The organism is Micromonospora sp. NPDC004704 (assembly GCF_053601675.1).
On the sequence record NZ_JBSGCD010000009.1, the window covers coordinates 226,909 to 284,579 of the forward strand.

Annotated in this window: 50 protein-coding genes, 2 pseudogenes and 1 riboswitch (1 of these 53 running past the window's edge); of the genes and pseudogenes, 36 read left to right on the forward strand and 16 right to left on the reverse strand. The window is 70.6% G+C overall.

The annotated features are described in order from the left end of the window. On the reverse strand, positions 1-1,080 hold the 5' portion of the coding sequence (locus ACWEFB_RS15810) for an FG-GAP-like repeat-containing protein (protein ID WP_452285968.1). It extends 2,400 nt beyond the left edge of the window; the window shows 1,080 of its 3,480 coding nt (coding positions 1-1,080); the start codon lies at positions 1,078-1,080; the stop codon falls past the left edge of the window. 249 nt (positions 1,081-1,329) lie between these two features. Between ACWEFB_RS15810 and ACWEFB_RS15815 the strand changes: the two genes are divergently transcribed. From ACWEFB_RS15815 to ribH, 8 genes are all read left to right on the forward strand, one after another. Beyond that, positions 1,330-8,256, forward strand: a complete 6,927-nt coding sequence (locus ACWEFB_RS15815) for a polymorphic toxin-type HINT domain-containing protein (RefSeq protein WP_452285970.1) — start codon at positions 1,330-1,332, stop codon at positions 8,254-8,256. A gap of 94 nt (positions 8,257-8,350) precedes the next feature. Next, entirely contained in the window at positions 8,351-10,429 is a 2,079-nt protein-coding gene (locus ACWEFB_RS15820; protein WP_452285972.1) for a WD40 repeat domain-containing protein, read from the forward strand. A gap of 188 nt (positions 10,430-10,617) precedes the next feature. Then, positions 10,618-11,298 (forward strand): ribulose-phosphate 3-epimerase, encoded by a 681-nt coding sequence (rpe, locus tag ACWEFB_RS15825; protein WP_452285974.1) that lies wholly within the window; start codon positions 10,618-10,620, stop codon positions 11,296-11,298. After that, entirely contained in the window at positions 11,295-12,257 is a 963-nt protein-coding gene (locus ACWEFB_RS15830; RefSeq protein ID WP_452285976.1) for a GGDEF domain-containing response regulator, read from the forward strand. The genes rpe and ACWEFB_RS15830 overlap by 4 nt, the downstream gene beginning before the upstream one ends. Before the next feature lie 123 nt (positions 12,258-12,380). Beyond that, positions 12,381-12,559: riboswitch (FMN riboswitch) on the forward strand. 170 nt (positions 12,560-12,729) lie between these two features. After that, positions 12,730-13,791 carry a bifunctional diaminohydroxyphosphoribosylaminopyrimidine deaminase/5-amino-6-(5-phosphoribosylamino)uracil reductase RibD gene (ribD, locus tag ACWEFB_RS15835; protein ID WP_452285978.1) on the forward strand — a complete coding sequence of 354 codons (1,062 nt, stop codon included), beginning with the start codon at positions 12,730-12,732 and terminating at the stop codon, positions 13,789-13,791. A gap of 3 nt (positions 13,792-13,794) precedes the next feature. Next, on the forward strand, positions 13,795-14,400 hold the full coding sequence (locus tag ACWEFB_RS15840) for a riboflavin synthase (RefSeq protein WP_326559427.1): 606 nt from the start codon (positions 13,795-13,797) through the stop codon (positions 14,398-14,400). Next, complete coding sequence (locus ACWEFB_RS15845) at positions 14,397-15,713, forward strand: bifunctional 3,4-dihydroxy-2-butanone-4-phosphate synthase/GTP cyclohydrolase II (protein ID WP_452285980.1); 1,317 nt, start codon at positions 14,397-14,399, stop codon at positions 15,711-15,713. Before ACWEFB_RS15840 ends, ACWEFB_RS15845 begins: the two co-directional genes overlap by 4 nt. Positions 15,714-15,715: 2 nt before the next feature. After that, positions 15,716-16,216 carry a 6,7-dimethyl-8-ribityllumazine synthase gene (gene ribH / locus ACWEFB_RS15850; protein ID WP_326559425.1) on the forward strand — a complete coding sequence of 167 codons (501 nt, stop codon included), beginning with the start codon at positions 15,716-15,718 and terminating at the stop codon, positions 16,214-16,216. 25 nt (positions 16,217-16,241) lie between these two features. Here the strand turns inward: ribH and ACWEFB_RS15855 are convergent, their stop codons facing one another. Genes ACWEFB_RS15855 through ACWEFB_RS15865 form a run of 3 tightly spaced genes read right to left on the reverse strand, consistent with a single transcriptional unit; the run spans position 16,242 to position 18,770 of the window. Next, on the reverse strand, positions 16,242-17,039 hold the full coding sequence (locus ACWEFB_RS15855) for an amino acid ABC transporter ATP-binding protein (protein ID WP_452285982.1): 798 nt from the start codon (positions 17,037-17,039) through the stop codon (positions 16,242-16,244). A gap of 1 nt (position 17,040) precedes the next feature. Next, positions 17,041-17,910: an ABC transporter permease subunit gene (locus ACWEFB_RS15860; RefSeq protein WP_442792033.1), complete on the reverse strand. Its 870-nt coding sequence runs from the start codon at positions 17,908-17,910 to the stop codon at positions 17,041-17,043. Next, on the reverse strand, positions 17,907-18,770 hold the full coding sequence (locus tag ACWEFB_RS15865) for an ABC transporter substrate-binding protein (RefSeq protein ID WP_452285984.1): 864 nt from the start codon (positions 18,768-18,770) through the stop codon (positions 17,907-17,909). The genes ACWEFB_RS15860 and ACWEFB_RS15865 overlap by 4 nt, the downstream gene beginning before the upstream one ends. A gap of 204 nt (positions 18,771-18,974) precedes the next feature. On the opposite strand from ACWEFB_RS15865, the gene ACWEFB_RS15870 reads away from it, so the two are divergent. From ACWEFB_RS15870 to argH, 19 genes and pseudogenes are all read left to right on the forward strand, one after another. Next, a complete protein-coding gene (locus tag ACWEFB_RS15870) occupies positions 18,975-19,514 on the forward strand; it encodes a SigE family RNA polymerase sigma factor (RefSeq protein WP_452285986.1) in 540 nt (179 codons plus the stop codon). A 59-nt stretch (positions 19,515-19,573) separates the two neighbouring features. After that, the gene (locus ACWEFB_RS15875) at positions 19,574-19,837 is read left to right on the forward strand and encodes a phosphoribosyl-ATP diphosphatase (RefSeq protein ID WP_121159833.1); all 264 of its coding nucleotides are present in this window, start codon (positions 19,574-19,576) and stop codon (positions 19,835-19,837) included. A gap of 63 nt (positions 19,838-19,900) precedes the next feature. Beyond that, positions 19,901-20,746: an ATP phosphoribosyltransferase gene (hisG, locus tag ACWEFB_RS15880; protein WP_326559420.1), complete on the forward strand. Its 846-nt coding sequence runs from the start codon at positions 19,901-19,903 to the stop codon at positions 20,744-20,746. Positions 20,747-20,756: 10 nt separating this feature from the next. Then, complete coding sequence (locus ACWEFB_RS15885; protein ID WP_452285989.1) at positions 20,757-21,704, forward strand: DMT family transporter; 948 nt, start codon at positions 20,757-20,759, stop codon at positions 21,702-21,704. Between the two features lie 53 nt (positions 21,705-21,757). Next, positions 21,758-22,171, forward strand: a complete 414-nt coding sequence (locus tag ACWEFB_RS15890; protein ID WP_452286065.1) for a PH domain-containing protein — start codon at positions 21,758-21,760, stop codon at positions 22,169-22,171. 338 nt (positions 22,172-22,509) lie between these two features. Continuing rightward, on the forward strand, positions 22,510-23,124 hold the full coding sequence (gene infC, locus ACWEFB_RS15895) for a translation initiation factor IF-3 (protein WP_452285991.1): 615 nt from the start codon (positions 22,510-22,512) through the stop codon (positions 23,122-23,124). Between the two features lie 19 nt (positions 23,125-23,143). Continuing rightward, the gene (gene rpmI / locus ACWEFB_RS15900; RefSeq protein WP_326559416.1) at positions 23,144-23,338 is read left to right on the forward strand and encodes a 50S ribosomal protein L35; all 195 of its coding nucleotides are present in this window, start codon (positions 23,144-23,146) and stop codon (positions 23,336-23,338) included. Between the two features lie 34 nt (positions 23,339-23,372). Then, a complete protein-coding gene (gene rplT, locus ACWEFB_RS15905) occupies positions 23,373-23,765 on the forward strand; it encodes a 50S ribosomal protein L20 (protein WP_145777279.1) in 393 nt (130 codons plus the stop codon). 31 nt (positions 23,766-23,796) lie between these two features. After that, complete coding sequence (locus ACWEFB_RS15910; protein ID WP_452285993.1) at positions 23,797-24,666, forward strand: TrmH family RNA methyltransferase; 870 nt, start codon at positions 23,797-23,799, stop codon at positions 24,664-24,666. 216 nt (positions 24,667-24,882) lie between these two features. Further along, the gene (locus ACWEFB_RS15915; protein WP_326559414.1) at positions 24,883-25,944 is read left to right on the forward strand and encodes a phenylalanine--tRNA ligase subunit alpha; all 1,062 of its coding nucleotides are present in this window, start codon (positions 24,883-24,885) and stop codon (positions 25,942-25,944) included. A gap of 41 nt (positions 25,945-25,985) precedes the next feature. Next, positions 25,986-28,514 (forward strand): phenylalanine--tRNA ligase subunit beta, encoded by a 2,529-nt coding sequence (pheT, locus tag ACWEFB_RS15920; protein ID WP_452285996.1) that lies wholly within the window; start codon positions 25,986-25,988, stop codon positions 28,512-28,514. A gap of 205 nt (positions 28,515-28,719) precedes the next feature. Then, complete coding sequence (gene argC / locus ACWEFB_RS15925; RefSeq protein ID WP_452285998.1) at positions 28,720-29,727, forward strand: N-acetyl-gamma-glutamyl-phosphate reductase; 1,008 nt, start codon at positions 28,720-28,722, stop codon at positions 29,725-29,727. A 58-nt stretch (positions 29,728-29,785) separates the two neighbouring features. After that, entirely contained in the window at positions 29,786-30,958 is a 1,173-nt protein-coding gene (gene argJ / locus ACWEFB_RS15930; RefSeq protein ID WP_326559411.1) for a bifunctional glutamate N-acetyltransferase/amino-acid acetyltransferase ArgJ, read from the forward strand. After that, the gene (gene argB / locus ACWEFB_RS15935) at positions 30,955-31,890 is read left to right on the forward strand and encodes an acetylglutamate kinase (protein WP_452286000.1); all 936 of its coding nucleotides are present in this window, start codon (positions 30,955-30,957) and stop codon (positions 31,888-31,890) included. Before argJ ends, argB begins: the two co-directional genes overlap by 4 nt. Continuing rightward, positions 31,887-33,119 (forward strand): acetylornithine transaminase, encoded by a 1,233-nt coding sequence (locus ACWEFB_RS15940; protein WP_452286002.1) that lies wholly within the window; start codon positions 31,887-31,889, stop codon positions 33,117-33,119. The genes argB and ACWEFB_RS15940 overlap by 4 nt, the downstream gene beginning before the upstream one ends. Beyond that, positions 33,116-34,102: an ornithine carbamoyltransferase gene (argF, locus tag ACWEFB_RS15945; protein WP_452286004.1), complete on the forward strand. Its 987-nt coding sequence runs from the start codon at positions 33,116-33,118 to the stop codon at positions 34,100-34,102. The genes ACWEFB_RS15940 and argF overlap by 4 nt, the downstream gene beginning before the upstream one ends. Then, positions 34,099-34,575 (forward strand): annotated as a pseudogene (locus ACWEFB_RS15950) (arginine repressor); the annotation flags it as partial. The gene argF and the pseudogene ACWEFB_RS15950, both read left to right, overlap by 4 nt. Positions 34,576-34,678: 103 nt before the next feature. After that, positions 34,679-35,890: an argininosuccinate synthase gene (locus tag ACWEFB_RS15955; RefSeq protein ID WP_326559407.1), complete on the forward strand. Its 1,212-nt coding sequence runs from the start codon at positions 34,679-34,681 to the stop codon at positions 35,888-35,890. 8 nt (positions 35,891-35,898) lie between these two features. After that, positions 35,899-37,362 (forward strand): argininosuccinate lyase, encoded by a 1,464-nt coding sequence (gene argH, locus ACWEFB_RS15960; RefSeq protein ID WP_326562950.1) that lies wholly within the window; start codon positions 35,899-35,901, stop codon positions 37,360-37,362. Positions 37,363-37,796: 434 nt separating this feature from the next. Here the strand turns inward: argH and ACWEFB_RS15965 are convergent, their stop codons facing one another. After that, positions 37,797-38,078: a hypothetical protein gene (locus ACWEFB_RS15965; protein ID WP_452286006.1), complete on the reverse strand. Its 282-nt coding sequence runs from the start codon at positions 38,076-38,078 to the stop codon at positions 37,797-37,799. Beyond that, the gene (locus tag ACWEFB_RS15970; RefSeq protein ID WP_326559405.1) at positions 38,078-38,263 is read right to left on the reverse strand and encodes a hypothetical protein; all 186 of its coding nucleotides are present in this window, start codon (positions 38,261-38,263) and stop codon (positions 38,078-38,080) included. Before ACWEFB_RS15970 ends, ACWEFB_RS15965 begins: the two co-directional genes overlap by 1 nt. Before the next feature lie 246 nt (positions 38,264-38,509). On the opposite strand from ACWEFB_RS15970, the gene ACWEFB_RS15975 reads away from it, so the two are divergent. Continuing rightward, on the forward strand, positions 38,510-39,124 hold the full coding sequence (locus ACWEFB_RS15975) for a DNA-3-methyladenine glycosylase (protein WP_452286008.1): 615 nt from the start codon (positions 38,510-38,512) through the stop codon (positions 39,122-39,124). A 261-nt stretch (positions 39,125-39,385) separates the two neighbouring features. After that, positions 39,386-40,561 carry an alpha/beta hydrolase family protein gene (locus tag ACWEFB_RS15980; protein WP_452286010.1) on the forward strand — a complete coding sequence of 392 codons (1,176 nt, stop codon included), beginning with the start codon at positions 39,386-39,388 and terminating at the stop codon, positions 40,559-40,561. 24 nt (positions 40,562-40,585) lie between these two features. Here the strand turns inward: ACWEFB_RS15980 and ACWEFB_RS15985 are convergent, their stop codons facing one another. From ACWEFB_RS15985 to ACWEFB_RS16000, 4 genes and pseudogenes are all read right to left on the reverse strand, one after another. Then, positions 40,586-41,221, reverse strand: a complete 636-nt coding sequence (locus ACWEFB_RS15985; RefSeq protein ID WP_452286012.1) for a TetR family transcriptional regulator — start codon at positions 41,219-41,221, stop codon at positions 40,586-40,588. Next, a pseudogene (locus tag ACWEFB_RS15990) lies at positions 41,104-42,494 on the reverse strand (methyltransferase). Before ACWEFB_RS15990 ends, ACWEFB_RS15985 begins: the two are co-directional and overlap by 118 nt. 2 nt (positions 42,495-42,496) lie before the next feature. Then, positions 42,497-43,450, reverse strand: coding sequence for a hypothetical protein (locus ACWEFB_RS15995; RefSeq protein WP_452286014.1), 954 nt, complete (start codon positions 43,448-43,450; stop codon positions 42,497-42,499). 90 nt (positions 43,451-43,540) lie between these two features. Continuing rightward, a complete protein-coding gene (locus ACWEFB_RS16000) occupies positions 43,541-43,867 on the reverse strand; it encodes a glycoside hydrolase N-terminal domain-containing protein (RefSeq protein ID WP_452286016.1) in 327 nt (108 codons plus the stop codon). Positions 43,868-44,096: 229 nt separating this feature from the next. Between ACWEFB_RS16000 and ACWEFB_RS16005 the strand changes: the two genes are divergently transcribed. From ACWEFB_RS16005 to ACWEFB_RS16030, 6 genes are all read left to right on the forward strand, one after another. Next, positions 44,097-44,951, forward strand: a complete 855-nt coding sequence (locus ACWEFB_RS16005; protein ID WP_326559399.1) for a fumarylacetoacetate hydrolase family protein — start codon at positions 44,097-44,099, stop codon at positions 44,949-44,951. Then, on the forward strand, positions 44,948-46,258 hold the full coding sequence (locus tag ACWEFB_RS16010) for an L-fuconate dehydratase (RefSeq protein ID WP_452286018.1): 1,311 nt from the start codon (positions 44,948-44,950) through the stop codon (positions 46,256-46,258). Before ACWEFB_RS16005 ends, ACWEFB_RS16010 begins: the two co-directional genes overlap by 4 nt. Then, entirely contained in the window at positions 46,255-47,031 is a 777-nt protein-coding gene (locus ACWEFB_RS16015; protein WP_452286020.1) for an SDR family NAD(P)-dependent oxidoreductase, read from the forward strand. The genes ACWEFB_RS16010 and ACWEFB_RS16015 overlap by 4 nt, the downstream gene beginning before the upstream one ends. A 121-nt stretch (positions 47,032-47,152) precedes the next feature. Further along, complete coding sequence (locus tag ACWEFB_RS16020) at positions 47,153-48,205, forward strand: sugar ABC transporter substrate-binding protein (protein ID WP_452286022.1); 1,053 nt, start codon at positions 47,153-47,155, stop codon at positions 48,203-48,205. Then, on the forward strand, positions 48,205-49,794 hold the full coding sequence (locus ACWEFB_RS16025) for a sugar ABC transporter ATP-binding protein (protein ID WP_452286024.1): 1,590 nt from the start codon (positions 48,205-48,207) through the stop codon (positions 49,792-49,794). The genes ACWEFB_RS16020 and ACWEFB_RS16025 overlap by 1 nt, the downstream gene beginning before the upstream one ends. Further along, complete coding sequence (locus tag ACWEFB_RS16030) at positions 49,791-50,807, forward strand: ABC transporter permease (protein WP_452286026.1); 1,017 nt, start codon at positions 49,791-49,793, stop codon at positions 50,805-50,807. Before ACWEFB_RS16025 ends, ACWEFB_RS16030 begins: the two co-directional genes overlap by 4 nt. A gap of 23 nt (positions 50,808-50,830) precedes the next feature. Here ACWEFB_RS16030 and ACWEFB_RS16035 read toward each other — a convergent pair whose 3' ends face one another. The 6 genes from ACWEFB_RS16035 to ACWEFB_RS16060 form a co-directional block, all read right to left on the reverse strand. Further along, on the reverse strand, positions 50,831-51,700 hold the full coding sequence (locus ACWEFB_RS16035) for a metal ABC transporter permease (RefSeq protein WP_452286028.1): 870 nt from the start codon (positions 51,698-51,700) through the stop codon (positions 50,831-50,833). Continuing rightward, positions 51,697-52,614, reverse strand: coding sequence for a metal ABC transporter permease (locus tag ACWEFB_RS16040; protein WP_452286030.1), 918 nt, complete (start codon positions 52,612-52,614; stop codon positions 51,697-51,699). The genes ACWEFB_RS16035 and ACWEFB_RS16040 overlap by 4 nt, the downstream gene beginning before the upstream one ends. After that, positions 52,614-53,396, reverse strand: coding sequence for a metal ABC transporter ATP-binding protein (locus ACWEFB_RS16045; protein WP_452286032.1), 783 nt, complete (start codon positions 53,394-53,396; stop codon positions 52,614-52,616). Before ACWEFB_RS16045 ends, ACWEFB_RS16040 begins: the two co-directional genes overlap by 1 nt. Next, on the reverse strand, positions 53,389-54,345 hold the full coding sequence (locus ACWEFB_RS16050) for a metal ABC transporter substrate-binding protein (protein ID WP_452286034.1): 957 nt from the start codon (positions 54,343-54,345) through the stop codon (positions 53,389-53,391). The genes ACWEFB_RS16045 and ACWEFB_RS16050 overlap by 8 nt, the downstream gene beginning before the upstream one ends. A 167-nt stretch (positions 54,346-54,512) precedes the next feature. Then, the gene (locus ACWEFB_RS16055) at positions 54,513-55,439 is read right to left on the reverse strand and encodes a sulfite exporter TauE/SafE family protein (protein WP_326559389.1); all 927 of its coding nucleotides are present in this window, start codon (positions 55,437-55,439) and stop codon (positions 54,513-54,515) included. A gap of 336 nt (positions 55,440-55,775) precedes the next feature. Then, positions 55,776-56,225, reverse strand: a complete 450-nt coding sequence (locus ACWEFB_RS16060) for a PaaI family thioesterase (RefSeq protein ID WP_326559388.1) — start codon at positions 56,223-56,225, stop codon at positions 55,776-55,778. A 139-nt stretch (positions 56,226-56,364) separates the two neighbouring features. On the opposite strand from ACWEFB_RS16060, the gene tyrS reads away from it, so the two are divergent. After that, positions 56,365-57,609 carry a tyrosine--tRNA ligase gene (gene tyrS, locus ACWEFB_RS16065; protein ID WP_452286067.1) on the forward strand — a complete coding sequence of 415 codons (1,245 nt, stop codon included), beginning with the start codon at positions 56,365-56,367 and terminating at the stop codon, positions 57,607-57,609. The last annotated feature ends 62 nt before the right edge of the window (positions 57,610-57,671 follow it).

Here is a 57,671-nt window from a genome sequence, read left to right on the forward strand (position 1 = left end):
CTTGACCCGGCTGGTGTCCAACCGGAAGAAGGACCGGTTGACCAGGTTGTCGGTGTCGGAGTGGCCCACCCGGGCGATGTCGGAGGAGTTCCAGTACTTGGTGGTCGGGAACGACTTCCAGACCGAGGTCCAGGCGAGCCGGCCGCCGCTGACGAAGGACGGGTCGAGGTAGACCGGGTACTTCGTACCGCTGCCCCGGAGCAGGTTCTGGTCCGGCGTCAGCGAGAGCGCGCCGGGGGTCACGGTGGTGTCCATGGCCGCCTGGTGCGCCCCGACGTTGGTGTCGAACGTACGGGCCTGCGCGGAGAGTCCGGGATCGGCCTGACCGGAGGAGTCCCACATGCGCGGTGTCGGTGCGGTGAACACCATCTTGCCGTCGCTGTTGTACGCGGTGATGTTGTCGGCGTTGTCGGTGTTCAGGGTGAGCCCGGTGGTGCCGAGGTCGAACCGGAGGGTGGCCAGTTCGGGGTTGGCCGCGGCCTGCGGGGTCTTGACCACCAGGACCTCGGAGAAGCCCTCCACATCGGCCTTGACCACCAGGTCGACGTCGGGCAGCACGTTGGCGTAGGTGGCGCTGTCCCCGGACAGGGTCGGGCGCGGCAGCGGCGCCTTCCAACCCATCCGCAGTTCCCTGCCGTCGCGGTCGAGCTTGACCAGCGTCGGGTCCCCGCCGCCGGAGAAGCTCAGACCGACCGCGGTCACCCTGGGGGCGATCCGTCCGTCCGGGCCGACGACCAGGGTGGTGTCCACCGGAGCCCAGGTGTTCCCGCGCTTGACCCGGACCGGCCGGACCCGCTGTTCGAGGGTGAACGTGCCCCCGGGGTTGGCGAAGACCTGCTGGGTTTCGGTGGTCAGCGCGTCGACCTCGATGCGCTTGCCGGAGCTGCGGGCGGCGGCGAGGGCGGCGGGTTCGGTGGCGTACCAGGCCTGGTCGTCGTCGGTGCCGGCGGTGGGACTGGCCGGCGTGGTCGGCTGGGCCGAGGCGGATGTGGATCCCACGGCCACGGCGCCGACGGTGGCGATCGTGGCGGTGACGGTGAGCAGCGAGAGGGCGCGCGACAGCGCCCGATGACGTGACATCAGGACCTCCCCGTTGCCCCGGGGCCATCGTCGTCCCGGGCGGCGATGGGCAGTCAACCAGTCACACACCGCTCCTTACAAGACTCACTTCGTCATGAACAGTCCGACAAAGTGGACTGCGCAGGGCAACCGGCGCATTGATGCCAGTGACTTATTCAACTCTTGTGCGTGATGATCAACCGACGTACGGTGTTCCTCGCGCTGTCGCGCCCAAATCGACAGTCGTGACTTCCACGGGGGAGGCTTCCAGTGACACCTGGTCGATTCATGCTGCCCATACCGGCCCGCCGGCCGTTGTTCACCGGCGCCCGGCGCCGGGTGTTCACCGCGCGGAGCCGCCTCGTCCGACGCCTCTCGCCGCTGCTGGCGCTGGTCATGCTGCTCAGCGTGCTCACCCCGGTCCGGGCGCAGGCGGCACCCCCCACTGTGGACCTGCCCGAGCTGCAACAGGAACCCTCGGTTCCGATGCGGGACGTCCCCGCCCAGGCGGTCGTGCGCAAGGCCACCGCCCCGGTCAAGCCCAAACCGGTGACGTGGCCCGACGCCGCGACCGCCACCGCCGCGCTGCCGGCCGGCGGCACCGCACGGGTCGGGGACACCCCGGTCAAGGTGGGAATCCCCGCGCGGGCAACGGGCCGGGCGGCGACCGCCGCCGCAGGACCGGCACGGGTACGGGTCGAGGTGCAGGACCGGCCCCGCACCGAGCGGGCTGCCGTACGCGGTCTGCTCTTCGCCCTGCGCAGCGACGACGGTCGCGCCGGACGGGTCTCCGTGGAGGTGGACTACAGCGGGTTCAAGGAGGCGTACGGCGCCGACTGGTCCTCCCGGCTGCGCCTGGTCCAACTCCCCGAATGTGCCCTGACCACACCCGAACTGGCCGAGTGTCAGCAGCGTACGGTGCTGCCGACGCGCAACGACCAGAAGCTGGCGGCAGCCTCCGCCGAGATCGACCTGACCACCTCGGCCAACGCACGCGCCGCCGCCCCCTCGGCACTGGTCGCCCTCGCCGCCGGCTCCGCCGGCACCGGCGGCAGCTACGCCGCCACCTCGCTCGCCCCCAGCGGCTCCTGGAGCGCCGGCAGCTCCTCCGGTGACTTCTCCTGGTCGTACCCGATGGAACTGCCGCCCTCGGCCGGCGGCCCGGCGCCGCAGATCGGCCTCGGCTACTCCTCCGGCAGCATCGACGGCCGCATGGTCGCGACCAACAACCAGCCCTCCTGGATCGGCGACGGCTGGGACTACTCGCCCGGTTTCGTCGAGCGTCGCTACAAGGCGTGCGCCGAGGACATGGGCTCGGGCGCCAACAACACCGTCAAGACCGGCGACCAGTGCTGGGTGTCGGAGAACATCACCCTGTCGCTCAACGGCCGCAACAGCGAGCTGGTCCGCGACGACGCGACCGGCTCGTGGCGGATGTCCGAGGACGACGGTTCCCGGGTCGAGCGGCTGACCGGCGCGGTCAACGGCGACGACAACGGCGAGTACTGGCGGGTCACCACGACCGACGGCACCCAGTACTACTTCGGCCGCAACCGGCTGCCGAACTGGGCCACCGGCAACCCGGAGACGAGGTCGACCTGGACCGTCCCGATCTTCGGTAACCACGCCGGGGAACCGTGCCACACCAGCACCTTCGACACGTCATCGTGTCAGCAGGGCTGGCGGTGGAACCTCGACCACGTCGTCGACCCGCACGCCAACTCGATGGCGTACTACTACGTGCCGGAGGACAACTACTACGGCCGTAACATCAAGACCACCGGCGTCCAGTACGAGCGCGGCGGCTACCTCGACCGGATCGAGTACGGCCTGCGCAGCGGTACGGAGTACAGCAAGCCGGCGCTGTCCCGGGTCGTCTTCAACGTCGCCGAGCGCTGCCTGCCCGACGCCAACTTCGACTGCGCCGACAGCAAGTTCACCCAGGCGAACGCGTCCCGATGGCCGGACGTGCCGATCGACCAGAACTGCAAGGCCGGCGAGGCGTGCACGGACCGCTTCTCGCCCACGTTCTGGACCCGCAAGCGGCTGACCGCGATCACCACCCAGGTCCGCAGCGGCGCGTCCTACCAGGACGTCAACACCTGGAGCTTCACGCACCAGTTCCCGCCCACCGGGGACGGGACCGCGCAGGCGCTGTGGCTGTCCGGGATCACGCGTACCGGCAAGGTCGGCGGCGAGCTCAGCACCCCGGCGGTGACCTTCGTCGGCACCCTGATGCAGAACCGGGTGGACCGCAACGAGGGCGTACCGGCGATCACCCGGTACCGGATCGTCGAGATCAACACCGAGACCGGCTCCACCATCGGCATCGACTACTCGTCGCGCGAGTGCAGCGGCTGGCCGACCGTCGTGGTCCCCTCGCAGACGCACAACAACACCATGCGCTGCTACCCGATCTACTGGCAGCCCGAGGGGGAGACCCAACCGAAGCTCGACTGGTTCCACAAGTACGTGGCGACCCGGGTGGTCGAGCAGGACAGGTCCAGCAACGCACCGCAGGTGCCCAAGGAGACCCGCTACGACTACGTCGGCGACCCGGCCTGGGGCTACGACGACAGCGAGTTCACCAAGGCAGAGCACCGCACCTGGAGCCAGTGGCGCGGGTACGCGCGGGTGCGTACCCGGGTCGGGGCGGCACCGTTCCCGGTCTCGATGACCGAGACGCTGTTCTTCCGCGGCCTGCACGGCGACAAGCAGCCCACCGGCAGCCGCAGCGTCCAGGTTGTCGACTCCGAGGGCGGCTCGATCGACGACATCTCCGACTACCAGGGGATGAGCCGGGAGACGCTCTACTACTCGGGCGACGCCGGCACCCTCCAGTCGGCGACCCTGAACACCCCGTGGCGCAGCGCGTCGACCGCCACCCGAGCCCGGGCCGGCACCACCCCGCTGGTCGCGTACGTGACCCAGATGGCGTCGGTACGCTCCCGCTCGCTGCTCTCCGACGGGACCTGGCGGCGTACGGAGGTGCAGCACACCTTCGACGCGTACGGCATCCCGACCCAGACCAGCGACCTGGGTGACCTGGCCCGCAACGACGACAACAGCTGCACCCGGCACGAGTACGCCCGCAACACCACCGCGTGGATCCTCACCACGGTCAAGCGGATCGAGAAGGTCGCTGTCGCCTGTGCGACCACCCCGGCCCGTCCGGCCGACGTCGTCTCCGACACCCGGATGTACTACGACGGCTCGACCACCCACGGAACCGCTCCGACCAAGGGCGACGTGACCCAGGTCGAGGAGCTGATGGAGTGGCCGGCCGGCGGCCCCCGTTACAAGGTCACCTCGAAGTCCGTCTTCGACGACTACGGCCGCGTGACGGAGGCGTACGACGTCTACGGGAACAAGTCGACCACGGCCTACACCCCGGCCACGGACGCGCTGGTCAGCCAGGTCACCACGACCAACCCGAAGGGCCACCAGAACACGACCTACATGGAGCCGGCCTGGGGGGTCAACACCGCGACGGTCGACCCGAACGGTGCGCGTACCGATCTGGCGTACGACCCGATGGGCCGGCTGGTCTCGGTCTGGTTGCCCGGCCGGGCCAAGGCCGACTTCCCGACCACCCCGAACAGCCGCTTCACCTACCGGGTCGTACGCAACGCGCCGGTGGTCGTGACCACCGAGACGTTGAAGGAGGACGGCTCCTACCGGACCGGCTACGAGATCTACGACGGCACGATGCGGCTGCGCCAGACCCAGCAGCCGGCCTCGGGCGGCGGCCGGATCCTCACCGACACCTTCTACGACACCCGTGGCCTGGTCTGGAAGAAGAACGGGGCCTACCACAACGACGCGGCGCCCTCGGCGACGCTGGCCGACTACGTGGGTGACCAGTTCATCCCCAGCCAGTCGGTCACCCAGTACGACGGCATGGGCCGGCCGACCAACGAGATCTTCAACAGTTTCGGTGTGGAGAAGTGGAAGACGGTCACCAGCTACGGCGGCGACCGGGTCTTCGTCGACCCGCCCACCGGCGGAACCCCCACGACCACCATCACCGACGCCCTCGGCCGCACCACTGAGCTGTGGCAGCACAAGGGCACGACGCCGACCGGCGACCATGACACCACCAGGTACTCCTACGACCGGTTCGGCCGGCTCAACCAGGTCAGGGATCCGGCCGGCAACACCTGGAGTTACGGGTACGACCTGCGTGGCCGGATGGTGAGCAGTTCTGACCCTGACAGGGGAACCGCCACCACGAGGTACGACGATGGTGGCCGGATCGTGTCGACAACCAATGCCCGCAACAACACCATCGCGAACACCTACGACGAACTCGGCCGCCCCACCACGATGCGTTACGGCTCGGAGACCGGCACCATCGCCGCCTCCTGGACCTACGACACACTGAAGCTCGGGCTGCCCACCTCCTCGACCCGCTATGTGGGCACCAACGCATACGTCAGCGAGGTAACCGGGTACAACTTCCGTTACCAGCCGACCGGCACCAAGGTGACCATCCCCGCGAACGAGGGTGCGCTCGCCGGCACGTACAGCTTCGGCGCCAGCTACACCGCCGCCACCGGCCTGCCCAAGACGAACACCTATCCTAGCGGCGGCGGCCTGCCAAGCGAGGTCGTGACCTATGGGTACGACGGGTTGGACATGCCGGTCAGCGTCACCGGCCTGAGCCGCTACCTCCAGTCCACGACCTACTCCGTGTACGGCGAGCCGCTGCGACACACGCTCGGTGCGATCAACAAGGAGATCTTCCTCAGCTACCAGTATGAGGAGGGCTCCCGACGACTCAAGCAGGTCACCACCGACCGGATAACCGCGCCGACCAGGCTGGACGATGTCACGTACCGCTACGACGCGGCCGGCAACGTACTTCAGATCAAGAACGTCGAGCAGAACACCACCACGGACAACCAGTGCTTCAGCTACGACTACCTGCGCCGGATGACCAACGCCTGGACGGGTACGGACGACTGTGCCGCGGCTCCGTCGGCGGCCACGGTCGGTGGGCCGAACCCCTACTGGCACTCGTACACCTTCGACGCGGTCGGCAACCGGCTCTCCGAGACGCAGCACGACACGACCGGTAACCCCGTCAACAACGTCACCTCGAACTACAGCTACCCGGCTGCGGGTGCGGCCCAGCCGCACACGCTGCAGTCCGTGACGACCACCGGCCCGCCGACCGGTGGCCTGCCCGGCGGGCAGAGGTTGGACGAGTACGACTACGACGCCACCGGCAACACCACCAGCCGCAAGATCGGTGGCAACCAGCAGGTCCTCGAGTGGAACGCGGAGGGACGCCTGGGCAAGGTGACCGAGGGCACCAAGGTCACCGAATACCTTTACGACGCCTCCGGGAGCCGGTTGATCCGGCGGGACCCGACGACGGTCACGCTCTATCTCGGATCGACCGAGATGACGCTGAACAAGGCCACATCGGCCGTGATCGGGACCCGTTACTACGCCGGCGTCGGAGCGGTCCGCACCGGATCACAGGTCAGTTTCCTGCTGGCCGACCACCATGGAACCGCCCAGGCCAGCGTCGACGCGTCCACTCTCGCGCTGACCCGCCGCAAGTTCACCCCGTACGGGCAGGCGCGCGGTACGCAGCCGTCGGTGTGGCCGGGGCAGAAGGGTTTTGTCGGCGGCACGATCGACTCCTCGACCGGCCTCACCAGCCTGGGAGCGCGGGAGTACGACTCGACCACGGGTCGGTTCATCTCGGTCGACCCGGTCATCGACTTCAAAGACCCACAACAGATGCACGGGTACGCGTACTCGAACAACTCGCCGGCTACGTACACGGACCCGACAGGGCTCCGGATGTGTGTGGACGAGGACTGCGAGGTCACCTACAACCCGGTGACCAAGAAGACCTCGGGGACGGATCGCAACAAGACGCCGTCGGACGGGGCCAAGGCGCCGACCGGGCCGAGTCGGGAGGATGTTGACAAGGCGAAGAAGGTCAAGGAAAAGAAGATCCTTGACATCGTGATCGAGGCCGGCGGCCAGATTCTGCTCGAAGTCCTCGGCCTCAACGACATTCGCGACTGCGTGATGAAGGGCGACATCGGCGCCTGCGCGATGGCCGTGGTCGGGGCACTGCCCTGGGGCAAGATCTTCAAGGCGAAGAAGATCGGCGAGGCCATGGTTCGGGCCGGCAAGGCGGTGATGAACTGGTTCAGCGAGATGAAGTGGGCCCAGCGTGTCCTTGCCAAGGCTGACGAGGCGGCCGCCGCCGCGGCTCGCCAGACGGACGAGGTGGCGGATGCCGCCGCCACACAGGCTGACGAGGCGGGCGCGACCGCGGCCAGGCAGGGCGACGATGCGGCGGGAGCGGGCGATTCCTGCCCGGTTGGGAACAGCTTCACACCAGATACACCGGTGGTCATGGCAGACGGCTCGACCAAGCCGATCGAAAGCGTCGAACTCGGTGACGAGGTCCTCGCCACCGATCCCGAATCCGGCGTGACCGAGGCCCGTCCGGTCGTCGCGTTGATCGTCGGTGAGGGGTACAAGGACCTGGTCGAGGTCACGGTCGACACCGATGGAGACGCGGGCGACGCCTCGGGCACCGTGATCGCCACGGACGGGCACCCCTTCTGGGTCGAGAGTCTGGACGACTGGATCAAGGCGGCGGATCTCCAGCCGGGGCAGTGGCTCCAGACCTCGGCCGGTACCTGGGTCCAGGTCGACTCCGTTCGCCCCTTCACTCAGCAGCGCCGCGTGCACAACCTCACCGTGCAGGGCATCCACACGTACTACGTACTCGCGGCGACCACGCCGGTACTCGTACACAACTGTGGCGCCAAAGAATGGGAACCCAATCGGCCAGGCGTGCAGACCGAAGCCCAGGGCCCGCTTCCCGCGGATGCGGGGATCAAGCCAGGAGAAACGCTCCGGCAGGGCGAACATCATTACGTGGTCAAGCTGGACGGGTCACTCAGAGCGATGAAGGACTCGGACATGTTTGCCATTGATGGCAGCGCTGGGCACACGAGCCTGGCCGAGGGCAAGTCGGTCCTGATGGCGGGGACATTTCAGGTCAACGCAGCCGGTCAGATTACTGAATTCGGCAACTGGTCGGGTCACTACCAGCCCACTAACCTGCCCGGATACAGGTCGTTGGAGAGTATCGCACGGGCCGCCTTCGCAAGACACGGGCTCTCGCCGGGCAAGTGGGTGCTTGAGGAATTCGATTAGCCCGATGCCGGTAGGCTTCGAATGTCCGGGCGGGCAGCCCGGCGTCGGAAAGAGGGCTGCCCGCGGGGGTCGGGATTTTCGGTGAGGATGGCGGGTGGATTCGATCGAAGCCGGTGGGTCGGCTCTGGGGCGACCGGGGTTGGATGCCACTGACCGGCGTCAACTGCTCTATCTCGACGCCGTTCGCACAGGGGATGTCGACGCCGCGGAGCAACTCGCAAGCTCGGATGTGGGTCCCCCGCCATGGCAAGTGAAGTGGGCGAGTGCCACGGATCTTGATCCGCGACTGCACCTGAAGCTGCATGTCGGCCCCGTGCTGGCGATGACCTGGGGGGTGCACAGCCAGCGGCCGCTGATCGCGGTGTGCACGGGCGAGAATGATGAGTACGGCGGTGGTCCGCGCTATCGGTTGCGGGTATGGGATGTGCTGTCCGGCCACTCGCGTTCCCTGCCGTGCGCTGAGCCCTCGCGGTGCCTCTCGTTCGCCTTGATGGACGACGATGCGGTGCTCGTCTCGGGTCACGAGGAGGGGTGGTTGCGGATCTGGGGCGTCACGGACTCGTCGCTCCGGAGGGAGGTTGACACGGGCGACGATCACCTGGAGGAGTTGCACGTGGTGGAGTCCGGTCAGCGGACTCAGGTGGTGACCCGGGACGTGCGGGGGCGCGTCCAACGCTGGTCGCTGCACTCCGGCGAGCCGCTGGGGGTGATGGATACGCCGCCGACGTTTTCGATGTCTGCGGGACTGCTGGCCGACGGACGCCGTGTCCTGCTGACCGGAGGTGACGGCCTGTCGCTGTGGGACCTGGACGATGGTCGGCGGCTGCCTCTGCGGATACCGCAGGAGTTCAGCCGGGCGCGTGGTGTCGTGCTCTCCACGGTCGCTGGCCGGGATTGCGCGACGCTCGTCAGCGAGGTCAAGTCGGTCGCCACCTTCGATCTGGACACCGGTACACAGACGAGTGGCACCATCACCGCTCACGTCAACCGGCGCCCGGACGGGTTGATGCGAATGTGGAGTGCGCCAGACCCCCACGCGAGGCTTGCTGTGGTCTCGGGGACGCTGGCCGTACCCACCCGGTGGCGAATTCACCTGTGGAATCTGAACACGTCTCAGGAGGTGCGCCCTCCGCTGGCCGGGCCGGCCGGACAGTCCGTGGTCCAATCGGTCCGGTGGCAGGGCCGAGATCTCTTGCTCACCGGGTCCACCCATGACGGCGTGGTGGCCCTGTGGGACCTTGAGCAGCAGCCTGTCGTCCGCGCACCAGGGCACGACGAGCCGGTGAGTCGGGTCGTCTCGGTCGAGCCCGCCGACGTGGTGGTCAGCGCCGATCAGGGTGGCGCGATTATCGCACGCGACAGCGCGAGTGGTGGTTTGGTCGCCGCTCCACTCCAGACTGGGATCGAGGGCACGCAGGCGCTCGCCTCCTGGCTTGACGGTCGCGATCTCATCACGGCGACAGGCGCCGGTTCCGCCTATGTCAAAGATGGAAACCTGCGGCAATGGAACGTCAGCACCGGGGACCAGCACGCGCCGCCGATCCCCGCGCATCGTGCCTATCTGCACTGCATATCCCGGATACGGCTGCAACAGGGCGAGGCACTAGTCACGTTCGGTCCCGGGAAGATGCTCAAGATCTGGCGACTGCCCGATTGCAAGCTTGTCGCCGAGGTCGAGACCGAGGTTCTATCCAAGGTCACCGGGTTCGCGACCGGAGTTATTGACGGTAGGGCGTGGGTGGGCTTGTCCTCCTACAGTCAGCCGATGACACTGTATGCCCTGGACGATCTGACCGCGCCGCCGATTTTCATTCCCGAAGCGGGCAATGACGTGGTCCTCGATATCGTCGGTTCCCATGTCGTCGCCGCGCGCCCCGAGTACGAGCACACCGGGCTGAAGACGGTTCGTGTCTGGAAGATCTCTGGTGGCCGAATCGGACCTGATATCCATAACGCGGCAGAGATCACATCGGCGGCTGGACGGGCGTGGCCGGCGGTGTACATCGGCCGAGCGGACGGTAGCGTCGCACTGACCGATGTAGAGACGGGCCACGATCTCTGCCTTCCCATGTTGTTGCCGAGCAGGCCAAGCGTCCTTTCGGTTACCGCTGACGGAGACCTGGTCGTTGGGTTTGGAAGCGACGTCGCGCGCGTTCGTCCGCCAGTTCGTTGAGCGCCATGAGCGGATCCGAGGTGCCTCGTGTGAGAGTTCGACATCAGCGTCGAGCGGTGCGTGATGCCATAAGTTATCCCAACCTGCCCTATTTGCCAGATTTGCAGGTCTGGCTCTTGGGATTGTCGATCGTGGGACGGTGTGGTGGCCCGTGTCGTACGGGTGGCGTCCGTTCGTAGACTGGCGCCGTGACCGCACCGACGCCGATCATCGCGCCCAGCATCCTCGCCGCGGATTTCGCGCATCTCGCCGACGAGGCCAGGGTGGTCGAGTCCGCGGCCGACTGGCTGCACGTCGATGTGATGGACAACCACTTCGTACCCAACCTGACCATCGGGCTGCCGGTGGTGCAGAGCCTGCTCGCGGTCACCACGCTGCCGTTCGACGTGCACCTCATGATCGAGGACCCGAGGCGGTGGGCGCCGGCCTACGCCGATGCCGGGGCATACAACGTGACCTTCCACGCCGAGGCGTGCGACAACCCGGTGGCGCTGGCCAAGGACCTGCGTTCGGCGGGTGCGAAGGCGGGACTGGCGATCGACCGGGACACCCCGATCGAGCCGTACCTGGACCTGCTGCCGAGCTTCGACACCCTGCTGATCATGACGATCAAGGCGGGTTTCGGCGGTCAGCGGTTCATTCCCGAGCTACTGGACAAGGTCCGGGCGGCCCGCCGGCACGCGGACACCGGTCATCTCGAACTGCGGATCGAGGTCGACGGTGGGATCGCCGCCGACACCATCGAGCAGGCCGCGGCGGCCGGTGCGGACGCCTTCGTGGCCGGCACCGCCGTGTACGGCGCGGACGATCCGGCGGCGGCGATCGGCCACCTGCGCGGGCTGGCACAGCGGGCTGTGGCGCGGTCGTGAGCGTCGATCCGGTCGAGGAGCGCCAGGACGTGATCCTGGTGGTGGACGATGACGTCGACATTGCCCGTTTTGTGGAGTTCAATCTACGTCTGCACGGTTTCGACGTGCTGAAGGCCCGCGACGGCCAGGAAGCCCTCGAGATGATCGAGGAGCACCGCCCCGACCTCGCCGTGGTCGACCTGATGATGCCGCGGATCGACGGGCTCGAACTGACCCGCCGGTTGCGCGCCGACCCGATGACCTCCGCCCTGCCGGTGATCATGCTGACCGCCAAGGGCATGACCGTGGACAAGGTGCACGGCCTCACCGCCGGAGCCGACGACTACCTGGTCAAACCGTTCGACACCGCCGAGCTGATCGCCCGGGTCAGCTCCACCCTGCGCCGGAACAAGGAATTCCGGGAGGTCTCCCCGCTGACCGGCCTGCCCGGCAACAGCCGGGTCCGCCGGGAGATCACCGACCGGGTACGCAGCGGCGTCGACTACGCCGTCGGCTACGTCGACATCGACCGGTTCAAGAGCGTCAACGACCGGTACGGCTTCAGCCGGGGCGACGAGTTCATCAGCGCCCTCGCCCGGAGCCTGCACCGGGCGGTGGTCTCGGTCGGGTTGCCACCGGCGTTCCTCGGCCACATCGGCGGCGACGACTTCGTCATCGTCTGCGCCCCGGAGCAGGTACGCCCGATCACCGAGCGGGCGGTGGTCGACTTCGAGAAGACCGCCGACGAACTGTACGACCCCTCCGACGCCCAGCGCGGCTTCGTCGAGTTGAAGGACCGGCGGGGCAACGTGAAAAAGGCCCACCTGGTCACCCTCTCCATCGGGGTCTCCCTGTCGGTGCCCGAGCGGCGGTTCACCGACCCGCTCGAGGTGATCGCCGCAGCCTCGGAGATGAAGAGTCTGGCCAAGAACCAACCCGGCTCGTACGTGGCGGTCGATCGGCGCCGGGTCGAGGGCTGATCCGGGGACGCCGGAATATTCCCGCCTGATTGCGCGGGACGTGGTGATGATCAGCGCTGTGAACTAGGTCGCGTAGATGGCGATCGAGGCCCGAAACCGTGTAAGACTCACAACGTACCCACCACGCGCTGGCGGGACTCGGTGAAATTCCGAACCGGCGGTGATCCGCGGCCTCGGCCACGGTAAGCCCGCGACCCGATCGACCCTGTGTCGAGCGGTGGACCTGGTGAGAACCCAGGGCCGACGGTTGAGCGCGGGCTTCCCTGCCCGCACTCAGACAGTCCGGATGGGAGACAGCGCGCGGGACGGACAGGTCTCGGCCGGCACCCTCGGGCGCCCCGGTCCGGGACTCTGCCGGGGTCGGCTCTGCCGTCCCCGGGTTTCTCCGCCGCCGCCTGCGCCGGTCATGTGCCGGAATGCCTCCCACTCGTCGCGCGTTTGACCGACGAGCGAGGAGAGTAGGGCGCAGGACATGGTGAGCGTCTCCGCCGATGCGGCGATGCGTCGGGCGATCGAGCTGGCCGCCCGCGGCTTGGGCAGCACCAGCCCCAATCCGGTGGTCGGCTGCGTACTGCTCGACGCCGACGGCGAGTTGGTCGGCGAGGGCTTCCACGCTTACGCCGGCGGCCCGCACGCCGAGATCGTCGCGCTGGCTCAGGCCGGTGAGCGCGCCCGCGGCGGCACCGCCGTCGTCACCCTCGAACCCTGCGACCACACCGGCCGGACGGGGCCGTGCACCGGCGCGCTGATCCGGGCGGGGGTGGCCCGGGTGGTGATCGGGGTGGCGGATCCGAACCTGGTCGCCTCCGGTGGCGCGGAAACCCTGCGGGCCGCCGGTGTCGAGGTGGAGATCGGGGTACGGGCCGCCGAGGCCGAAGCCGGCAACATCGCCTGGCTGACCGCCGTACGCCGGGGCCGCCCGTACGTCATCTGGAAGTACGCCTCGACCCTCGACGGGCGCTCCGCCGCCGCCGACGGCACCAGCATGTGGATCACCTCCGAGGCCGCCCGGATGGACGTGCACGCCCTGCGCGGCACCGTGGACGCGGTGATCGCCGGGGTCGGCACGGTCATCGCCGACGACCCGCGACTGACCGCCCGGAACCTGCGCGACGGCAGCCTGGCCATCCGGCAGCCGCTGCGGGTGGTGGTGGACAGCTCCGGTCGTACCCCGGCGGATGCCCGCGTGCGCGACGGCGCCGCCCGCACCTGGGTGGTGACCACCGCGGACCTCGGCGCCAACAAGGACGACCGGGTCGACCTGGAGGCCCTGCTCGCCGAGCTGTACCGGCGCGGCGTCCGGGCCGCGCTGCTGGAGGGCGGACCGACCCTCGCCGGCGCCTTCCTCGCCCTCGGCCTGGTCGACAAGGTCATCGGCTACGTGGCGCCGAAGCTGCTCGGCGCCGGCCCGGCCGCGCTCGCCGACGCCGGCCCCCGCACCATCTCCGAGGTCATCGACCTCGATTTCGTCGACATCACGCAGGTCGGCCCCGACCTGCGGATCACCGCGCTGCCCCGGAAGAGGGAGGGCTGAGACATGTTCACCGGCATTGTCGAGGAACTGGGCGAGGTCGTGAAACTGACCGACACGGGTACGGACTCCGCGCTGATCGCGGTACGCGGCCCGGTCGTCACCTCGGACGCCAAGCACGGCGACTCGATCTCGGTCAACGGCGTCTGTCTGACCGTGGTGGACGTCGGTGGTGACGTGTTCACCGCCGACGTGATGGGGGAGACTCTGAACCGGTCCTCCCTCGGCGCGCTGCGCGCCGGCGACCCGGTCAACCTGGAACGGGCGGCGACGCTCGGCACCCGGCTCGGCGGGCACCTGGTCCAGGGCCACGTCGACGGGGTCGCCGAGATCATCGGCCGGGAACCGGCCGAGCAGTGGGAGACGGTCCGGTTCTCGTTGCCGGCCGGCATCGCGCGTTACGCGGTGGAGAAGGGCTCCATCACCGTCGACGGAGTGTCCCTGACCATCTCGGAGATCGGCGACGACACCTTCGCCGTCGGCCTGATCCCGACCACGCTCAAGCTCACCACGCTGGGGCACAAGAAGATCGGCGACCCGGTCAACCTCGAGGTGGACGTCGTCGCCAAGTACGTCGAGCGGCTACTCGGCACCGGAAAGGCCATGTCATGAGCGAGTCGAGCGTCATCGAATCGGATTTCGTGCAGACCGAGACCGAGGTCGACACCGAATCGGCACCGGACAGCGGCTCCGCCCCCGTCTTCGCCCCGATCGAGGAGGCGATCGCGCAGATCGCGGCCGGACGGCCGGTGGTCGTGGTCGACGACGCCGACCGGGAGAACGAGGGCGACCTGATCTTCGCGGCGGAGCTGGCCACCCCGGAACTGCTGGCCTTCACCGTCCGGTACACCTCGGGTTACATCTGCGCCCCGATCACCGAGCAGGAGGCCGACCGGCTCGAACTGCCGCCGATGTACCACACCAACCAGGACCGGCGGGGCACCGCGTACACGGTGACGGTGGACGCCCGCGAGGGTGTCACCACCGGCATCTCGGCCGCCGACCGGGCGCACACCATCCGGCTGCTCGCCGACCCGGCGACCCAGCCGACCGACCTGGCCCGACCGGGGCACGTGGTGCCGCTGCGGGCACGGGCCGGTGGGGTGCTGCGCCGGGCAGGACACACCGAGGCCGCGATCGACCTGACCCGGCTCGCCGGGCTGCGGCCCGCCGGTGTGCTCTGCGAACTGGTCAACGACGACGGCACCATGATGCGCCTGCCCGACCTGGAGAAGTTCAGCGCCGAGCACGGGCTGACCCTGATCAGCATCGCCGACCTGATCGCGTACCGGCGGCGGACCGAGAAGCAGGTCCACCAGGATGCCGAGGCGCAGCTACCCACCCCGTACGGGCTGTTCAAGGCGTTCGGCTACACGGTCGACAACGACGCAGCCGAGCACGTCGCGCTCGTCTACGGCGACCTCGCCGACGGGCAGGACGTACTGGTCCGGGTGCACTCCGAGTGCCTCACCGGGGACGTGTTCGGCTCCCTGCGCTGCGACTGCGGGCCGCAGTTGCAGGCCGCCCTGGCTCGGGTGGCGCAGGAGGGCCGCGGGGTGGTGCTCTACGTACGCGGGCACGAGGGGCGCGGCATCGGCCTGGTGCACAAGCTCCAGGCGTACCAGTTGCAGGACCAGGGCCGGGACACCGTCGACGCCAACCTGGACCTGGGCCTGCCGGCCGACGCCCGCGACTACGGCACCGGTGCGCAGATCCTCTACGACCTGGGCGTACGTTCCATGCGGCTGCTCACCAACAACCCGGCCAAGCGGGCCGGGCTGGAGGGTTACGGGCTGACCATCACCGGGCGGGAGGGCCTGCCGGTGCGGGCCACCCCGGAGAACGTCCGCTACCTGCGGACCAAGCGGGACCGGATGGGCCACCTGCTGGGTGAGCTCGACGGGATCACGGAAGGATCGGCGTAACGATGGCTGGTTTCGGGGAACCGGGAGTGACCGCGGTGGACGCCGCAGGGCTGACCGTCGGGGTGGTGGCGGCCCGCTGGCACGCCGAACTGACCGACCACATGGTCGAGCGGGCGGTGGCCGCCGCGGAGGCGTCCGGCGTCCGGGACGTACGGGTGGCCAGGGTCGCCGGCTCCGTGGAGCTGCCGATCGTGGCCCAGGCGTTGGCCCGCGACTGCGACGTGGTGGTGGCGCTCGGCGTGGTGATCCGTGGCGACACCGCCCACTTCGACTACGTCTGCCGTTCGGTCACCGACGGGCTGACCCGGGTCGCGCTCGACGCCGGCAAGCCGGTCGGGCAGGGCGTACTCACGGTCAACAATCTCGAACAGGCGCGGGACCGGGCCGGTCTGCCCGGTTCGGCCGAGGACAAGGGCTGGGCCGCGACCGTCGCCGCCCTGGACGCCGCGCTGGCGATCCGGGGGCTGGGCAAGCGTACGGTCCCGGTCGGTTTCGGCGGCTGATCCGCCCGCCCCACGTACGCCGGGTTCAGAGCCGGCCGGCCTCGATGATCCGCCGCAGGAACTGGCGGGTACGCGGCTCGGTCGGCTCGCCCAGCACCCGCGCCGGTGGCCCCTGCTCGATCACCCGGCCGCCGTCGAGGAAGCAGACCCGGTCGGCGACGTCACGGGCGAAACCCATCTCGTGGGTGGCCAGCACCATCGTCATCCCGTCCGCCTTCAGCTCCCGGATCAGGCTCAGCACCTCACCCACCAGTTCCGGGTCGAGCGCCGAGGTGACCTCGTCGAGCAGCATCAGCCGGGGCGAGTTGACCAGCGCCCGGACGATCGCCACCCGCTGCTGCTGCCCGCCGGAGAGCCGGTCCGGATAGTCCCGCGCCTTGTCGGCCAGGCCCACCCGGTCGAGCAGCTCACGGGCCTGCGCCTCGGCGTCGGCACGGGTACGCCGGTGCACCCGCAGCGGCGCCAGGGTGATGTTGTCCAGCACGCTCAGGTGCGGGAACAGGTTGTACGACTGGAACACGATGCCGATCCGGCGGCGTACCCGGTCGGGGTCGATCCGGGGGTCGGTGATGTGCTCGCCGTCCAGGTGAATCGTGCCGTCGTCGATCTCCTCCAGCAGGTTCAGGCAGCGCAGCAGCGTCGACTTGCCCGAGCCGGACGCCCCGATCAGGGCAACCACCTCGTGTTCGGCCACGTCCAGGTCGAGCCCGTCGAGGACGGTCCGCCCGCCGAACGACTTCCGCAGCCCCCGGCAGGACAGCAGACCGGCCGCCGGCTCGACGGACGGCTGCGGGGTCGGGGTGGTGCGGTCGGTCAGTGTCATGTCAGTGCCCCGCCTGCCGGCGCGCGGCCCGTAGCGTCACCCAGTCGGTCACCGCGATCAGCGGGATCGCGAGCAACACGAAGAGCACCCCGGCCACGATGTACGGGGTGTAGTTGAAGTGTTCGGCGGTCTGGATCTGGGCTGCCCGTACCGCGTCGATCGGACCGGCCAGGGAGACCAGCCCGACGTCCTTCTGCAGCGCCACCACGTCGTTGAGCAGCGGTGGGGCCACCCGGCGGGCGGCCTGCGGCAGCACCACGTGCCGCATGGTCTGCCGGTAGGTCAGCCCGAGGGAGCGGCCGGCGGCGAACTGGCTCGGGTGCACCGACTCGATGCCGGCCCGGAACACCTCCGCCAGGTAACCGCTGTACGTGATCACCAGCGCGCACCCGCCGAGCACCAGCACCGGCGGCATGCCCTGCAACCGCAGCCCCGGCACGCCGAGGGTGAACACGTACAGGACGATGATCAGCGGCAGCCCGCGGAAGGTGTAGGTGTAGCCGGTGGCCAGCGCCCGGACCGGGAAGAAGACCGGTCCGCGCAGGGTTCGCAGCAGCGCCACGACCAGGCCCAGGGCCAGCGCTCCGAGGGCACAGAAGAAGAGCAGCCGGACGTTGAGCCAGAGCCCGGTGAGCACGTCCGGCAGGGCCGCGCGGGCGATGTCCAGGTCGAGGAAGGACTGCCGTACGCGGGCCCAGCCGGGCGACCCGGTGACCGCGACCACCAGCAGCGTGCCCAGCACACCGGTGGAGGCCGCGGCGACCAACACCGACCGGACCGTCTGCCGGCGCCGGTGGACGGCCCGCGCGCGGGCGATCTCGGAGGGGGCGTGGTCGAGCGGTCGGTCGTCGGTCCGGATGGGTCCGCTCACGTCAGTTCGGGTGCGCCCGCCACCTGGGCGAGCCACTTCTGCTCCAGCTCGCCGAGCGTGCCCGCCTCGCGCAGCGCGGTGACCGCACCGCCGACGCAGCCGGTCAGCCGCGATCCCTTGTCGAGCACCAGCCCGAACGTCTCCGGTACGCCGACCTGCGGCACCTGGCCGACGATCGTGGCGTCGGTGAGTTCGGCACCGGTGATGTAGAACGCGGTCGGCAGGTCCACCACCAGACCGTCGATCTGCCCGTTCTGCAACGCCTTCTTAGCGTCGTCGTTGGTGTTGAACACCTGGGGCTGCGGCCCGGGCTTGATCACGTCGGTGATCGCCTGGTAGCTGGTGGTCCCGACCTGGGCGCCGAGCTTGGCGGTCTTCAGGTCGGCCAGGGTGGTCCTACCGGCGATCTTCGACGACTTCAGCGCGATCACCGTCTGGCGGACCAGGTAGTACGGCGCGGAGAAGTCGACCGCCTGCTTGCGCTCCTCGGTGATGGAGAACTGGTTGATGTCGAAGTCGAAGTCCTTCGGCCCCGGTGCGATCGCGTTCTCGAACTTGACCCTGTTCCAGACCACGTCGGTACGGGCGTACCCGAGCCGTTCCGCGACCGCGTACGCGACCGCCGCCTCGAAGCCCTCGCCGTTGTCCGGCTTGTTGTCCCTGAACCACGGCTCGTACGCCGGGTCGTCGGTGCCGATGGTCAGCTTGCCCGGCGTCTTGGTGGTGAGCGTTTCCTTCGCACAGGACGCGGCGGCGGGCTGGGAGGGAGTCGGTTCCACTTCCTGCGGGGCGCAGCCGGCGAGGGCGGCGAGAAGGGCGGTCGCGGCCCCGAGGGCGACCGGCACCGTACGGCGAGCCATGGCCGACAGCATAGGCGCAGGCGGGAACCCGTCCATACAGTGCCCCACCACATTGGTAGGGATTACCGGTCCGCCTGTTGCGGGCATCGGTCGGCTTCTGGCGGCACGCTGGCGTGTCCCTCCGTCCGGGCGTAAACCGGAACCAGGACCCGCGCGTCGGCCCCGGGTGACCATCCGTTGGCCGACGCGCCCGGCGGGAGGAGCATGCCGTACCCGCGGGCACCGCAGTCGGGGGCGGACGAGGAGGTCACCCACCTCTTCGTCGTCCACTACCGCCCGCTGGTCCGGCTCGCCGTGCTGCTCCTGCACGACCTGGGCACGGCCGAGGAGATCGTGCAGGACGCGTACGTGGCCCTGCACCGGCGTTGGCCGTGCCTGCGCGACTCCGACCGGGCGCTGACGTACCTGCGGGTCACGGTGGTCAACCGGTCCCGGTCGGCGCTGCGCCACCGCCGGGTGGTCCAGGCCCACCTGGCGACCGCCCGGCCGGGACCGGACGCACCGTCCGCCGAGGCCGGGGCACTCGACCTGCTCCGGTACGACACGGTGCTGGCCGCGCTGCGGGCACTGCCCACCCGGCAGCGGGAGGCGATCGTGCTGCGCTACTACGCCGACCTGTCGGAGGCGGAGACCGCCGACCTGATGGGGCTGAGCCGGGGCGCGGTCAAGAGCCACACCGCCCGGGGCGCCGCGGCGCTGCGCCGGACACTCGGGGCGGGTCGGCCGGCCGACCGGTCCACCTGATGGCCGCCGACCGACCCGGCGCGCCACCCGGCGTCGGGAGGCTGCGAGAATCCGATTCCGTGAAGACGTTCGAAGAGCTGTTCGCCGAGCTGCAGGCCAAGGCCGCCGCCGGCACTCCGGGCTCGGCGACGGTGGCCGCCCTGGAACGCGGCGTGCACGCGATCGGCAAGAAGGTCGTCGAGGAGGCGGCCGAGTCGTGGATGGCGGCCGAGCACGAGGGCCCCGAGCGTGCCGCCGAGGAGATCTCCCAACTGCTCTACCAGGCCCAGGTGCTGATGCTCGCCACCGGACTGGAGCTCAAGGACGTCTACCGACATCTCTGAGGTGCCACGCCCCCGATTCAACGGTCGAACCCTGATCCGCACCGATCGAAGGAGCACCTCACGATGCTGCGCATCGCCATCCCCAACAAGGGCACCCTGTCCGCTCCCGCCGCGCAGATGCTGCGCGAGGCGGGCTACCGCCAGCGCACCGACCCGAAGGACCTGGTCTGCCGGGACGAGCCGAACGATGTCGAGTTCTTCTACCTGCGTCCCCGTGACATCGCCACCTACGTCGGTTCCGGCGATCTCGATCTCGGCATCACCGGCCGGGATCTGCTGATCGACGCCGGCAGCCCGGCCGAGGAGGTGCTCGACCTCAACTTCGGCGGCGCCACCTTCCGGTTCGCCGCCTCACCGGAGACCATCACCTCGGCCGACCAGATCGGTGGGCGGCGGATCGCCACCGCGTACCCCGGGGTGGTGGAGCGCCACCTGGTCGAGCACGGCCTGAAGGCGGACGTGGTCCGGCTCGACGGCGCGGTCGAGAACGCGGTCCGGCTCGGCGTCGCCGATGTCGTCGCCGACGTGGTGGAGACCGGTGCCACCCTGCGCCAGGCCGGTCTGGTGATCATCGGGGAGCCGATCCTGCGCTCCTCGGCGGTGATGATCCGCCGGCTCGGTGCCCCGGCGCACAACCAGGCGGACCAGTTGCTGCGCCGGTTGCACGGGGTGCTGGTCGCCCGTCGGTACGTGATGCTCGCCTACGACGTCCGCGCCGACCTGCTCGACCGGGCCACCGCGCTGACCCCCGGCATCGAGTCGCCGACCATCTCGCCGCTGCACCGGGAGGGCTGGGTGGCGGTCCAGGCCATGGTGCTGCGCAGCGACGTACACCGGATCATGGACGAACTGTACGATCTCGGCGCCCGGGCGATCCTGGTCACAGACATCCACGCCTGTCGCCTGTGAGGCTCGCCGGGTGAGGATCTTCCCGCCCTGGTTGGCGCTCGGACTGGCGGTGCTCGGCGGGGTCGGTTCGGCGGTGCAGAGCGCGGCGAACGCCGAACTCGGCGCCCGGGTCGGCAACCCGGCCATGGGCGCGGTGGTCAACAACGCCGGCGGGGTCGCGCTGCTCCTGGTCGGCCTGCTGGCGCTGCCGTCGATGCGAGCCGGGTTCGGCGTACTGCGCCGGGCCCGGCTGCCCTGGTGGAGCTACCTCGGTGGACTGGGCGGCGGCGGGTTCGTGGTGATCGCGACGTACGTGGTGCCGGCGCTCGGGGTGGCCGTGTTCACCATCGCCCAGGTGGCCGGCAACAGCGCCGGTGGCCTGGGCGTCGACCGGGTCGGGCTGGCTCCGGGCGGCCGGCGGGCGGTCACCGCGCCCCGGCTGCTCGGCGCGCTCCTGGGAATCGGCGCGGTGGCGTTGGCCCAGTTCGGCCGCCCGTTGGGTGAACTGGCCGTGGGACTGGTGGCGCTCGCGGCGGCCGGTGGTGTCCTGGTGGCCCTGTCGGCGGCGCTGAACGGCCGGATTTCGGCGGTCGGGGGTGCCGCCACCGGTACGGCGGTCAACTTCGCGGTCAGCACCCCGGCGATCGTCGCGGTGGCGGCGGTGGCCGGCGCGTTCGGTCGGCTCGGATCGATCCACTGGCCGACCGACTGGTACCTCTACCTGGGCGGGCCGGTCGGGGTCGGCGTCGTGGTCGCCCTGCTGGTCTGCGTACGGGCGGTCGGTGTGCTCCGTAGCGGCCTGGCCATCGTCGCCGGTCAACTCGGCGGTGCGCTGTTGCTCGACGTGCTCCGGCCGGACGGGCCGGGAGCCAGCGTGGCGGTGTTCGCCGGAGCCCTGCTGACCCTGCTCGCGGTGGTGGTCTCCGGGTGGGTGGTCCGCCCCACGGGGACCACCGGTCCGACCGGGGTGGCAGGATGATGGCCGTGACCGACTCCGATCTCGTACGGCTGCGACCGCGGCGGCTCCGGGTGATGTGCTGGGTGCTGGCACCGGCCCTGGTGGTGGTCTTCACCGCGTTGGGGCTGGCCCTGCACGGGTCGACCGGCCAGGGCACGGCCACCTTCCAGCGCGGTGACTCGTTCGCCATGATCGGTCTGGGTGTGCTCGGCGCGTTGGTGATCCTGCTCTTCACCCGGATCCAGGTCGAGGCCGACACCCGGGGCGTACGCGTGCGCAACGTGCTCGGCTCGTACAACCTGCCCTGGGAGGTGGTCCGGGCGGTGCGCTTCGATCACGGCTCGCCCTGGGCGAGCCTGGAGCTGCACGACGACGAGCTGGTCCCGATGATCGCCCTGCAGGCGGTGGACAAGGAAGCCGCCGTCGCCGGGGTACGCGCGCTGCGCGCCCTGCACGACGCCTCGCGACGGCAGCCGGCCGCTAGCTGAGCCGTTACGACCCGCCGTCCGGGGTGCCCGTTTATCGGGCTATCGGCCCGACCTGCTAACATTGGCAGGTCGACCATGCTGTCCCTCGCGGTGACAGCGGTAAAGCGGAGCGCCTGCTCCCACCCGAGTCGCCCCAGTCGGTGGCCGGGTCCGGTCAACGGCCCGGATCCTGATCCGGGTCGGACGTGTGGCTTCGTGTCGCACTGACCGGTCGAGCGGGCCCTGGCATGCGCCGGGGCCTTCTGCTTTCCGGATCGGTTCCCACCGGGGAGCCGGCCCAGGGGTCGGCACCGAAGGAGTTACCGACTCGAGGAGGCCCCATCAGCGTCGAACCACGCGTGAACGAACAGATCCGGGCACGTGAGGTCCGACTGGTCGGCCCTGAGGGTGAGCAGGTGGGCATCGTCCCGCTGGAGCGCGCTCTGCAGCTGGCCGCGGACGTCGACCTGGACCTGGTCGAGGTTGCGCCGATGGCGCGCCCGCCGGTGTGCAAGCTCATGGACTTCGGCAAGTTCAAGTACGAGAGCGCACTCAAGGCGCGCGAAGCGCGGCGTAACCAGCAGCAGACCGTCATCAAGGAGATGAAACTCCGGCCGAAGATCGACCCGCACGACTACGAGACCAAAAAGGGTCACGTGGTGCGGTTCCTCAAGGCGGGTGACAAGGTCAAGGTAACGATCATGTTCCGTGGTCGCGAGCAGAGTCGCCCGGAACTTGGCTACCGGCTCCTCCGCCGACTCGAGTCGGAGATCTCGGAGCTGGGGTACGTCGAGGCCGCGCCGAAGCAGGACGGCCGAAACATGATCATGGTTCTGGCTCCGCACCGCGCCACCAAGGCCGCCGCCACGGCAGCCAAGGCCGGCGGACCGCGCGAGCGAGACGCCGAGACGACCGAGGACGGCGAGGCGGTTGAGGCACCGTCAGTCGAACCCGCCGGCACCGCCGGCGAGTAACAGGGGAGAGACGCAACAGATGCCGAAGATGAAGAGCCACACCGGAATGGGCAAGCGGGTCAAGGTGACCGGCTCCGGCAAGATCGTCGCCCAGCAGGCTGGCCTGCGGCACAACCTGGAGAAGAAGCCCTCCAACCAGACCCGCCGGCTCACCGGCACGGTCGAGGTTGCCAAGGTTGACGCCAAGCGAATCAAGAAGCTGCTGGGCCGCTGACGCGCCCGCCACTTAACCCGAAGGAGTAGTTGAGATGGCACGCGTCAAGCGGGCTGTAAACGCCCAGAAGAAGCGTCGTACCCTGCTGGAGACCGCCAGTGGCTACCGCGGTCAGCGCTCCCGGCTGTACCGCAAGGCCAAGGAGCAGGTGCTGCACTCGATGCAGTACGCCTACCGGGACCGTCGCGACCGCAAGGGCGACTTCCGGCAGCTCTGGATCACCCGGATCAACGCGGGCGCCCGCGCCAACGGGATGACCTACAACCGCCTGATCCAGGGCCTCAAGCTGGCTGGCGTCGAGGTCGACCGCAAGATCCTGGCCGACCTGGCCGTCAACGACGCGACGGCCTTCGCCGCCATCGTCGAGGTGGCCCGTGCCGCGGTTGCGGCCGAGGGCACCGGCGGCGCGGCGGCCCAGGCCGCCTGAGTCACCGCAAAAGTTGATCGAGGCGCCCCGAATGCCGTCCGGACCGCAGGTGGGGCGCCTCGACCATGTCCGGGGTGCGGACCCGCCGCACTTCACCGCGCGTACGCCACGGGTGGTTGCCGCCCGGCGGCTGCACCGGCGCCGGGACCGGGACACCACCCGACGGTTCCTCGCCGAGGGACCGCAGGCGGTCCGGGAAGCACTCGACCGCTCCGGAGTGGTGCGGGAACTCTTCGGCACCCCGGCCGCCCTGGACCGGTACGCCGACCTCGCCGAGGTGGCCCGACGGGCCGGTCTGCCGGTCTCGCCGCTGACCGACGACGGTCTCGCCGCGTTGACCGAGACCGTCGCACCGCAGGGCCTCGTTGCCGTCTGCGACCAGTTCGACCAACCACTGCACCGGGCACTCGACCGGTCCCCGCGGCTGGTCGCCGTACTGGCCGAGATCCGGGATCCGGGCAACGCCGGCACCGTGCTGCGTACGGCCGACGCGGCCGGGGCGGGCGCGGTCATCTTCGCCGGTGACGCCGTCGACCCGTACAACGGCAAGTGCGTGCGGGCCTCGGCCGGCAGCCTCTTCCACGTCGACGTGGTCCGCTCCGAGGACCCGGCCGCGGTCGTGACCAGCCTGCGCGACGCCGGGCTGACCGTGCTCGCCGCCTCCGGTTACGGCGAGACCGACCTGGACGACCTCGCCGACGACGGCGGACTGTCCCGGCCGACCGCCTGGCTGTTCGGCTCCGAGGCGCACGGCCTGCCGGCCGAACTGGCCGCCGCCGCCGACGCCCGGGTACGGGTGCCGCTGCACGGCCGCGCCGAGAGCCTTAACCTGGCTGCCGCCGCGGCCGTCTGCCTGTACGCTTCGGCCAGAGCGATGAGGGCCCGTGAGCGCGAGGAGTGAGCCGGGTTTGCGAGCCCCGCAGTCGCGATCAAAGGGGGATCAGGGATGAGTGCCTCGATGTGCTCGTTTAGCCAGCCCGCCGGTGTCGGCGGGCGGCGGGTCTGACCCTTCCTGCTCCCTATTCCCACCGGCGGGCTGCGGCGTCGCCGCGCGTCCGTAAACTCTGATGGCCGCCGCCGAGGCAGGCCTTCCGCCGTGAGGGAGCACCCGTACGCCATGACTTACCGCAACGATCCGTACGACCCGAAACAGGTCGCCCTGCTCGACCAGGACAACCTCGACGAAGCCGTCGCCGCCGCCCGTGCGGCGTTCGCCGACGCCGCCGACCCCGACGCCCTGGCCGCCCTGCGTCACCAGCACCTGGGTGACCGGGCACCGGTCTCGCTGGCCCGCCGGGAGATCGGCGCGCTGCCGCCGGCGGCCAAGTCCGACGCCGGCAAGCGGGTCAACGAGGCCCGCCGGGCGATCGAGACGATCTACGACGAGTGGCGGGCCGAACTCCAGCGCGCCCAGGCCGAGCGGGTGCTCGCCGAGGAGCGGGTCGACGTCACCCTGCCGTACGACCGCCGCCCCCGTGGCGCCCGGCATCCGCTGACCCTGCTGATGGAGCGGATCGGTGATCTCTTCGTCGGGATGGGGTACGAGATCGCCGAGGGCCCCGAGGTGGAGTTGGAGTGGACCAACTTCGACGCGCTCAACATCCCGCCGGACCACCCGGCCCGTGGCCTGATGGACACCTTCCACGTGGACGTACCGGGGCTGGTGCTGCGTACGCACACCTCGCCGGTGCAGGCGCGGACGATGCTGGCGCGCAAGCCCCCGATCTACGTCATCTGCCCGGGGCGGGTCTACCGCACCGACGAGCTGGACGCCACCCACAGCCCGGTCTTCCACCAGGTCGAGGGGCTGGTCGTGGACAAGGGCATCACCATGGCCCACCTGCGCGGCACGCTCGACCACTTCGCCCGGTCGATGTTTGGGCAGGACGCCCGGACCCGCTGGCGGCCGCACTACTTCCCGTTCACCGAGCCGTCGGGCGAGTTCGACGTCTGGTTCCCGGAGCACCGCAACGGCCCGCAGTGGGTCGAGTGGGGCGGTTGCGGCATGGTCAACCCTCGGGTGCTGCGCGCCTGCGGGATCGACCCGGACGTCTACTCCGGCTTCGCGTTCGGCATGGGCGTCGACCGTACGGTGATGGTCCGCAACGGGGTGAGCGAGGTGCGCGACCTGTTCGAGGGGGACGTGCGGTTCACCGGCGCGCTCGGCGTCGAGGCGTGACGGGCATGCGGAATCGAACTTCGGAAGCGGTGGTCTGAGTCATGCGAGTTGCTATTTCCTGGCTGCGCGAGCACGTCGACCTGCCCGTCGACCTCAGCACCGAGGACCTGGAACGGGCGCTGGTGAACCTCGGGCTCGAGGTCGAGTCCATGGTGGACCTGCGTACCACGGTCACCGGTGCGCTGGTCGTCGGCGAGGTACGCGAGATCGAGGAGCTGACCGGCTTCAAGAAGCCGATCCGGTTCTGCCGGGTCGACGTGGGCACCGCCAACGGCACCGGTGAGCTGCAGGAGATCGTCTGCGGCGCCACGAACTTCGCCCCCGGTGACCGGGTGGTGGTGATCCTGCCCGGCGGTGTGCTGCCCGGCGGCTTCGCGATCGGCGCCCGCAAGACGTACGGGCACAACTCCAACGGCATGATCTGCTCGGTGAAGGAGCTGGGACTCGGCGACGACCACGCCGGGATCCTGGTCCTGTCGCCGGACACCGCCGTCAAGCCCGGTGACGACGCCCGCCCCGTGGTCGGGCTCGACGACGTGGTGGTCGAACTGGAGATCACCCCCGACCGGGGCTACGGCCTGTCCGTACGCGGTATCGCCCGGGAACTGTCGCACGCGTTCGGGGTGCCGTTCCGGGACCCGGCACTGGTGCCGGCACCGGGCGGGACCGAGCGGCCGGCGTACCCGGTCGAGGTCCGCGACCCGGTCGGCTGCGACCGGTTCGCCGCCCGCCTGGTGAGGGGTGTCGACCCGACCGCGCAGAGCCCGCAGTGGATGCGGCAGCGGCTCACCGTCGCCGGCATCCGGAACATCTCGCTGCCGGTCGACATCACCAACTACGTGATGCTCGAACTCGGCCAGCCGATGCACGCGTTCGACGCCGACCGGCTGACCGGCACGCTGGTGGTTCGCCGGGCGCAACCGGGGGAGAAGCTGACCACACTGGACGGCGTGACCCGGGTGCTGGACCCCGAGGACATGGTGATCTGCGACGCCGGTCAGCCCAGTCCGGTCGCCGGGGACGGCGACGGGCTGCCGATCTCGCTCGCCGCGGTGATGGGTGGGCAGACCAGCGAGGTCGTCGCCGACACCACCGACGTGCTGTTCGAGGCGGCGCACTGGCAGCCGGCGATGGTCGGGCGTACCGCGCGACGGCACAAGCTGTTCAGCGAGGCGGCCAAGCGCTGGGAGCGCGGGGTGGACCCGGCGCTGCCGCTGGTCGCCCTGGATCGGGCGGTCACCCTGCTGACCACGTACGGCGGTGGCGCGGCGGCCCCGGAGATCCTCGACTTCTCGCAGGTGAGCCCACCGGCCCCGGTCGCGCTCGACCCGGAACTGCCGACCCGGCGGATCGGGGTGGAGTACCCGACGGCGCGGGTGGTCGCGCTGTTGGAGGAGGTCGGCTGCACCGTCGTCACCGAAGCGGACCTGCTCCGGGTGGTCCCGCCGACCTGGCGGCCCGACCTCACCGGTCCGGCCGACCTGGTCGAGGAGGTCGTCCGGCTGGACGGCTACGAGCGGGTGCCGTCGGTGCTGCCGCTCGCCCCGGCGGGGCGCGGGCTCACCCAGGCACAGCGGCGGGTCCGGGCGGTCGCCCGGATGCTGGCAGAGAACGGGTACGTCGAGACGGTGTCGTTCCCGTTCGTGTCACCGGACCTCTTCGACGCGCTCGGGCTGCCGGCCGACGACACCCGTCGCCGGGCGGTCCGGTTGGCCAACCCGCTCTCCGACGAGGAGCCGTTGCTGCGTACGACGCTGCTCGGTCCGTTGCTCGGCGCGCTCAAGCGCAACCTCGGTCGGGGCGCGCGCGACCTGGCCCTCTACGAGCTGGGTACGGTCTTCGAGTCCCGCCCCGGTGCTGGCAGCCCGCCGCCGATGGGTGTCGACCACCGGCCCAGCGACGCCGAGTTCGCCGCCGCCGACGCGGTCCTGCCGCACCAGCCCCGACACGTGGCCGTGGTGCTCGCCGGTGAGGTCGAGCGCACCGGTTGGTGGGGCCCCGGCAAACCGGCCGGTTGGGCCGACGCGGTCGAGGCGGCCCGCAACGTGCTCGCCGCCGCCGGCCTGCCCGCCGACCGGGTCGAGGTACGGGCGGCGCAACGGGCGCCCTGGCACCCCGGCCGTTGTGCCGAGGTGCTGGTCGACGACACCGTGGTCGGGTACGCGGGCGAGCTGCACCCGACGACCGTCGAGGCGCTGGAACTGCCTCGCCGGACCAGCGCGATGGAACTGGACCTGGATCTGCTGCCACCGGCACCGGTGCCGGTGGCACCCCGGATCTCCGGGTTCCCGCCGGCGTTGATCGACGTCGCGTTGGTGGTGCCGGAGGAGGTCGCCGCCGCGGAGGTGCAACGGGCGTTGGCCGACGGTGCGGGGGAGCTGCTGGAGTCGCTGCGGCTCTTCGATGTCTACGCCTCGGCGCAGCTCGGGGCGGGGCGCAAGTCGCTGGCGTACAAGCTCACCTTCCGGGCGCCGGACCGGACCCTGACCGTGGAGGAGGCGGTGGCCGCCCGCGACGCGGCCGTTGCCGAGGCGGCGTCCCGGCTCGGCGCCACCCTGCGCGGCGCCTGACCCGCTTGCCGTACGTCGTGGTGGCCGGTGTGTGTGGCCGGCCACCACGACGCTGTTCCGGGCCGTGCGCAGGCTGCCGTTTCCGGTCGTTCGGGTCGGGACCGGCCAAAAATCGGCAACTGAGTGATCATCCGGTGGGCCGTATAGTATTGCGTCCCGGATCCCTTCCCTGATACCTTGGCTGCATACAAATGCGGAGGTGGGCATGGGTATCCGAGTTGCGGTCGCCGGGGCCAGTGGATATGCGGGTGGTGAACTGCTGCGTCTGATCGCCGGGCACCCCGAGTTCGATCTCGTCGCCGCCACCGCGCACAGCCAGGCGGGCACGCCCGTGTCGGCCGTGCACCCGCACCTGGTCGGACTGGACCTGGTCCTCGGCCGGACCGACCCGGACACCCTCGCCGACGCGGACCTGGTCTTCCTGGCCCTGCCGCACGGTGAGTCGGCCGCCGTGGCCGCGGCCCTGCCGGAGACGGTCAAGGTGGTCGACCTCGGCGCCGACCACCGGCTGCGCGACGGTGCCGCCTGGCACCGCTACTACGGCGGCAGCCACGCCGGCTGGTGGACCTACGGTCTGCCCGAGCTGCCCGGCCAGCGCTCCGCGATCGCGGCCTCGAACCGGGTCGCGGCCACCGGTTGCTACGCGGTGTCGATCTCCCTCGCGCTCGCACCGCTGGTCGTCGCCGGTGCGGTCGCCGCCCGGGACGTCGTGGTGGTGGCCGCGTCCGGCACCTCCGGCGCGGGCCGGTCGGCGAAGGTCAACCTGCTCGGCAGCGAGGTGATGGGCGACCTGACGCCATACAAGGTCGGGGCACACCAGCACGTGCCGGAGATCAAGCAGGCGACCGGGGCGACCAGCCTCTCCTTCACTCCGGTGCTGGCGCCGATGCCGCGCGGGATCCTCGCCACCGTCACCGCGTTGCCGGTGGGCGCCGGTGCGACCGACCCCCGTGCGGTGCTCGCCGAGGCGTACGCGGACTCGCCGTTCGTACACGTCCTGCCCGAGGGCACCTGGCCGCACACCGCCGCCACCTACGGCTCCAACTCGTGCCACCTGCAGGCGACCGTCGACGTCGACTCCGGCCGGGTGATCGTGGTGAGTGCGATCGACAACCTGGGCAAGGGCGCGTCCGGCCAGGCCGTACAGTGCGCCAACCTGATGCTCGGCCTGCCGGAGACCGCCGGCCTGCCGGTCCACGGGGTGGCGCCGTGACCGGATCGAAGATCGGCTGCGGCCTCGCCGCGCCGCACCCGAGTCAGGAGCGCCAGTCATGAGCGTGACCGCACCCCGGGGTTTCCGGGCGGCCGGCGTCGCCGCCGGACTCAAGAGCACCGGCCAGTCCGACGTCGCGCTGGTTGTCAACGACGGGCCCGACGCGACCGCGGCCGGTGTGTTCACCACCAACCGGGTCAAGGCCGCGCCCGTGCTCTGGACCGAGCAGATCATCCGTGGCGGGGTGGTCCGCGCCGTGGTGCTCAACTCCGGCGGCGCCAACGCCTGCACCGGGTCACCCGGTTTCCAGGACACCCACGCCACCGCCGAACAGACCGCGGCCAGCCTGACCGGGTCCAACGCCCGCCTCATCCTGGGCGCCGGTGAGGTGGCGGTCTGCTCGACCGGCCTGATCGGCGAGCGGCTGCCGATGGAGAAGTTGTTGCCCGGCGTCCGGGCCGCGGTGCGCGGACTGGCCCGTGACGGTGGCCTGGCCGCTGCCGAGGCGATCATGACCACCGACACCCGGTCGAAGACGACGATCGTGCCCGGCACCGGCTGGACCGTCGGCGGGATGGCCAAGGGCGCCGGCATGCTGGCCCCCGGGATGGCGACCATGCTCTGCGTGCTCACCACCGACGCGGTGGCCGGCTCGGAGGCGCTCGACACCGCGCTGCGGGCCGCCTGCCGGGTGACCTTCGACCGGGTCGACTCCGACGGCTGCATGTCGACCAACGACACCGTGCTGCTGCTGGCCAGCGGCGCGTCCGGGATCGAGCCGACCCAGGCGGAGCTGACCGCCGCGGTGACCTCCGCCTGCCACGACCTGGCCCAGCAGCTCATCGCCGACGCGGAGGGCGCCACCAAGCAGATCGCGATCGACGTGACCGCCGCCGCGTCCGAGGACGACGCGGTCGAGGTCGGCCGGTCGGTGGCCCGGAACAACCTGGTCAAGACCGCCCTGTTCGGCAACGACCCCAACTGGGGGCGCATCCTGGCCGCGGTGGGCACCACCGGCGCCACCTTCGAGCCGGACAGGATCGACGTCGCGGTCAACGGCGTTTGGGTGTGCCGTTCCGGGGCCGCCGCCGAGGACCGGGCCAAGGTCGACCTGGCCGCCCGCGACGTGACCATCCAGGTCCGGCTCAACGCCGGTGCCGAGGGCGCCACGATCTGGACCAACGATCTGTCGCACGCCTACGTGCACGAGAACTCGGCGTACTCGTCATGACGGTCGACACCTCCGCGGCGGGCAACGGCGGCTCGGCGACCGGCGGCGCGCTCTCCCGCGACCTGAGTCAGGCGCAGGTCAAGGCCGCCGCCCTGATCGAGGCACTGCCCTGGCTGGCCCGCTTCTCCGGCGCCACCGTCGTGATCAAGTACGGCGGCAACGCGATGGTCAACCCCGAGTTGCAGCGGGCGTTCGCCGCCGACATGGTGTTCCTGCGGTACGCCGGACTGCGCCCGGTCGTGGTGCACGGGGGTGGCCCGCAGATCTCGTCGATGCTGGGCCGGCTCGGCATCGTCAGTGAGTTCAAGGGCGGCCTGCGGGTCACCACACCCGAGGCGATGGACGTCGTCCGGATGGTGCTGGTCGGTCAGGTCGGGCGGGAACTGGTCGGGCTGATCAACGAGCACGGCCCGTTCGCGGTCGGCCTCTCCGGCGAGGACGCCCGGCTGTTCACCGCGGTCCGCCGTCCGGCCTACGTGGACGGCGAGGCGGTCGACATCGGCCAGGTCGGTGACGTCGACGCGGTCAACGTCGACGCGCTGACCGACATCCTCACCGCCGGCCGGATCCCGGTCATCTCCACCGTGGCGCCCGACGTCGACGGCGTGCTGCACAACCTCAACGCCGACACCGCCGCCGCCGCACTGGCGGTGGCCCTGCACGCACGCAAACTCGTCGTCCTCACCGACGTGCCGGGGCTGTACGCGAACTGGCCGGACACCTCCAGCCTGATCTCCGCACTCACCGCCGACGAGCTGGACGAACTGCTTCCCAGCCTGGAGTCCGGCATGGTGCCGAAGATGGAGGCGTGCCTGCGCGCGGTGCGCGGCGGCGTCCCGGCGGCGCACGTGGTCGACGGCCGGGTGGCGCACTCGACCCTGCTGGAAGTCTTCACCTCGGAAGGATTCGGAACCATGGTGAGCTCGTCATGACGTCACTGGTCGACCGCTGGTCGCAGTCCATGATGGACAACTACGGCACCCCGTCCCTGGCGCTCGTCCGCGGCAACGGCGCGGTGGTCGTCGACGAGGCGGGCCGCGAGTACGTCGACCTGCTCGGCGGGATCGCCGTCAACGCCCTCGGCCACGCCCACCCGGCCGTGGTCGCCGCGGTGTCGAAGCAGGTCGCCACGCTCGGCCACGTCTCCAACCTCTTCGTCGCCGAGCCACCGGTGGCGCTGGCCGAGCTGCTGCTCGCCCTCGCCGGTCGGCAGGGGCGGGTCTACTTCGCCAACTCCGGCACCGAGGCGAACGAGGCCGTCTTCAAGCTGTCCCGCCGGACCGGCCGTACCCACGTGGTCTCCACGGTCGGCGGGTTCCACGGCCGGACCATGGGGGCGCTGGCGCTCACCGGGCAGCCGACGAAGGCCGACCCGTTCCGTCCGCTGCCCGGCGACGTCACCCACGTCCCGTACGGCGACGTGGCCGCGCTCGAGGCCGCCGTCACCGACGACACGGCCATGGTGATCCTCGAGCCGATCCAGGGCGAGAGCGGCGTGGTTGTCCCCCCGGCGGGTTACCTGACCGCGGCGCGGCGGATCACCTCGGCGCACGGGGCGCTGCTGGTCCTCGACGAGGTGCAGACCGGCATCGGCCGGACCGGACACTGGTTCGCCCACCAGGCCGAGGGCGTCGAGCCGGACGTGGTCACCCTGGCCAAGGGGCTCGGCGGTGGGCTGCCGATCGGTGCCCTGATCGCCTTCGGCGCGGCCGCCGACCTGCTCGGTCCGGGCACCCACGCCAGCACCTTCGGCGGCAACCCGATCAGCTGCGCCGCCGCCCTCGCGGTTGTCTCGACCATCGCCAACGAGGGGCTGCTCGACCACGTCAAACGGACCGGTGAGCGGATCCGGCGCGGTGTCGAGGCACTCGGGCACCCGCTGGTGGCCGAGGTCCGCGGCGCCGGCCTGCTGCTCGGCCTGGTGCTGAACGCCCCGGCCGCCCCGGCGCTCGCCGGTGTGCTGCGCGACGCGGGGTTCCTCACCAACCCGGTGCAACCGAACGTGATCCGGCTCGCCCCGCCGCTGATCCTCACCGCCGAGCAGGTCGACGCGTTCCTCGCCGCACTACCGGCCGCGCTCGACGCCGTCACCCCGCCGACCGAAGCGTCGGACGGTCCGGTGGCCGCCGACGCGTCAGTCACCCCGGCGGTGACCTCGTGATCCGTCACTTCCAGCGCGACGACGACCTCAGCCCCGCCGAGCAGGCCGAGGTGCTCGACCTGGCCGCGACACTGAAGGCCGACCGGTTCGGCGCCCGGCCACTCGCCGGCCCCCGTGCCGTCGCCGTGCTGTTCGACAAGCCGAGCCTGCGTACCCGGATCTCCTTCGACGTGGGCATCGCCGAACTCGGCGGGCACCCGATCATCGTGGACACCCAGGCCACCCACTTCGGCCGGGGCGAGTCGCTCGCCGACGCCGGGCAGGTGCTGTCCCGCTACGTCAGCGCCATCGTGCTGCGTACGCACGGCGACGCCCGGCTGGCCGAGCTCGCCAGCGGGGCGTCCGTGCCGGTGGTCAACGCGCTCACCGACGGGTTCCACCCCTGCCAGCTCCTGGCCGACCTGCTCACCATCCGGGAGCGGTGCGGTGGCACGGCCGGCCGGATCCTGACCTACGTCGGCGACGCGGCGAACAACATGTCGCACTCGTACCTGCTCGCCGGTGCCACCGCGGGCATGCACGTACGGGTCGCCGGTCCGCCCGGCTACGACCCGTCCCCGACGGTGGTGAGCCGGGCCGCCGAGATCGCCGCCTGGACCGGTGGTTCGGTGCAGGTGCTCCGCGACCCGCACGAGGCGGTCGACGGCGCGGACGTTGTCGCCACCGACACCTGGACCTCGATGGGGCAGGAGGGCGACGGTCGGGACCGGCTCACCCCGTTCTGGCCCTACCAGGTCAACAAGGCGCTGCTCGCCGCCGCCGCGCCGGAGGCGATCGTGCTGCACTGCCTGCCTGCACACCGCGGTGAGGAGATCACCGACGAGGTCCTCGACGGCGCGCAGAGCGCGGTCTTCGACCAGGCCGAGAACCGGCTGCACGCACAGAAGGCGCTGCTCTCCTGGCTGGTGAGCGCCGCGACCGGAACCGGTTCGGCGGCACCGACCGCGCCGGCCTCGGCGAGCGCCGGGAACGTGGCGTCATGACCAGCCCGCTCACCCGGACCGCCCGGCATGCCCGGATCGTGGAGCTGATCCGCGAACAGCCGATCCGCTCCCAGACCGAGCTGGCCGAGCTGCTCGCCGGCGACGGGGTGCAGGTCACCCAGGCCACCCTCTCCCGTGATCTGGACGAGCTGGGCGCGGTCAAGGTGCGCGGCGGCGACGGCCCGGCCGTCTACCTGATTCCCGAGGACGGCAAGCGGCCGCTGCGCGACGCCGAGCAAGCCCCCGCGCGCCTGGTCCGACTGCTGCGCGAGCTGCTCACCGGCGTCGACTCCAGCGGCAACATCGCCGTCCTGCGTACCCCACCGGGCGCGGCGCAGTTCCTGGCCAGCGCGTTGGACCGGGCCGGGCTGCCCGAGGTGGTCGGCACCATCGCCGGCGACGACACCATCCTCGTGGTGGCACGCGAGGCCACCGGCGGCGCGGCGCTGGGGGAACAGCTCTCCGGGTGGGCGGCGAGCCAACCCGGACTACCGATCGTCGACCAGAACCGACCGGGACTCGGCGGCCAGCCGACGTGGGTCGTGGATTCACCAATGTTGAAAGGAGCAGCACACCATGACTGAGCGCGTTGTTTTGGCGTACTCCGGGGGACTCGACACCTCGGTTGCCATTCCTTACCTGGCCGAGCAGACCGGCGCCGAGGTGATCGCGGTGGCGATCGACGTGGGCCAGGGCGGCGAGGACATGAACGCGATCCGGCAGCGGGCCCTGGACTGCGGTGCGGCCGAGTCGGAGGTGGTCGACGGCCGCGAGGAGTTCGCCGCCGACTTCTGCCTGCCGGCATTGCGGGCGAACGCGCTCTACATGGACCGGTACCCGCTGGTCTCGGCGCTCTCCCGGCCGCTGATCGTCCGGCACCTGGTCGAGGCGGCCAAGAAGTACGGCGGGACGATCGTCTCGCACGGCTGCACCGGCAAGGGCAACGACCAGGTCCGCTTCGAGGTCGGCATCGGTGCGCTCGCCCCCGACCTGAAGGTCCTCGCGCCGGCCCGTGACTTCGCCTGGACCCGGGACAAGGCGATCGCGTACGCCGAGGAGAAGGGGCTGCCGATCGACGTCACGCACAAGTCGCCGTACTCGATCGACCAGAACCTGTGGGGGCGTGCGGTCGAGACCGGGTTCCTCGAGGACATCTGGAACGCGCCGACCGAGGACGTCTACGCCTACACCGCCAACCCCGCCGAGCCCCGCGACCCGGACGAGGTCGTGATCACCTTCGAGGCCGGGGTCCCGGTGGCCATCGACGGTGAGACCGTCACCCCGTACCAGGCGATCCTGGAGCTGAACCGGCGGGCGGGCGCCCAGGGCGTCGGCCGCCTCGACATGGTCGAGGACCGGCTGGTCGGCATCAAGAGCCGCGAGGTGTACGAGGCACCGGGAGCCATTGCGCTGATCGTGGCCCACCAGGAGCTGGAGAACGTCACCGTCGAGCGCGACGTGGCCCGGTTCAAGAAGGGCGTCGACCAGCGTTGGGCCGAGCTGGTCTACGACGGCCTCTGGTTCTCCCCGCTCAAGCGGGCACTGGACGCCTTCATCGACGACACCCAGCAGCACGTCTCCGGCGAGGTGCGGCTCACCCTGCACGGCGGTCGCGCGGTGGTCACCGGCCGGCGTTCCGACGCCAGCCTCTACGACTTCGGCATGGCCACCTACGACACCGGCGACACCTTCGACCAGTCGCTCGCCAAGGGCTTCGTGCAGCTCTGGGGCCTGCCCAGCCGCCTCGCCACCGCCCGGGACACCCGGTTGGGTGGCTCTGCACAGTGACGTTCAAAATAGCGGGCGTGGACGACAAGAGCCTGACCGAGAACAGCGCCGGCACCAACCGCACCAGCCTGTGGGGCGGCCGGTTCGCCGGTGGCCCCGCCGAGGCACTGGCGCGCCTCTCGGTCAGCGTGCAGTTCGACTGGCGCCTCGCTCCGTACGACCTGGCCGGCTCCCGTGCCCACGCTCGGGTGCTGGCCGGGGCGGGACTGCTCGACCCCGACGAACTGGGGCAGATCCTCGCCGCCCTGGACGACCTGGAGGCCGCCTGCGCCTCCGGGGCGTTCCGGCCCACCGTCGACGACGAGGACGTGCACACCGCACTGGAGCGGGGGTTGCTGGAGCGGCTCGGCAGCCTCGGCGGCAAGCTCCGGGCGGGCCGGTCCCGCAACGACCAGGTCGCCACCGACCTGCGGCTCTACCTGCGCGACCACGCCCGTGGTGTGGCCGCCCGGCTGGTCGAGCTGGCCGACGCCCTGACCGAGCAGGCCGGACGACACCTGGACACGCCGGCACCCGGCATGACCCACGTGCAGCACGCCCAGCCGGTCGCCTTCGGGCACTGGCTGCTGGCGCACGTCCAGCCGCTGCTGCGTGACCTCGAACGGCTGCGCGACTGGGACCACCGCACGGCGGTGAGCCCGCTCGGTGCCGGCGCGCTGGCCGGCTCCGGCCTGCCGCTGGACCCGGTGGCGGTGGCCAAGGAACTGGGCTTCCGGTCCTCGTTCGCCAACTCCATGGACGCGGTCGCCGACCGGGACTTCGTCGCCGAGTTCCTCTTCATCACGGCGATGATCGGCGTGCACCTGTCCCGCCTCGGCGAGGAGGTCGTGCTCTGGACCTCCCAGGAGTTCGGCTGGGTGGAACTGGACGACTCCTTCGCCACCGGTTCGTCGATCATGCCGCAGAAGAAGAACGCGGACATTGCCGAGCTGGCCCGGGGCAAGTCGGGCCGGCTGGTCGGCGGTCTGGTGGCGGTGCTGACCATGCTCAAGGGTCTGCCGCTGACCTACGACCGCGACATGCAGGAGGACAAGGAGCCGGCGTTCGACGCGGTGGACACGTTGCAGCTCCTGCTGCCCGCCCTCGCCGGCATGATCTCCACCATGACGGTCCGGGTCGACCGGCTCGCCGCCGCCGCCCCGGTCGGCTACTCCCTCGCCACCGAGGTTGCCGACTGGCTGGTCCGCAGAGGCGTGCCGTTCCGTGACGCGCACGAGGTCACCGGTCGTCTGGTCGCCCTCTGCGTGGCTCGGGACTGCGCCCTGGACGAGGTCTCCGACTCCGATCTCGCCCTGGTCAGCGAGCACCTCAACCCCGAGGTCCGCAGCGTGCTGTCGGTCCGTTCGGCGCTGGCGGCCAGGACCACGCCCGGTTCCACCGGCCCCGGTCCGGTCGCCGACCAGCTCGCCGCCGCCACCGAGCAGCTCGACGGGTGGCGCCGTTGGGCGATCGAGCAGGTCGTCCCGCGCTGAGCGAAGGTCGTCCCACGCTTGAACGGCCAGCCCCTGCCGGGGCCGGCCGCAAAATGGGCAACCCGCAGGATGGGCAACCCGTGGTCCGGATCGACAACAGCGGCGTTGTAGCGTCACCACCCGGACCGGCCTCAGGGCCGGTCCGGGTGGCCTGACCGCATAACCTCGCCCGTATAAACGAGCGGTACGAGCGGTACGACTGGTTCGACGGTACGACTGGTTCGACGACCGGCGCAAGCACTGGCGGCGGGACAGTGCCCGGCCGGTCATCGTCGAGGTCTTCCGACCCGAGGCCGACGGTCCGCGCCCGACGATCCTGCTCTCGCACGGCACCGGCGGCGATCCGGCGAACACCGAGGTGCGAGCTGCCGTGATCGCCGACTCGGTCACCTTCTTCAGCACCCACCTCGGCCATCCCCGACCCTGATCAGGGCTTACCGGCCGGGTTCCTCCCGTACGGAGGACGGCGGCTCGACGCCGCTGCGAGGCAGGGCCGAGACCCGTACGAGCGCGTCCAGTTGGCCGAGCGGGGTGCCGTCACGGGCGAGTTGCTGCCCGCTGACCCAGACCCACTCGTCGTCGTAGTAGCTGGACAGGTCGTCGCGTACCGACTCGACCCGCAGGAACAGGGTGAAGCCGCCGTAACGCCAGTCCTCCTTGGCCAACCGCAACACCGTGCCAGCCGGTACGTGTGGTGGGGCGGGCGTCGCGTCCATCAGAACCGCCGGGTCGCGGCGTTGCGCCGTACGCCCAGGGCCGAGCAGGCGGGGCAGCTCAGGCTGCTGCCGCAGGCGGCGCACCAGCGTCGGGAAGCCCGGTACGCGTACAGGCCGGCGATGAAGCCCACCGTCATGCCGCTGATCGCTGTCACGGTGACGAGCACGACAAGCCCTCCGTCCATCGACCGGAACCGGCGGCGCGGGGCACCGCCGAGGGTATTGGCGACAGAAGGTAACAATGCGGGTAACACGCCGTGAGCTGCAAGGTTTCGTCACCGGATACCGAGCGAGTGAGTCGTTCGCGCCGTGAATCATCTCCATTCGCTCACGTCACGCGGTTCGGTGTCGGCCCCGTTCGCCCCGACACCCACCAGGTCGGTGGCGGGGGCGGTGGGTACCGCCGACCCCGGCTGTGCTGTGCTGATCGGGTGATCGACCGCACGCGTACCGACCTGGCGACGTTGCTGGCCGGGCCGTTGGTTCCGGCGGCGCGCGGGCTGCTGAACTGCACGCTCTCCGCCGGCGGCGTCACGGTCCGGCTCACCGAGGTCGAGGCGTACGCCGGGACCGGCGGGGACGCCGCCTCGCACGCGCACCGGGGCCGTACGCCCCGCAACTCGGTGATGTTCGGTCCGGCCGGGTACGCCTACGTCTACTTCACCTACGGCATGTACTGGTGCATGAACGTGGTGACCGGTACCGAGGGGGAGGCGTCGGCCGTACTCCTGCGGGCGGGTGAGGTGGTCGACGGGCTCGACCTGGCCCGGAGCCGGCGCACCGCCGTACGCCGAGATCTTGATCTTGCTCGTGGGCCGGCCCGGCTCTGTGCGGCGCTCGGAGTCGACCGCGCGGCCTACGGGTTGTTCCTGCTCGACGACGGCCCGGTACGCCTCGCGCCGCCCGCCGAACCCGTCCCGGCATCGGCGATCGCGGCCGGCCCACGGGTCGGGGTGACCGGAGCCCACGACCTGCCGTGGCGGTTCTGGCTGGCCGGCGACCCGACGGTGAGCACCTACCGCCGCCACGTCCCCCGCAAACCCTGACCCGGTCCCGCTCCCGCAAACCCCGATCCGCGCCCGCGTCGGCAAGCGTCGGACCTTTCCCGCACCCCCGCACCCCCGAACACCCGGACCCCGAACACCCGAACCCCGAACATCCGCACCCCCGCACACCCCGGCCTTCTGCGAGCCACCTGCCGCACCAGCCGCCGATGGCGGTCGCCCGGATGCGGGGGTGGCGCGGCCCGTCAAGGCTGGGGTGGCCAACGCGATGCGGCGCGGTGGCGAGGGACGGATGGAGGAGCCATGTACGACCGGAATGCGCACCACAGTGGTGGGGCGAGACGCGGCCTGGCTGTGGTGTTGGCGGCGGCGGTGGTGGCGTGGACGTTCTCTCCGGTGTCCGCCTGGTCGGACTCGGGATCGGCGGAACTGGCACTGCCGGCGCCGACCGGACCGCTCCCGGTCGGGCGGACCACCCTGCACCTGGTCGACCGGGACCGAACCGACCCGTGGGTGCCGGGCGAATTTCGTGAGCTGATGGTGTCGATCTGGTACCCGGCGAGGGGCGTACGGGGACCGCGGGCGCGGTATGTCACCGAGGCCGAATCCGGGCTGATCCTGGCCGCCCGAGAGGTGACCGGCGAGCCGGCGGACGTGCTGAGCGCCACCCGTACCCATGCCCTACTCGACGTTCCGGTGCTGTCCGGGGGGCGGCTGCCGCTGGTGGTGCTCTCGCCCGGCTTCGCCCTGCCGCGTACATCGCTGACCGGACTGGCCGAGGAACTGGCCAGTCACGGGTACGTGGTGGCCGGTATCGATCACAACTACGAGTCGGTGGCCACCACCTTCCCGGGTGGTCGGATCACCGAATGCCTGGCCGGGGACCTGGATCCGGACGGGCCGACCGTGGCCGGTGGCCGGGCCGCCGACGTGTCCTTCGCGATCGACCGGCTGACCGAGGTCGCGAGCAAGAAGCTGGCCGGGACCGGCCCGGCTTCGCACTGGTGGGGCGGTTGGCTGATCGACCCGTCCCGGATCGCGGTGGTGGGGCACTCCATGGGCGGGGCCGCCGCCGTCCGGTCGATGCTGGCCGACCGGCGGATCCGGGCCGGAGTCAACCTGGACGGGGCCTTCCAACCAACCCTTGATCGGGAACTCGACCGACCGGTTCTGATCATCGGTGCGGCGGAGCGTGGTCGGCCGCCGGAGAACCCGGACTGGACCGAAAGCTGGTCCCGGCTCACCGGTTGGAAACGCTGGCTCAGCGTGGACGACATGTCGCACACCTCGTTCACCGACTTCGCCCCGCTGGAGGAACAGCTCGGTCGTCGCCTCCAGCCGCTGCCGGCGCGGCGCTGCGTCGAAATCACCCGCGCGTACGTCACCGCCTTCCTCGACGAGCACCTGCGGGGACGCTCACCGTCGATACTCGACGGACCCACACCCGGATTCCCCGAGGTGCGCTTCTGGCACCCGTGACGTGGCCGCCGGGTCGTCCCGCCGTCAGCTCCGCCTGGTCGCCGCCCGGCTGATCTTCGAGCGGAGTGCGCGGCGGGACACCGGTCCCAGCTCGTCCACCACCTCGACCAGCACCGCGAGCTGTTCCAGCGCACCGAGCGCCTGCTGCGCCCCGGCCTCGTCCACCCCACCGTAGAGTTCCAGCCCGACAAAGGCGGCGCAGAGCGCGCGGGCCAGTCCGGGGATGTCCGCGACCTCGGCGAACGGGGAGCCGGCCAGCAGGCGGCGCAGCACCGACTCGATCTCGTCCACCCAGAGCTGCAACGCTGCGGCGGTCGGCGCGGCCAGGCGTACGTCGTGCTGCGCACCGGCAAGCAACTGGGCCAGCACCGACACGTTGCCCAGCCGGCGTTCCTCGACCTGCAACGTACGACCGACGTCGAGCAGTTCGCGCAGTGACGCGACGGTGGCGAAGCGGTCGGCGTACTGGGCGACCCGTTCGGCGGTGGCGGCCCGGCAGGCCGTGGCGAGCAGTTCGTCGACGCTGCCGAAGTGGTAGAAGATCAGCGCCTGGTTCGCCCCGGCCGCGGCGGCGATGGTCCGGGCCGAGACACCGGCGATCCCGTGTTCACGGATGGCGGCCAGCGCCCCGTCGAGCAGCCGCTGCTTCGTGCTGGACATCGCGCTCCCTCGGTTGCGGCGTACGGCGCCTCGCCAGGTGCGGTGGCGCGATCATCGCGTCGGTCACCACCTGGGCCAGCCAGCCGATCCCGGGCAGCCGGAGCAGCCAGCCGAGATAGGCCCAGCCAAGGTTGACATGCTCCAGTCCGCGCGCCACAGCGGCCACCCCGTCGGCGTGGTACCCGTCCGCCGCCTCGTAGCGGGCCCGGTACAGCGCAGCGGGGTGTGCCCCGGCCGGTGCCAGGGTCAGCCCGACCGGCCCGCGTCGACGCAGGAAGCCGGCGGTCGCCGCGCACGGTCCGCAGTCCTCGTCCAGCCAGAGCACGGCCGGGGGACCATCCGGGTACGGCGTGAGGCGCGGCCACCAGTCGCGTACCCGCCGGTGGTAGTCCCGCCACGGCTGCCCGTACCGGCCGGACAGGTCGTGGTGCTCGTGCGGGCGGGCCACCCCGTAGTTGAACGCCACCCCGACCAGTCCGGCCAGTGCCAGCGTGAGACTGCCCGTCACCAGCGCGGCGAGCAGCATCAACGGCACCATGCCGCACTGCATCGGGCTGCCGAGATAGGCGTACGGCCCGGTGCTGACCAGCCGCCGGGGCGGGTCCCAGGGGAACGGTGTACCGCCACCGCGCCGGGCGAACTCGCCCACGGCGGACAGCGCCGGCACCGCCAGCAACAGGCCCACCTGCCCGAGTACGAACAGCACCGCCGGTGGCATCCCGGTCAGCCGACCCCAGGATCCGTCACCGAGTTCGAAGGCGACGTTCGGCACCAGCCAGAGGGTCAGCCCCGTGAACACCGCCATCTGCAACGCCGTACGGGCACCGAGTCGGCGCTGCCGGGCGGTCCACCGGCCGAGCAGTTGTGCGGGCAGGGCCACGGCGAGCAGCCCGACGACCTCGCCGAGCAGCCAGTGGGGTCCGAGCACCACCAGCGGGTGCAGGGCGGGCATCGCGATCGCGTCGAGCCAGAGCAGCAGGCCCAGCGCGACCGGGACCGGGAGGATCCGGTGCAGGAGTACCGGCAGTGGTCCCCACAGGACCGCCCAGCCGAGCCAGAGGTCGACCGGGAATCCCCGGTAGGCACCGTCGACGGGCGCGAAGGCGTACCAGCCGGTGTGCAGGCTGACCTCGTGCAAACCGGCCAGCCCGACCACGGCCGTGAGGAACGCGAGCGCCGCCCCGGCCGTGGCCCGGCGACCCCCGTCGGTCCGCCGGGCCAGCAGCATCAGGACGACAGGTACGACCAGGCTGGTGTAACGGACGGCGGTCAGGCTCACCGCAGCGCCAGCATGTCGAGCAGGTGCCCGCCCCCGGAGTGCATCAGCGCGTCCTGCAGGGGTCCGAAGTACCAGGACGGGTCCAGCCCCCGCCGGTAGCCGACGGTCAGCCGGATCTCGGTGTGTTGCGCGTCCACCACCCGCCAGCGCAGCTCCGCGTCCTGCCAGGTGATCCAGCGTCCGGTGATCGAGGTGTCCTCGACGAAGGTGAAGCCGAGTCGGTCCGGCCCCGACTCGTCGACCTCGGCGAGGAGGTGGCCGCCGGGTCCGTGCGCGGAGCCGTGGTACGCGAACAGCCACCGGTCGCCGTTTTCGAGTCCGTCCCCGCTGACCCGCTGCGGCAGCGGCATTCCCAGCAGTCGCAGCGGTACGGACCGAGCCGGCGCCGCCACCGGTCCCCGGCTCAGCCGCTCGCGCACCTGCTCCGGCGTCAGCGCGACGGTACGGGTCACCACCGTGGTCTGGTCCGGGTTGATCCGGAGCTGTTCGCTGGTGCCCTCGACCCCGCCGAGCAGCAGCAGCGGCAACGGCAGCAGCGCGTACGCCCGGTTGCGATGCCTGCAGAACTCGATCAGGGTGGCGGTGCCGTGTACGACGGCGTACACCAGGGGTGCGGCCAGGACCACGCAGATGGCGCCCTCGTGCAGCACGACCGCGCTCAACAGCAGGACGATGGTGGTGACCACGAAGGTCCGGCCGTGGATGGAGCGCGCCGGCACCAGCGACAGCGTGGCCGCGAGGAGCACCGGCAGGGCGACGAAGAGCAGTGCGCTGTCGGCCCGTCCGTTCCGGACGGCGGAGACGAAGAAGGCCGCTCCGACACAGGTGATCAGGCCGGCCAGGATCCATCTGGCCCGGCTCGCCGTACGAGGCGGCCCCGGCGACGGTTCCGCTTCCCACGCCGACGGCCATCGCTCGTCGGGCCCCGGTGACGACTTCCGTTCGGTCATGACGGCTTTCCTCCCCCTGTTTGAGCGATCGCTCAAACGGCACCCTAGCCTCGTTTGAGCAATCGCTCAACTGTTGCTGTTCGGGGTGCCTCAACCCCGGTGGCGGTGGCCGGCAACGGCGGTGAAGGTGGCCGGTGGCCCGTCGAGGATCGCCGGCGGGTTGTCGTTACCACCCGGTCCGCCGGTCCACAGGGTCTTCTCGTTGTACGTCAACCGCTCGGTGCGTACGCCGTCGAAGACGTTGGCGCCCGGCGTTCCGTTGCCGATCGGCAACGATTCGGTCTCCCGGCCAACGGCCGGCCGGTCGTACCGCAGCGCGAGGGGTCGGATCCGACGTGGTGCCGGGGGAGCGCTCCGGTCCGCCCCGCATCGGCCCTCCCACCTGCGCATTGACGCCCCGCGTGCGGTTTGCGGCATCGATGGTGAGTTCCGTCGACCCGGCCCGTCCCGTCACACGGAGTTAACATTGGATGTATGGCTCGGTCAAGATAGGACGTACGGGCATTACCCCGAGCGCACAATCCGGTGTGGAGCGCAGTAGATGGGCCTAAACGCCCCGTGCTCGGCCTTGTGCGCTTGTCGATGGACTGATAGACATCCGATGTATGACGCGGGGAAACACCATCGACACAAAGGAACCGCTGCCGTGAAGCTCTTACGGGTCGGTCCACCCGGCGGCGAGCGCCCCGCCGTGCTGGCCGAGGACGGCACGCTCCTCGACCTCTCCGGTTCGATCACCGACTTCGACGGTGACTTCCTCGCCGACGGCGGCATCAACCGCGTACGCGGCCTGCTCGAACTGCGGCAGCCGCCGCTGCGCGGACGCGGGCTGCGGCTCGGCCCGCCCCTGCGCCGCCCCGGAAAGATCGTCTGTGTCGGGCTGAACTACCACGACCACGCGCGCGAGACCGGCGCGGCCGTACCCACCGAGCCAGTCCTCTTCCTCAAGGCGCCGGACACCGTCGTCGGCGCCTGCGACGAGGTGCTGGTGCCGCACGGCGGCGAGAAGACCGACTGGGAGATCGAATTGGCCGTGGTCATCGGCAGGACCGCGCGGTACCTCCCCTCCGCCGAGGAGGCGATGGAGTGCGTGGCGGGTTATGCCATCTCGCACGACGTCTCCGAGCGCGCGTTTCAACTCGAACGCGGCGGCCAGTGGGACAAGGGCAAGTCCTGCGAGACGTTCAATCCGTTCGGCCCCTGGCTGGTCACCAAGGACGAGATCCCCGATCCCGGGCACCTCGGGCTGCGGCTCTGGGTCAACGGCACGCTGCGACAGAACGGGAACACCAAGGACATGATCTTCAACGTGCCGGAGATCATCCGCTACGTCAGCCAGTTCATGACGCTCTACCCCGGCGACATCGTCAACACCGGCACCCCGGCCGGGGTCGCGCTCGGTATGCCCGACCCGAAGCCGTATCTGCGCCCCGGCGACGTCGTCGAGTTGGAGATCGACGGACTCGGTCGGCAGCGCCAGCGACTGGGGGTCGCGTGGTGAGCAGCCGCTTCGTCGCCCTGGACACGTACGACATCCGCTTCCCCACCTCGCGCGAGCTGGACGGCTCCGACGCGATGAACCCCGACCCCGACTACTCGGCCGCGTACGTGGTGCTGCGTACCGACGCACCCGACGACCACGAGGGACACGGCTTCGCCTTCACCATCGGTCGCGGCAACGAGGTGCAGGAGGCGGCGATCGCCGCGCTGCGCCCGTACCTGGTCGGCCGGCCGGTCAAGGACGTGCTGGACGACCTCGGCGGACTCTGGCGCGAGCTGGTGCACGACTCGCAACTGCGCTGGCTCGGCCCGGAGAAGGGCGTCATGCACATGGCGATCTCCGCCGTGGTCAACGCCCTCTGGGACCTCAAGGCCAAGCGCGCCGGCATGCCGCTGTGGCAACTGCTCGCCTCGATGACCCCCGAGGACCTGGTCGCGCTGGTCGACTTCCGCTACCTGACCGACGCGCTGACCCCGGACGAGGCGCTGGCGATCCTGCGCGCCGGTGCGCAGGGGCGCGACGAACGGGTCGCCCGGCTGCTCGCCGAGGGCTACCCCGCGTACACCACCTCGCCCGGCTGGCTCGGGTACGACGACGACAAGCTGCGACGGCTCTGCCGGGAGGCGATCGACGCCGGGTTCACCCAGATCAAGCTCAAGGTCGGCGCCGACCTGGCCGACGACATCCGGCGGATGCGGATCGCCCGGGAGACCTGCGGGCCGGACATCCGGATCGCGATTGACGCCAACCAGCGCTGGGACGTGGACGCGGCGGTCACCTGGGTGCAGGCGCTCGCCGAGTACTCGCCCTGGTGGGTGGAGGAGCCGACCAGCCCCGACGACGTACTCGGCCACGCGGCGATCGCCCGGCGGATCGCGCCGATCCCGGTCGCCACCGGCGAACACGTACAGAACCGGGTGATGTTCAAGCAGTTGCTCCAGCTCGACGCGGTCGCCTTCGTCCAGCTCGACGCGGCCCGGGTCGCCGGGGTCAACGAGAACATCGCGATCCTGTTGCTCGCCGCCAAGTTCGGCGTCCCGGTCTGCCCGCACGCGGGCGGCGTGGGCCTCTGCGAGCTGGTACAACATCTGTCGATGTTCGACTACGTCGCGGTGACGGGAACGATGGAGAACCGGATCATCGAGTACGTCGACCACCTGCACGAACACTTCGTCGACCCGGTACGCATCCGTAACGGCCGCTACCAGGCGCCCACCACCGCCGGCTTCAGCTCCACCATGCACCCCCGCAGCCTCGCCGACCACGTCTACCCCGACGGCCCGGTCTGGAAGGTGGACCCGTCATGAGCGACATCGCCCGGGTCAGCACTGAGTTCGACGGTCTGGTCGCCGTGGTCACCGGCGGCGCCTCCGGGATCGGGCTGGCCACCGCCCGGTTCCTCGCCGCCCGGGGAGCGCGGGTGGCCTGCCTCGACCTCGACCACAGGGCCGTGCCCGAGCCGCTGTTCGGCGTACCGGCCGACGTCCGCGACGACAACTCGGTCCGGGCGGCGATCGACCGGGTGGTCGAGCGGCTCGGCGGGCTCGACATCCTGGTCAACAACGCCGGCATCGGCGCGGTCGGCACGGTGGAGAGCAACCCGGACGACGAGTGGCACCGGGTGTACGACGTCAACGTGGTGGGCCTGGTCCGGGTGAGCCGGGCCGCCCTGCCCCGGCTGCGCGAGTCCCGCCACGCGGTCATCGTCAACACCTGCTCGATCGCCGCGCACGCCGGGCTGCCCAACCGGGCGCTCTACAGCGCGACCAAGGGCGCGGTGCAGGCGTTGACCGCGGCGATGGCGGCCGACCACGTACGCGAGGGGATTCGGGTCTGCTGCGTCAACCCCGGCACCGTGGACACTCCCTGGGTACGCCGCCTGCTCGCCACCGCCGCCGACCCGGACGCCGAACTCGCCGCCCTGCAGGCCCGTCAACCCACCGGCCGCCTGGTCAGTGCGGACGAGGTCGCCGCGGCCATCGCCTACCTGGCCAGTCCGCTGGCCGGCGCGACCACCGGAACCGTGCTCGCCGTCGACGGCGGCATGCACGGGCTCCGGTTGCCAGCACCACCGAAGTAGTCACGCACGCACCCGAAGAAGAAGTACCCCAGCGATACCTGTCACCACGGTAAGCAACCTGTCACACGGTAAGACCAGCGCATCCCCACCCAGCGTTTCCGTCCCGACAGTGAGGATCACCATGGAACTGACCAGGCGCGCCGCGGTCACCGCGGCGCTGGTCGTCACCTTTGCCCTGACCGCCACCGGCTGCGGCGACTCCGCGGACACCTCCGCCGGCGGTTCGGGCGGCGACAAGCCGCCGATCGCCGTCGACCTGCCCCGCGCGGACTCGGACTTCTGGAACTCGTACGCGAAGTACATTCCCCAGTACGCGTCCGAAGAGGGCATCAACCTGATGGACACGACCAACTCGCAGAACGACATCGCGAAGCTGGTCGCCAACGCCCAGGCACTGACCAGCCAGGGTGCCAAGGCCATCGTGATGGCGCCGCAGGACACCGGTGCGATCGCCACCACCCTGGCTCAACTCGAACAGAAGAAGATCCCGGTGGTGTCGGTCGACACCCGCCCCGACAAGGGCAAGGTCTTCATGGTCGTGCGCGCCGACAACCGGGCGTACGGGCAGAAGGCGTGCGAGTTCCTCGGCGAGAAGCTCGGCGGCAACGGCAAGGTGATCGAGTTCCAGGGCTCGCTCTCCTCGGTCAACGGCCGGGACCGCTCCGAGGCGTTCGCCGAGTGCATGAAGACCAAGTTCCCGAACATCACCATCTTCGCCGAGCCGACCGAGTGGGAGGGCGCCAAGGCGTCCGCCGCCCTGCAGACCCGGCTCGCCCAGCACCCCGACATCAAGGGTGTCTACATGCAGGCCGGCGGTGTGTTCCTCGCCCCGACCCTGCAACTGCTCCGGTCGAAGAACCTGCTGGTGCCGCCGACCGACCCCAAGCACATCTTCATCGTCTCCAACGACGGCATCCCGCAGGAGTTCGAGGCGATCCGCAAGGGTGAGATCGACGCGACCGTCTCCCAGCCGGCCGACCTGTACGCCAAGTACGCGCTCTTCTACGCCAAGGCCGCGGTCGAGGGTAAGACCTTCACCCCCGGCCCGACCGACCACGGCAGCACCATCGTCGACGTCGGCAACGGCCAGCTCGAGGACCAACTCCCGGCGCCGCTGGTCACCGCGGCCAACGTCGACGACGCCGGGTTGTGGGGCAACCAGGTCAAGAAGTGATGTCTTCACCCGACAACCCGAACAGTGTCGCCGTGCCCGGGGCCACCGCCCCGGGCACGGGCGCGGCACCCGGCGTGGCCGTCGAGGCGGTGGGCGTCACCAAGCGGTTCGGCGCCACCACGGCGCTGGCCGACGCCGGTATCTCGATCACCACGGGCGAGACGCATGCCCTGGTCGGACGCAACGGCGCCGGCAAGTCCACCCTGGTCTCGATCCTGACGGGCCTGCAACGGCCGGACAGCGGCGAGGTCCGGTTCGGTGGCGAGGCGGCACCGCCGCTGGCCGACCGGAACGCCTGGCGGCGCCGGGTCGCCTGCGTGTACCAGAAGTCGACCATCATCCCGACGCTCAGCGTGGCGGAGAACCTCTTCCTCAACCGGCAGACCGAACGTGGCCCGATCGCCTGGCGGCAGTTGCGTCGCCGGGCCGGTGACCTGCTGGACGAGTTCGGCCTGGCGGTCGATCCGGGTCGGCTCGCCGGTGACCTGAACGTCGAGCAGCGGCAACTGGTGGAGATCGCCCGCGCGCTCTCCACCGGTGCCCGGTTCATCATCCTGGACGAGCCGACCGCGCAGCTCGACGGTGTTGCCATCGAGCGGCTCTTCGACCGGCTGCGCAGCCTGTCCGCGGCCGGGGTGACCCTGCTGTTCATCTCGCACCACCTCCAGGAGGTGTACGAGGTCTGCGACACGGTGACCGTGCTGCGCGACGCCCGGTGGGTGCTCACCCGCCCGGTCGCCGAGCTGGGCCGGGAGGCGCTGGTCGAGGCGATGACCGGGGAGGCGGTCGGCCTGGTGTCCGGCACCGTCCGGCCACCGCTGCCGGCGGACACGCCGGTCAGTCTCCGGGTCGACGGGCTGCGTCTGGGCGACGTCTACCGGGACATCGACCTCGAGGTGCGTTCCGGGGAGCTGGTCGGTGTGACCGGCTCCGGCAGCAGCGGCAAGGTCTCGCTGGCCGAGACCATCAGCGGCCTGCGCCGGGCCGACACCGGCACGGTGGTGGTCGGCGACCGGGTCGTACCGCCGGGCAGCGTCCCGGCGGCGCTGGCCGCCGGGATCGGCACGGTCCCCCAGGACCGGCACCGCGAGGGGCTGATCCCGTTGCTCAGCATCGCGGAGAACGCCACCCTGCCGATCAACGGCAGCTTCGGACCGGCCGGGGTGATCATCCCGAAACGCCGCGACGCCGCCGCCGGTCGCATGATCGAGCGGTACGACATCAAGGCGCCCGGCCCGGACGCACCGGTGAACAGCCTCTCCGGCGGCAACGCCCAGAAGGTGGTGCTGGCCCGGGCACTCTCCACCGATCCCCGGGTGCTGGTGCTGATCAACCCGACCGCAGGGGTGGATGTGCGGTCCAAGGAATCACTGCTCGGTGCCGTACGCGACGCGGCCGCCTCCGGCACCGCGGTGCTGATGGTCTCGGACGAACTCGACGACCTGCGTACGTGTGACCGGGTCCTGGTGATGTTCCACGGGCGGGTGACGCGGGAGCTGGCACCCGGTTGGGCGGACGCCGACGTCGTGGCCGCCGTGGAGGGAGTGGCCGCGGAACAGCCGGCGGCCCCGGAAGGAGCACAACAATGACCGGTACCACCACCGCCACCGTGGCGCCCCCCGCGGTGGCCACCGGACGCGGGCTGCGCCTGGCCCGCCTGCGCGACCTCGCGCTGGTGCCCGCGATCCTGGTGCTGATCCTGGTCGGCGCGCTGGTCGACCCGGTGTTCCTGAGCACCGCGAACATCATCAACGTGTTGCAGCAGCAGACGGAGCTGTCCCTGCTGGTGCTGGCCGAGGCGATCATCCTGATCGGCGGGAAGTTCGACCTGTCGCTGGAGTCGACCGTCGGGTTGGCGCCCGCGCTCGCCGTCGCGCTGGTGATCCCGGCCGCCAGCAACGGCCTCGGTACGGACTGGCCGACCACCTTCGCCATCCCGATCTGCCTGCTCATCGGGTTGCTGGTCGGCGCGTTCAACGGGATGTTGATCCTGCGGCTCGGGTTGTCCGCGTTCATCGTGACGCTGGGCATGCTGATCGTGCTGCGGGGTCTGCAGATCGGCATCACCGGTGGTCAGAACCTGTTCGAGCTGCCGCCGTCGGTGCTCTACCTGGGCAACGCGCTGTGGTTGGGGCTGCCCGCCTCGATCTGGCTCTGCGGGGTGCTGTTCGCGGTCGGCATTGTCGTACTCGGATTCTTCCGGTCGGGCCGGTCGATCTACGCCATCGGTGGCAACGCCGACGCGGCCCGGGCCGCCGGTATCCGTACCAACCGGGTGGTGTTCATCGTGTTCATGGTGGCCGGTGTGCTGGCCGCGCTGGCCGGGCTGCTGATGACCGGTCGGCTCGGTTCGGTAGCCGCCGCCCAGGGCGAGGGCATGATCTTCACCGTGTTCGCCGCGGCGGTGATCGGCGGGGTGAGCATGGACGGTGGCAAGGGCACCCTGTTCGGCGCGCTCTGCGGTGTGATCGTGCTCGGTCTGATCAACAACATCCTGACCCTGGCCGGGGTCTCCGCACAGTGGATCCAGGCCATCTACGGCCTGATCATCCTGGTCGCGCTGCTGCTGGCCCGGTTGACCACCGGCAAGGCGCAGGACTGACGCTCCGGCGGTCGCGGGTTTCGTCACTTTCCCCCGGAACCCGCGACCGCCGGACCGACCGTGTCGAGGCCGGCGCTTCCGCGTACGCGCGGCACCGGTCCCAGCCAACGCCCGCCGATCAGGGACAGGACCAGGATCGCGGTGGCCGCCAGCGTGATGGCCGCGCCCGCCGCCACGTCGTACGCGCTCGAGACGAGCAGTCCGACGACCCCGCTGACCGCGCCGAACACCATCGCCAACGCGGTGATGACGCCGATCCGGTCGGACCAGGCCCGGCCCGCCGCCGCCGGTGCGACCACCAGGGCCAGGGTCAGGATGGTGCCGACCACCGGCACCACCGCCACGATCACCAGCTCGATCAGCACCAGCAGCACCAGGTCGACCAGTCCGGGGCGGTAGCCGGCCGCACGGGCGCCGACCCGGTCGAAGCCGACGAACAGCAGTTGCCGGGCACCGACGGTCAGCACCAGCGCGACCACCCCCAGCACGGCCGCGATCATCAGCAGGTCACCGGTGGACACGGTGAGGATCGAACCGACCAGGAACGACGACAGGTCCCGGCTGAATCCGTTCTGGGTGGCGACCAGGCCGATCCCGAGCGCGAAACCACCGGCGAGGATCACGCCCGTCGCCGCGGCGGCGTCCTGCCCCCGGGCCCGGCTCAACGCGGCCACCCCGACGGCGACCACCAGGCCGGCGACCGCGCCGCCGAGGTAGATGTTCAGCCCGATGATGCTGGCCGCGACCACACCGGGAAACGTCGCGTGGCTCATCGCCATGGTGAAGAAGGAGAGCCGGCGCAGCACCACCTGCACCCCGATCAGACCGGCCAGCAGGCCGACCAGCACCGCCGCCACCATCGCCCGGTGGAAGACGTCGTCCCACCAGCTCATCGGTGCACCAGCCCGGTCGGTCCCGGCACGGGGGCCGACGTACCCCGGAGGGTTGTCGCCCGTCGGCGGGCCCGGCGGGCCCGCAGCACGCCGACCGGCAGGGCCAGCAGGTACGCCGCGACCAGCGCCAGCACGACCGCGGAGGCCGAGGTGAGTCGCAGGCCGTGGTCGACCGACGCGGTCCAGCTCGCCAGCAGTCCCAGGTAACCCGCCCCGAGGGTGATCCCGACCCCGAGCACCGCCATGGCGAGCAACCGGTCGGTGAGCAGCCGCGCGGTCGCGGCCGGCACCAGCAGCAGGGCGACCACCAGTACGGTGCCCACGGCGCGGACCGCGGCGACCACGACCAGGGCGACGATCACGTTCAACCAGGTGTCGAGCCAACCGATCCGGTAGCCGGCCGCGGCGGCGCCGACCGGGTCGAAGGCGCGGAAGATCAGCACTCGGGCGCTGACCGCGAGCAGAACCAGCACCACGACCGCCAGCACCCCGGTCTGTACGAGCTGCTCACGGCTGACCGTGAGCACCCGCCCGAACAGGAACGAGGTCAGGTCGGCGGTGTACGACGAGCGCCGGGAGACCAGGATGACCCCGACGGAGAACATCGCGGTGAGCATGACCGCGATCGCCGCGTCCTCGCTGAGCCGACCGTGGCGGGTCAGCAGGCTCAGCGCGATCGCGGTGACCAGGCCGGCGACGAGCGCCCCGCCGAAGATGCCCTCCACCCCGCCGGCCAGGTAACCGATCACCACGCCGGGGAAGACGGTGTGGGTGAGCGCGTCCGCGACGAAGGAGAGCCGGCGGACGAAGATGAACACGCTCACCGGCCCGCACATCAGTGCCAGCAGGGCGAGTTCCGTCAGCGCGCGGGCCATGAACGGTGCGGCGAACGGGTCGACCAGCAGGCCCGGCATCACGGCTCGACCAGCATCGTCGCGCCGCCGTCCAGCTCGACCGCGTGGTTGCCGTACGTCCGGCGCAGCAGCGCCGGGGAGAGGGTCTCGCCGACCGGTCCGAAGCCGTACTGGCGCCCGTTGAGCAGGCACACCGTGTCGCAGGCGTCCCGGGCGATGCCCAGGTCGTGGGTGCTGACCACCAGCGCGGTCCCGGCTGCCCGGAGCTGCGCCATCACCCGCAGGATCTCCTCCTGGCTCGGCGCGTCGAGGCCGTTGAACGGTTCGTCCAGCAGCAGCAGGCGGGGCTGCGCCGCGATCGCCCGGGCGAGCAGCACCCGTTGCCGCTGCCCGCCGGAGAGCAGCCCGAACCGGGTACGGGCCCGGTCGGCCAGCCCGACCCGGTCCAGTGCCTCGGCGGCGAGCCGCCGGTCGGCCCGACCGGGTGGCCGCAGCCATCCGGTGTGCCGGTAGCGGCCCATCAGGACGACCTGGCCGGCGGAGACCGGGAAGTCGGCGTCCAGGCTGTCGATCTGGGGCACGTACGCGGCCCGACCGCGCGAGCGCGCGGATGGCTCGCCGAGGATGGTCAGTGAACCGTGGAGCACCTGGGCGAGGCCGAGGACCGCCTTGATCAGGGTGGATTTCCCGGCGCCGTTCGGGCCGACCAGGGCCAGTGCCTCGCCCGGCGATACCGCCAGGTGCACACCGGTGAGCACGGTACGGCCGGCGTAGCCGACGCTGGCCTGGGAGAACCGCAGGGCAACGTCGGCCGCCGGTACGCCGTGCGGCGACTCAGCCACCAAGGGCCTTCACGATCGTGTCGGTGTTGTGCTCCTCCGCGCCGATGTAGGTGCCCTGCGGCGTGCCCTCGGTGCCGAGGCTGTCCCCGTACAGCGCGTCCTCACCGCCGACCACCTTGACGCCGGCCTGTTGGGCGATCGCCTCGGCGCTCTTCGGCGGCAGCGAACTCTCGCTGAAGATCGCCTTGGTGCCGGTGGCCTTGATCTTGGCGACCAGGTCGGTGAGTTGGGATGCGGAGAGTTCCGCGCTGGTGTCCATGCTCGGGATCACCGAGCCGACGAATTCCAGCCGGTATCGGTCGATGTAATACCCGAACGCGTCGTGGTTGGTCACCAGCTTGCGTTGGTCGGCCGGGAGTGCGTCGAACTTCTTCGTGTTCTCGGCGTCGAGTGCGTCGAGCTTCGCCGCGTATTCCTGGTAGTTCTTCCGGTACGTGTCCGCCCGGCCGGAATCGGCGGCGACAAACGCCTTCTCGATGTTCTCCGCCATGATTTTGGCGTTCAGCGGGTTGTGCCAGATGTGCGGATCGCCCTCGGCCATTTCCTCGTCGTCGGGATCGCCCTTGCGCAGGGTGACCCCCTGGCTGGTGTCCACGACGGTGCCGTCGAACCCGGCCGCGTCGATTGTCCGGTCCAGCCACTTCTCCATTCCGACACCGTTCTTGACCACGACCGAAGCGGTGCCGATGGCCTGGATGTCGGCGGGGGTGGGCTCGTACTCGTGCGGGTCGACGTTCGGTTTGATGAGCTGGGTGACCTGCACCCCGTCGCCGCCGACATTGCGCACGAAGTCGGCCACCTCCGGCGTGGTCGCCACGACCGACAACTTCTGCCCGTCGGCCGGGGACGCGGACGTACCGTCGTCGTTTCCGGACCCGCAGGCGGCGACGACGGATACCGTCGTGACCGCGATCACCGCCCGGATCGCCCAGGATGCTGACGCTCTCAACAATGCCTCCTCCGTCATCTCAACGACGGAGACGCTAGTGGTTTTCATTTTCATCGTCTAATGGAGTCATTAGCACCCGAGCATGCGACGGGCAGACAGAACGCCGCCGCGAGGAACAGGTCCTCGCGGCGGCATGAGCTCCGGTCCAGCGGCGACCGGCCCCCGGATCAGGCCGGGGTCGTCGCCGACGGCCGCTGCTCGGTGGCCTCCGACTCCAGTTGCTCCGCGTCCCGGTTGGCCCGGTACTGCTTGATCGAGTACGCCAACGCCAGCGCCCAGACCAGGTAGATGACGGCGTAGAAGGTGTAACGCGTGGCGTCCGAGGCGTCGATCCAGTCGCTGCGCAGCAGCGAGCGGGCGTTGGTCAGGATGATGACGCCGCCGACCGCGGAGCCGAGGATTCGCGGCGGGATGTGCCGGACCAGCCAGGCCGCGATCGGTGCGGCGATCACGCCACCGATCAGCAGCGCGGCCACCCATCCGAAGTCGATGTTCTCGCTGCCGATCCCGACCAGGAAACCGAGGCTCGCCGCGATCGCGACCAGGAACTCGCTGGTGTCGATCGACCCGATTACCTTGCGCGGTTCCATCCGGCCGCTGGCCAGGATGGCGGGAGTGCCGACCGGACCCCAGCCACCGCCGCCGGTGGCGTCGACGAATCCGGCGACCACACCCAGCGGCCCGAGGAACCGCTTGCGCAGCGGCTGGCCGAGCCGGTCGCGGGGGATGCCGAAGGCAGTGAAGCGAACCAGGATGTAGATGCCGAGCGCGAGCAGGATGAGCGCCATCACCGGCGCGGCGACCTCGGTGGACAGACCGGACAGGAAGGTCGCCCCGGCGAACGCCCCGATCGCGCCGGGGATACCGATCTTCGCGACGACCTTCCAGTCGACGTTGCCGAACTTCCAGTGCGAGGCGCCCGACGCGAGCGTGGTGCCGATCTCGGCCAGGTGGACGGTGGCGGAGGCGGCGGCCGGGTTGGTGCCGATCGCCAGGAGCAGGGTGGTGGAGGTGACGCCGTAGGCCATGCCCAGGCTGCCGTCCACGAGTTGGGCCCCGAGGCCCACCAGGGCGAGGAGGAGGAGTTTGCGCACGGTGGTTCCTTTCCCTGCGGTCAGTTGCCGGTGGCGGTGCGTGGGGGTCCGGCACTAGGAACAGGACACGGGCGAAGGTGTTCCCTACTTAATTGATAGGGATTGTGCGCGACGATGTTCCTCAGGTCAATAGCGGTCGATCGGATGATCGGGCTGTTCCCCGTCGCTCGCCGTGCACCGGCGACGGGCCCGCCGACGTCCGTCGGCAGCCGCCGGGCCGAGGCACGTTCCTCCGACCCGGGTACGGACACACCGCACCGATCCCCGGGTACGGGCGCCACGGCGCGGCCGTACGCGTACCCGGGGATCGGGCTCGTGATGTGGGGGAGCGGACGGTTACCCGGCGGCCGGTGGTGCGGGGGTCAGGTTCTGCAACCGGACCTGGCCACGCGCGACCAGCCGGTCCCCGGCGTCGGTGATGTTGACCTGCCACAACTGCTGACTGCGCCCCTGGTGCACCGGGGTCGCGACCGCCGTCAGTTCACCCTCGCGCACCGCCCGCAGGAAGTCCGTCTGGTTCGACACCCCGACCACCTGGCCCCGGTCGCCCCACCAGATCGCGCCGCCGATGCTGCCGGCGGTCTCGACCACCGAGCTGTAGACGCCGCCGTGCTGGATCCCGTACGGCTGGTGCAGATCCGGCCGGCAGTCCCAGGTGATCACCACGCGCTCCGGCGTCGCCTCGTCGAGCCGCAGGCCGAGCAGGCCGGCGAAGCCACCGGTCAGTTCAGAAAAGTCCACGACTGCTCCTCCTCGACCGGCCCCACGGGCATCGGGGGTGATCATCCGCCGGACACCCTACCGGTCGGGATAACCGGGTGGGGCCCACCAGGCCCGATGGGGGAGAATCCCTACCGTGACCGATAGCAGCACCGTGACCGAGAGCAGCGCCTCGCCCACCGGCTCGACCGGGTCGGGACCGCTGATGGACGACCTGCAATGGCGGGGCCTGATCCAGGACTCCACCGGCCTGGACGAACTGCGGGCGCAGTTCGGCAACGGGCCGGTGACGTTCTATGTCGGCTTCGATCCGACCGCGCCGAGCCTGCACGTCGGCAACCTGATGCAGATCGCCACCGCGCGCCGCCTGCAACTGGCCGGAAACCGCCCATTGCTCCTGGTGGGGGGCGCGACCGGGCAGATCGGTGACCCCAAGGAGAGCGCGGAACGGACGCTGAACCCGCCCGAGGTGGTGGCCAGCTGGGTGGGGCGGATCCGGGACCAGCTCTCCCCGTTCGTCAGCTACACCGGCGACAACGCCGCCCAACTCGTCAACAACCTCGACTGGACCGGCGTCATGTCGGTGGTCGAGTTCCTGCGGGACGTCGGCAAGCACTTCCCGGTCAACAAGATGCTGGCCCGGGAGGTGGTACGGGCCCGGCTGGAGAGCGGGATCAGCTACACCGAGTTCAGCTACCAGCTCCTCCAGTCGCACGACTACTACGAACTGCACACCCGGTACGGCTGCCAGCTCCAGTTCGGCGGCTCGGACCAGTGGGGCAACATCACCGCAGGGGTCGACTACATCCGTCGACGCGGAGCGGGGCCCGTACATGCCTTCGTGACCCCGCTGGTCACCAAGGCCGACGGCACCAAGTTCGGCAAGAGCGAGGGTGGCGCCATCTGGCTCGACCCGACCATGACCAGCCCGTACGCCTTCTACCAGTTCTGGATCAACGCGGCCGACCAGGACGTCGGCCGCTACCTGCGCTACTTCAGCTTCCGCTCGCACGCCGAGATCGAGGAGTTGGAGCGGGCGACGGTGGAACGGCCACAGGCCCGGCTTGCTCAGCGGGCGCTGGCCGAGGAGCTGACCACCCTGGTGCACGGGGAGGAGGAGACCCGGCAGGCGGTCGCGGCGAGCCAGGCCCTGTTCGGCCGGGGCTCGCTGGACGAACTCGCCCCGCAGACGTTGCGGGCCGCCCTCACCGAAGCCGGACTCGTACGCCTCGCCGAGCTGCCGTCCGTTGCCGTCCTGCTCAAGGAGGCCGGTCTGGTGAGCAGCCTGAACGAGGCCCGACGGGCGATCAGCGAGGGCGGTGCGTACGTCAACAACGAGCGGGTGTCGGATGTGGACGCCGAGGTGGGGCCGCAGTCCCTGCTGCACGGGCGGTACCTCGTACTGCGCCGGGGCAAGCGCACCTTCGCCGGCGTCGAGCTGGCCGTTTAGTCGCGTCTGCCGATGTGACGGGGAACGCGCCCGGCGGATTTGACGATCAATCCGCCGGGCGC

Excerpts from the sequence above, each read along its gene's own strand:
- ribD (WP_452285978.1), top strand. The coding sequence starts at position 12,730 with ATGGTGAGCGTCTCCGCCGATGCGGCGATGCGTCGGGCGATCGAGCTG.
- ACWEFB_RS15840 (WP_326559427.1), top strand. The coding sequence starts at position 13,795 with ATGTTCACCGGCATTGTCGAGGAACTGGGCGAGGTCGTGAAACTGACC.
- ACWEFB_RS15845 (WP_452285980.1), top strand. The coding sequence starts at position 14,397 with ATGAGCGAGTCGAGCGTCATCGAATCGGATTTCGTGCAGACCGAGACC.
- ribH (WP_326559425.1), top strand. The coding sequence starts at position 15,716 with ATGGCTGGTTTCGGGGAACCGGGAGTGACCGCGGTGGACGCCGCAGGG.
- ACWEFB_RS15855 (WP_452285982.1), bottom strand. The coding sequence starts at position 17,039 with ATGACACTGACCGACCGCACCACCCCGACCCCGCAGCCGTCCGTCGAG.
- ACWEFB_RS15865 (WP_452285984.1), bottom strand. The coding sequence starts at position 18,770 with ATGGCTCGCCGTACGGTGCCGGTCGCCCTCGGGGCCGCGACCGCCCTT.
- ACWEFB_RS15870 (WP_452285986.1), top strand. The coding sequence starts at position 18,975 with ATGCCGTACCCGCGGGCACCGCAGTCGGGGGCGGACGAGGAGGTCACC.
- hisG (WP_326559420.1), top strand. The coding sequence starts at position 19,901 with ATGCTGCGCATCGCCATCCCCAACAAGGGCACCCTGTCCGCTCCCGCC.
- ACWEFB_RS15890 (WP_452286065.1), top strand. The coding sequence starts at position 21,758 with ATGTGCTGGGTGCTGGCACCGGCCCTGGTGGTGGTCTTCACCGCGTTG.
- rpmI (WP_326559416.1), top strand. The coding sequence starts at position 23,144 with ATGCCGAAGATGAAGAGCCACACCGGAATGGGCAAGCGGGTCAAGGTG.
- rplT (WP_145777279.1), top strand. The coding sequence starts at position 23,373 with ATGGCACGCGTCAAGCGGGCTGTAAACGCCCAGAAGAAGCGTCGTACC.
- ACWEFB_RS15910 (WP_452285993.1), top strand. The coding sequence starts at position 23,797 with ATGCCGTCCGGACCGCAGGTGGGGCGCCTCGACCATGTCCGGGGTGCG.
- ACWEFB_RS15915 (WP_326559414.1), top strand. The coding sequence starts at position 24,883 with ATGACTTACCGCAACGATCCGTACGACCCGAAACAGGTCGCCCTGCTC.
- pheT (WP_452285996.1), top strand. The coding sequence starts at position 25,986 with ATGCGAGTTGCTATTTCCTGGCTGCGCGAGCACGTCGACCTGCCCGTC.
- argC (WP_452285998.1), top strand. The coding sequence starts at position 28,720 with ATGGGTATCCGAGTTGCGGTCGCCGGGGCCAGTGGATATGCGGGTGGT.
- argJ (WP_326559411.1), top strand. The coding sequence starts at position 29,786 with ATGAGCGTGACCGCACCCCGGGGTTTCCGGGCGGCCGGCGTCGCCGCC.
- argB (WP_452286000.1), top strand. The coding sequence starts at position 30,955 with ATGACGGTCGACACCTCCGCGGCGGGCAACGGCGGCTCGGCGACCGGC.
- ACWEFB_RS15940 (WP_452286002.1), top strand. The coding sequence starts at position 31,887 with ATGACGTCACTGGTCGACCGCTGGTCGCAGTCCATGATGGACAACTAC.
- ACWEFB_RS15955 (WP_326559407.1), top strand. The coding sequence starts at position 34,679 with ATGACTGAGCGCGTTGTTTTGGCGTACTCCGGGGGACTCGACACCTCG.
- ACWEFB_RS15965 (WP_452286006.1), bottom strand. The coding sequence starts at position 38,078 with ATGGACGCGACGCCCGCCCCACCACACGTACCGGCTGGCACGGTGTTG.
- ACWEFB_RS15970 (WP_326559405.1), bottom strand. The coding sequence starts at position 38,263 with ATGGACGGAGGGCTTGTCGTGCTCGTCACCGTGACAGCGATCAGCGGC.
- ACWEFB_RS15980 (WP_452286010.1), top strand. The coding sequence starts at position 39,386 with ATGTACGACCGGAATGCGCACCACAGTGGTGGGGCGAGACGCGGCCTG.
- ACWEFB_RS15985 (WP_452286012.1), bottom strand. The coding sequence starts at position 41,221 with ATGTCCAGCACGAAGCAGCGGCTGCTCGACGGGGCGCTGGCCGCCATC.
- ACWEFB_RS15995 (WP_452286014.1), bottom strand. The coding sequence starts at position 43,450 with ATGACCGAACGGAAGTCGTCACCGGGGCCCGACGAGCGATGGCCGTCG.
- ACWEFB_RS16000 (WP_452286016.1), bottom strand. The coding sequence starts at position 43,867 with ATGCCGCAAACCGCACGCGGGGCGTCAATGCGCAGGTGGGAGGGCCGA.
- ACWEFB_RS16015 (WP_452286020.1), top strand. The coding sequence starts at position 46,255 with ATGAGCGACATCGCCCGGGTCAGCACTGAGTTCGACGGTCTGGTCGCC.
- ACWEFB_RS16020 (WP_452286022.1), top strand. The coding sequence starts at position 47,153 with ATGGAACTGACCAGGCGCGCCGCGGTCACCGCGGCGCTGGTCGTCACC.
- ACWEFB_RS16025 (WP_452286024.1), top strand. The coding sequence starts at position 48,205 with ATGTCTTCACCCGACAACCCGAACAGTGTCGCCGTGCCCGGGGCCACC.
- ACWEFB_RS16030 (WP_452286026.1), top strand. The coding sequence starts at position 49,791 with ATGACCGGTACCACCACCGCCACCGTGGCGCCCCCCGCGGTGGCCACC.
- ACWEFB_RS16035 (WP_452286028.1), bottom strand. The coding sequence starts at position 51,700 with ATGAGCTGGTGGGACGACGTCTTCCACCGGGCGATGGTGGCGGCGGTG.
- ACWEFB_RS16040 (WP_452286030.1), bottom strand. The coding sequence starts at position 52,614 with ATGCCGGGCCTGCTGGTCGACCCGTTCGCCGCACCGTTCATGGCCCGC.
- ACWEFB_RS16060 (WP_326559388.1), bottom strand. The coding sequence starts at position 56,225 with ATGATCACCCCCGATGCCCGTGGGGCCGGTCGAGGAGGAGCAGTCGTG.
- tyrS (WP_452286067.1), top strand. The coding sequence starts at position 56,365 with ATGGACGACCTGCAATGGCGGGGCCTGATCCAGGACTCCACCGGCCTG.